Annotated in this window: 61 protein-coding genes (1 of these 61 only partly in view); 34 read left to right on the top strand and 27 right to left on the bottom strand. The window is 72.9% G+C overall.

Annotated elements, in window-relative coordinates:
• Positions 1-98: 98 nt before the first annotated feature.
• Positions 99-377, bottom strand: coding sequence for a DUF7336 domain-containing protein (locus tag ACZ6S5_RS19695; protein ID WP_466002341.1), 279 nt, complete (start codon positions 375-377; stop codon positions 99-101).
• A 168-nt stretch (positions 378-545) separates the two neighbouring features.
• Here ACZ6S5_RS19695 and ACZ6S5_RS19700 point away from each other — a divergent pair, with 168 nt between their 5' ends.
• The gene (locus tag ACZ6S5_RS19700) at positions 546-1,415 is read left to right on the top strand and encodes a GNAT family N-acetyltransferase (RefSeq protein WP_466002343.1); all 870 of its coding nucleotides are present in this window, start codon (positions 546-548) and stop codon (positions 1,413-1,415) included.
• Positions 1,416-1,656: 241 nt separating this feature from the next.
• Here the strand turns inward: ACZ6S5_RS19700 and ACZ6S5_RS19705 are convergent, their stop codons facing one another.
• Positions 1,657-1,923 (bottom strand): hypothetical protein, encoded by a 267-nt coding sequence (locus ACZ6S5_RS19705; protein WP_466002345.1) that lies wholly within the window; start codon positions 1,921-1,923, stop codon positions 1,657-1,659.
• A complete protein-coding gene (locus ACZ6S5_RS19710; RefSeq protein WP_466002347.1) occupies positions 1,920-2,216 on the bottom strand; it encodes a DivIVA domain-containing protein in 297 nt (98 codons plus the stop codon). The genes ACZ6S5_RS19705 and ACZ6S5_RS19710 overlap by 4 nt, the downstream gene beginning before the upstream one ends.
• Before the next feature lie 331 nt (positions 2,217-2,547).
• Here ACZ6S5_RS19710 and ACZ6S5_RS19715 point away from each other — a divergent pair, with 331 nt between their 5' ends.
• On the top strand, positions 2,548-2,775 hold the full coding sequence (locus ACZ6S5_RS19715; protein WP_466002349.1) for a winged helix-turn-helix domain-containing protein: 228 nt from the start codon (positions 2,548-2,550) through the stop codon (positions 2,773-2,775).
• 569 nt (positions 2,776-3,344) lie between these two features.
• Here the strand turns inward: ACZ6S5_RS19715 and ACZ6S5_RS19720 are convergent.
• On the bottom strand, positions 3,345-3,734 hold the full coding sequence (locus ACZ6S5_RS19720; protein ID WP_466002351.1) for a type II toxin-antitoxin system HicB family antitoxin: 390 nt from the start codon (positions 3,732-3,734) through the stop codon (positions 3,345-3,347).
• Between the two features lie 6 nt (positions 3,735-3,740).
• Between ACZ6S5_RS19720 and ACZ6S5_RS19725 the strand changes: the two genes are divergently transcribed.
• Together ACZ6S5_RS19725 and ACZ6S5_RS19730 are read left to right on the top strand one after the other, a co-directional pair.
• A complete protein-coding gene (locus tag ACZ6S5_RS19725) occupies positions 3,741-3,986 on the top strand; it encodes a toxin HicA (RefSeq protein ID WP_466002353.1) in 246 nt (81 codons plus the stop codon).
• Positions 3,983-4,330: a type II toxin-antitoxin system HicB family antitoxin gene (locus ACZ6S5_RS19730; RefSeq protein WP_466002355.1), complete on the top strand. Its 348-nt coding sequence runs from the start codon at positions 3,983-3,985 to the stop codon at positions 4,328-4,330. The genes ACZ6S5_RS19725 and ACZ6S5_RS19730 overlap by 4 nt, the downstream gene beginning before the upstream one ends.
• Here the strand turns inward: ACZ6S5_RS19730 and ACZ6S5_RS19735 are convergent, their stop codons facing one another.
• On the bottom strand, positions 4,331-6,010 hold the full coding sequence (locus ACZ6S5_RS19735; protein WP_466002357.1) for a DNA repair helicase XPB: 1,680 nt from the start codon (positions 6,008-6,010) through the stop codon (positions 4,331-4,333).
• Between the two features lie 173 nt (positions 6,011-6,183).
• On the opposite strand from ACZ6S5_RS19735, the gene ACZ6S5_RS19740 reads away from it, so the two are divergent.
• Entirely contained in the window at positions 6,184-7,050 is an 867-nt protein-coding gene (locus ACZ6S5_RS19740; RefSeq protein WP_466002359.1) for a L,D-transpeptidase family protein, read from the top strand.
• A gap of 81 nt (positions 7,051-7,131) precedes the next feature.
• Positions 7,132-7,368 carry a hypothetical protein gene (locus tag ACZ6S5_RS19745; protein WP_466002361.1) on the top strand — a complete coding sequence of 79 codons (237 nt, stop codon included), beginning with the start codon at positions 7,132-7,134 and terminating at the stop codon, positions 7,366-7,368.
• 4 nt (positions 7,369-7,372) lie between these two features.
• On the opposite strand, the gene ACZ6S5_RS19750 is transcribed toward ACZ6S5_RS19745, so the two are convergent.
• Positions 7,373-9,841 (bottom strand): helicase-associated domain-containing protein, encoded by a 2,469-nt coding sequence (locus tag ACZ6S5_RS19750; RefSeq protein WP_466002363.1) that lies wholly within the window; start codon positions 9,839-9,841, stop codon positions 7,373-7,375.
• Between the two features lie 62 nt (positions 9,842-9,903).
• Between ACZ6S5_RS19750 and ACZ6S5_RS19755 the strand changes: the two genes are divergently transcribed.
• Positions 9,904-10,527, top strand: coding sequence for an HAD family hydrolase (locus ACZ6S5_RS19755; RefSeq protein ID WP_466002365.1), 624 nt, complete (start codon positions 9,904-9,906; stop codon positions 10,525-10,527).
• Between the two features lie 31 nt (positions 10,528-10,558).
• Positions 10,559-10,945: a cold-shock protein gene (locus tag ACZ6S5_RS19760; RefSeq protein WP_088997128.1), complete on the top strand. Its 387-nt coding sequence runs from the start codon at positions 10,559-10,561 to the stop codon at positions 10,943-10,945.
• Here ACZ6S5_RS19760 and ACZ6S5_RS19765 read toward each other — a convergent pair.
• A complete protein-coding gene (locus tag ACZ6S5_RS19765; protein ID WP_466002367.1) occupies positions 10,906-11,736 on the bottom strand; it encodes a 1,4-dihydroxy-6-naphthoate synthase in 831 nt (276 codons plus the stop codon). The two genes, ACZ6S5_RS19760 and ACZ6S5_RS19765, sit on opposite strands and share 40 nt — an antisense overlap.
• A gap of 363 nt (positions 11,737-12,099) precedes the next feature.
• Here ACZ6S5_RS19765 and ACZ6S5_RS19770 point away from each other — a divergent pair, with 363 nt between their 5' ends.
• Positions 12,100-12,936: a GNAT family N-acetyltransferase gene (locus ACZ6S5_RS19770; protein WP_466002369.1), complete on the top strand. Its 837-nt coding sequence runs from the start codon at positions 12,100-12,102 to the stop codon at positions 12,934-12,936.
• On the opposite strand, the gene ACZ6S5_RS19775 is transcribed toward ACZ6S5_RS19770, so the two are convergent.
• Both ACZ6S5_RS19775 and ACZ6S5_RS19780 read right to left on the bottom strand, forming a co-directional pair.
• Entirely contained in the window at positions 12,911-13,579 is a 669-nt protein-coding gene (locus tag ACZ6S5_RS19775; RefSeq protein ID WP_466002371.1) for a futalosine hydrolase, read from the bottom strand. The two genes, ACZ6S5_RS19770 and ACZ6S5_RS19775, sit on opposite strands and share 26 nt — an antisense overlap.
• Positions 13,576-15,174, bottom strand: coding sequence for an MFS transporter (locus ACZ6S5_RS19780; protein ID WP_466002373.1), 1,599 nt, complete (start codon positions 15,172-15,174; stop codon positions 13,576-13,578). Before ACZ6S5_RS19780 ends, ACZ6S5_RS19775 begins: the two co-directional genes overlap by 4 nt.
• A gap of 87 nt (positions 15,175-15,261) precedes the next feature.
• Here ACZ6S5_RS19780 and ACZ6S5_RS19785 point away from each other — a divergent pair, with 87 nt between their 5' ends.
• Positions 15,262-16,101, top strand: coding sequence for a DUF3027 domain-containing protein (locus ACZ6S5_RS19785; protein WP_466002374.1), 840 nt, complete (start codon positions 15,262-15,264; stop codon positions 16,099-16,101).
• A 3-nt stretch (positions 16,102-16,104) separates the two neighbouring features.
• Here the strand turns inward: ACZ6S5_RS19785 and ACZ6S5_RS19790 are convergent, their stop codons facing one another.
• Positions 16,105-16,365: a DUF2530 domain-containing protein gene (locus ACZ6S5_RS19790; RefSeq protein WP_466002376.1), complete on the bottom strand. Its 261-nt coding sequence runs from the start codon at positions 16,363-16,365 to the stop codon at positions 16,105-16,107.
• Positions 16,366-16,454: 89 nt separating this feature from the next.
• Here ACZ6S5_RS19790 and ACZ6S5_RS19795 point away from each other — a divergent pair, with 89 nt between their 5' ends.
• The 5 genes from ACZ6S5_RS19795 (at position 16,455) to thpR (ending at position 21,014) form a co-directional block, all read left to right on the top strand.
• Positions 16,455-17,936 carry an NCS2 family permease gene (locus tag ACZ6S5_RS19795; RefSeq protein WP_466002378.1) on the top strand — a complete coding sequence of 494 codons (1,482 nt, stop codon included), beginning with the start codon at positions 16,455-16,457 and terminating at the stop codon, positions 17,934-17,936.
• Between the two features lie 60 nt (positions 17,937-17,996).
• Positions 17,997-18,446: a MarR family winged helix-turn-helix transcriptional regulator gene (locus ACZ6S5_RS19800; protein ID WP_466002379.1), complete on the top strand. Its 450-nt coding sequence runs from the start codon at positions 17,997-17,999 to the stop codon at positions 18,444-18,446.
• 76 nt (positions 18,447-18,522) lie between these two features.
• Positions 18,523-19,809 carry an MFS transporter gene (locus ACZ6S5_RS19805; RefSeq protein WP_466002381.1) on the top strand — a complete coding sequence of 429 codons (1,287 nt, stop codon included), beginning with the start codon at positions 18,523-18,525 and terminating at the stop codon, positions 19,807-19,809.
• Positions 19,810-19,922: 113 nt separating this feature from the next.
• Positions 19,923-20,432 carry a hypothetical protein gene (locus ACZ6S5_RS19810; RefSeq protein ID WP_466002383.1) on the top strand — a complete coding sequence of 170 codons (510 nt, stop codon included), beginning with the start codon at positions 19,923-19,925 and terminating at the stop codon, positions 20,430-20,432.
• Between the two features lie 3 nt (positions 20,433-20,435).
• Positions 20,436-21,014 (top strand): RNA 2',3'-cyclic phosphodiesterase, encoded by a 579-nt coding sequence (thpR, locus tag ACZ6S5_RS19815; RefSeq protein ID WP_466002385.1) that lies wholly within the window; start codon positions 20,436-20,438, stop codon positions 21,012-21,014.
• Between the two features lie 155 nt (positions 21,015-21,169).
• On the opposite strand, the gene ACZ6S5_RS19820 is transcribed toward thpR, so the two are convergent.
• The 4 genes from ACZ6S5_RS19820 to ACZ6S5_RS19835 form a co-directional block, all read right to left on the bottom strand.
• Positions 21,170-22,156, bottom strand: a complete 987-nt coding sequence (locus ACZ6S5_RS19820) for an aldo/keto reductase (protein ID WP_466002387.1) — start codon at positions 22,154-22,156, stop codon at positions 21,170-21,172.
• Positions 22,157-22,209: 53 nt separating this feature from the next.
• Complete coding sequence (gene sepH, locus ACZ6S5_RS19825) at positions 22,210-23,292, bottom strand: septation protein SepH (RefSeq protein WP_466002389.1); 1,083 nt, start codon at positions 23,290-23,292, stop codon at positions 22,210-22,212.
• 189 nt (positions 23,293-23,481) lie between these two features.
• Entirely contained in the window at positions 23,482-24,609 is a 1,128-nt protein-coding gene (serC, locus tag ACZ6S5_RS19830; RefSeq protein WP_466002390.1) for a phosphoserine transaminase, read from the bottom strand.
• A 243-nt stretch (positions 24,610-24,852) separates the two neighbouring features.
• On the bottom strand, positions 24,853-25,959 hold the full coding sequence (locus ACZ6S5_RS19835; protein WP_466002392.1) for a citrate synthase 2: 1,107 nt from the start codon (positions 25,957-25,959) through the stop codon (positions 24,853-24,855).
• A gap of 275 nt (positions 25,960-26,234) precedes the next feature.
• On the opposite strand from ACZ6S5_RS19835, the gene pdxH reads away from it, so the two are divergent.
• From pdxH to ACZ6S5_RS19870, 7 genes are all read left to right on the top strand, one after another.
• Entirely contained in the window at positions 26,235-26,864 is a 630-nt protein-coding gene (gene pdxH / locus ACZ6S5_RS19840; RefSeq protein WP_466002394.1) for a pyridoxamine 5'-phosphate oxidase, read from the top strand.
• On the top strand, positions 26,861-28,153 hold the full coding sequence (locus ACZ6S5_RS19845) for an MFS transporter (protein ID WP_466002396.1): 1,293 nt from the start codon (positions 26,861-26,863) through the stop codon (positions 28,151-28,153). The genes pdxH and ACZ6S5_RS19845 overlap by 4 nt, the downstream gene beginning before the upstream one ends.
• A gap of 56 nt (positions 28,154-28,209) precedes the next feature.
• Positions 28,210-29,139 (top strand): aldose 1-epimerase family protein, encoded by a 930-nt coding sequence (locus ACZ6S5_RS19850; RefSeq protein WP_466002398.1) that lies wholly within the window; start codon positions 28,210-28,212, stop codon positions 29,137-29,139.
• A gap of 2 nt (positions 29,140-29,141) precedes the next feature.
• Positions 29,142-29,744 (top strand): nitroreductase family protein, encoded by a 603-nt coding sequence (locus tag ACZ6S5_RS19855; protein ID WP_466002400.1) that lies wholly within the window; start codon positions 29,142-29,144, stop codon positions 29,742-29,744.
• A 130-nt stretch (positions 29,745-29,874) separates the two neighbouring features.
• Positions 29,875-30,180, top strand: coding sequence for a type II toxin-antitoxin system VapB family antitoxin (locus ACZ6S5_RS19860; protein ID WP_466002402.1), 306 nt, complete (start codon positions 29,875-29,877; stop codon positions 30,178-30,180).
• 31 nt (positions 30,181-30,211) lie between these two features.
• Positions 30,212-31,372, top strand: coding sequence for an acyl-CoA dehydrogenase family protein (locus ACZ6S5_RS19865; protein ID WP_466002403.1), 1,161 nt, complete (start codon positions 30,212-30,214; stop codon positions 31,370-31,372).
• 99 nt (positions 31,373-31,471) lie between these two features.
• Positions 31,472-32,236 (top strand): DUF4230 domain-containing protein, encoded by a 765-nt coding sequence (locus ACZ6S5_RS19870; RefSeq protein WP_466002405.1) that lies wholly within the window; start codon positions 31,472-31,474, stop codon positions 32,234-32,236.
• A 25-nt stretch (positions 32,237-32,261) separates the two neighbouring features.
• Here ACZ6S5_RS19870 and ACZ6S5_RS19875 read toward each other — a convergent pair whose 3' ends face one another.
• Positions 32,262-32,459, bottom strand: a complete 198-nt coding sequence (locus ACZ6S5_RS19875; protein WP_466002407.1) for a PspC domain-containing protein — start codon at positions 32,457-32,459, stop codon at positions 32,262-32,264.
• Positions 32,460-32,782: 323 nt separating this feature from the next.
• Between ACZ6S5_RS19875 and ACZ6S5_RS19880 the strand changes: the two genes are divergently transcribed.
• The 9 genes from ACZ6S5_RS19880 (at position 32,783) to ACZ6S5_RS19920 (ending at position 45,197) form a co-directional block, all read left to right on the top strand.
• Positions 32,783-34,153: an L-serine ammonia-lyase gene (locus ACZ6S5_RS19880; RefSeq protein ID WP_466002409.1), complete on the top strand. Its 1,371-nt coding sequence runs from the start codon at positions 32,783-32,785 to the stop codon at positions 34,151-34,153.
• Positions 34,154-34,217: 64 nt separating this feature from the next.
• On the top strand, positions 34,218-35,045 hold the full coding sequence (locus ACZ6S5_RS19885; RefSeq protein WP_466002411.1) for an ABC transporter permease: 828 nt from the start codon (positions 34,218-34,220) through the stop codon (positions 35,043-35,045).
• A complete protein-coding gene (locus ACZ6S5_RS19890) occupies positions 35,046-35,789 on the top strand; it encodes an ABC transporter ATP-binding protein (RefSeq protein ID WP_466002413.1) in 744 nt (247 codons plus the stop codon). It abuts the gene before it with no gap.
• Complete coding sequence (locus ACZ6S5_RS19895; protein WP_466002415.1) at positions 35,786-37,777, top strand: DUF5941 domain-containing protein; 1,992 nt, start codon at positions 35,786-35,788, stop codon at positions 37,775-37,777. The genes ACZ6S5_RS19890 and ACZ6S5_RS19895 overlap by 4 nt, the downstream gene beginning before the upstream one ends.
• Positions 37,778-37,793: 16 nt before the next feature.
• The gene (locus ACZ6S5_RS19900) at positions 37,794-39,983 is read left to right on the top strand and encodes a bifunctional glycosyltransferase/CDP-glycerol:glycerophosphate glycerophosphotransferase (protein WP_466002417.1); all 2,190 of its coding nucleotides are present in this window, start codon (positions 37,794-37,796) and stop codon (positions 39,981-39,983) included.
• A gap of 157 nt (positions 39,984-40,140) precedes the next feature.
• A complete protein-coding gene (locus ACZ6S5_RS19905) occupies positions 40,141-41,445 on the top strand; it encodes an ABC transporter ATP-binding protein (protein ID WP_466002419.1) in 1,305 nt (434 codons plus the stop codon).
• A gap of 118 nt (positions 41,446-41,563) precedes the next feature.
• Positions 41,564-42,031, top strand: a complete 468-nt coding sequence (locus tag ACZ6S5_RS19910) for a DUF4442 domain-containing protein (RefSeq protein ID WP_466002421.1) — start codon at positions 41,564-41,566, stop codon at positions 42,029-42,031.
• Positions 42,032-42,078: 47 nt separating this feature from the next.
• Positions 42,079-42,828, top strand: a complete 750-nt coding sequence (locus tag ACZ6S5_RS19915) for an HAD family hydrolase (protein ID WP_466002422.1) — start codon at positions 42,079-42,081, stop codon at positions 42,826-42,828.
• The gene (locus ACZ6S5_RS19920; RefSeq protein ID WP_466002424.1) at positions 42,825-45,197 is read left to right on the top strand and encodes a glycoside hydrolase family 65 protein; all 2,373 of its coding nucleotides are present in this window, start codon (positions 42,825-42,827) and stop codon (positions 45,195-45,197) included. Before ACZ6S5_RS19915 ends, ACZ6S5_RS19920 begins: the two co-directional genes overlap by 4 nt.
• A 48-nt stretch (positions 45,198-45,245) precedes the next feature.
• Here ACZ6S5_RS19920 and ACZ6S5_RS19925 read toward each other — a convergent pair whose 3' ends face one another.
• The 3 genes from ACZ6S5_RS19925 to ACZ6S5_RS19935 form a co-directional block, all read right to left on the bottom strand.
• Entirely contained in the window at positions 45,246-45,425 is a 180-nt protein-coding gene (locus ACZ6S5_RS19925; RefSeq protein WP_466002426.1) for a hypothetical protein, read from the bottom strand.
• A gap of 61 nt (positions 45,426-45,486) precedes the next feature.
• Positions 45,487-45,834: a thioredoxin gene (gene trxA, locus ACZ6S5_RS19930; protein WP_466002428.1), complete on the bottom strand. Its 348-nt coding sequence runs from the start codon at positions 45,832-45,834 to the stop codon at positions 45,487-45,489.
• Positions 45,804-46,196, bottom strand: coding sequence for a MerR family transcriptional regulator (locus tag ACZ6S5_RS19935; protein WP_466002430.1), 393 nt, complete (start codon positions 46,194-46,196; stop codon positions 45,804-45,806). The genes trxA and ACZ6S5_RS19935 overlap by 31 nt, the downstream gene beginning before the upstream one ends.
• Before the next feature lie 272 nt (positions 46,197-46,468).
• On the opposite strand from ACZ6S5_RS19935, the gene ACZ6S5_RS19940 reads away from it, so the two are divergent.
• Entirely contained in the window at positions 46,469-47,128 is a 660-nt protein-coding gene (locus ACZ6S5_RS19940; RefSeq protein WP_466002432.1) for a dienelactone hydrolase family protein, read from the top strand.
• A gap of 27 nt (positions 47,129-47,155) precedes the next feature.
• On the opposite strand, the gene ACZ6S5_RS19945 is transcribed toward ACZ6S5_RS19940, so the two are convergent.
• Positions 47,156-48,286, bottom strand: a complete 1,131-nt coding sequence (locus ACZ6S5_RS19945; RefSeq protein ID WP_466002434.1) for an AI-2E family transporter — start codon at positions 48,284-48,286, stop codon at positions 47,156-47,158.
• 146 nt (positions 48,287-48,432) lie between these two features.
• Between ACZ6S5_RS19945 and ACZ6S5_RS19950 the strand changes: the two genes are divergently transcribed.
• Positions 48,433-48,597, top strand: a complete 165-nt coding sequence (locus ACZ6S5_RS19950; RefSeq protein WP_466002436.1) for a hypothetical protein — start codon at positions 48,433-48,435, stop codon at positions 48,595-48,597.
• Here the strand turns inward: ACZ6S5_RS19950 and ACZ6S5_RS19955 are convergent, their stop codons facing one another.
• Positions 48,598-49,500: an SMP-30/gluconolactonase/LRE family protein gene (locus ACZ6S5_RS19955; RefSeq protein WP_466002438.1), complete on the bottom strand. Its 903-nt coding sequence runs from the start codon at positions 49,498-49,500 to the stop codon at positions 48,598-48,600. It lies immediately after the preceding gene.
• Between the two features lie 45 nt (positions 49,501-49,545).
• Here ACZ6S5_RS19955 and ACZ6S5_RS19960 point away from each other — a divergent pair, with 45 nt between their 5' ends.
• Complete coding sequence (locus ACZ6S5_RS19960) at positions 49,546-50,052, top strand: Lrp/AsnC family transcriptional regulator (protein ID WP_466002440.1); 507 nt, start codon at positions 49,546-49,548, stop codon at positions 50,050-50,052.
• A 49-nt stretch (positions 50,053-50,101) separates the two neighbouring features.
• Here the strand turns inward: ACZ6S5_RS19960 and ACZ6S5_RS19965 are convergent, their stop codons facing one another.
• The 7 genes from ACZ6S5_RS19965 to ACZ6S5_RS19995 form a co-directional block, all read right to left on the bottom strand.
• A complete protein-coding gene (locus ACZ6S5_RS19965; protein WP_466002442.1) occupies positions 50,102-51,025 on the bottom strand; it encodes a Nif3-like dinuclear metal center hexameric protein in 924 nt (307 codons plus the stop codon).
• Between the two features lie 61 nt (positions 51,026-51,086).
• Positions 51,087-51,749, bottom strand: a complete 663-nt coding sequence (locus tag ACZ6S5_RS19970) for an HAD family hydrolase (RefSeq protein WP_466002444.1) — start codon at positions 51,747-51,749, stop codon at positions 51,087-51,089.
• Between the two features lie 77 nt (positions 51,750-51,826).
• Positions 51,827-52,474 (bottom strand): C39 family peptidase, encoded by a 648-nt coding sequence (locus ACZ6S5_RS19975; RefSeq protein WP_466002446.1) that lies wholly within the window; start codon positions 52,472-52,474, stop codon positions 51,827-51,829.
• Positions 52,475-52,926: 452 nt separating this feature from the next.
• A complete protein-coding gene (locus ACZ6S5_RS19980; RefSeq protein ID WP_466002447.1) occupies positions 52,927-53,346 on the bottom strand; it encodes a pyridoxamine 5'-phosphate oxidase family protein in 420 nt (139 codons plus the stop codon).
• Between the two features lie 49 nt (positions 53,347-53,395).
• Positions 53,396-53,737 (bottom strand): YkvA family protein, encoded by a 342-nt coding sequence (locus tag ACZ6S5_RS19985; RefSeq protein WP_466002449.1) that lies wholly within the window; start codon positions 53,735-53,737, stop codon positions 53,396-53,398.
• Positions 53,738-53,777: 40 nt separating this feature from the next.
• Positions 53,778-54,599, bottom strand: coding sequence for a hypothetical protein (locus tag ACZ6S5_RS19990; protein ID WP_466002451.1), 822 nt, complete (start codon positions 54,597-54,599; stop codon positions 53,778-53,780).
• A gap of 138 nt (positions 54,600-54,737) precedes the next feature.
• Positions 54,738-54,933, bottom strand: the 3' end of a protein-coding gene (locus tag ACZ6S5_RS19995; RefSeq protein WP_466002453.1) for a hypothetical protein. Its footprint extends 203 nt past the window's final position; only the last 196 of its 399 coding nucleotides appear in the window; its start codon lies off the right edge, out of view — the gene reads right to left on this strand; it ends in the stop codon at positions 54,738-54,740.

Genomic DNA, 54,933 nt, shown 5'->3' on the forward strand with positions numbered 1-54,933 from the left:
ACATCGACCGCCGCACCTACAAGGCCACCACCAACATCGACGTCGTCACCAACGAACCTTGACAGGCCAGCCACCGGCCTAACTGAACGGCGTTGTGGCTAGTCCGGGACGGACACGAAGCCGTCGGTCCAGTGGTCCTCGTCGAGCGTGTAGCGGTTGATGTAGAAGCAGTCCGGCTCATCGCGGAAGCCCGGCAGCTCCCTCGCCCGCTGGATCCGTTCCTCCGCGCGCTCCTCCGACGAGTACACCCCGAGGATCTTGAGATCGTCGCCGTCCTCCTCGTCCCAGATCAGCTCGCCGGCTTCGTCCCGGTGCGTCGTCGGCCGCCCGTCGAGCCATCGGGCGTGCCGGACGTGCCAGAGCAGGAAGACATCCACGCCGCCGCACGCTACCGGCGGCTTTCCTTCACCGCTCGACCCATGAAACCCGTTGACAGTGAGACCAGCCGGCGTGCCTACTGCCCACCGGACGCCGTCGCGCCGGTACTCGGCATCAGCCGCCACGGCCGGTCGTCCGGCGATCGGCGGCAGGGAAGGCAGAGGATCATGGTGGACCCGGGTGCGGACGCGCTGACCTGGAAAGAGTTCGGTGAGGAGCGCCTCCCGGCGCTGACCGAGCTGGCCGAGGCGTGCCTGGCCGTCGACGGCGGGCTGCCGCTGTTCACCAGTCCGCCGCTGCTGCGGGCCCGGCTGCTCCAGACCCGTACCCTCGGCGCCTGGCACGCCGGCAGCCTGGTCGCGGCCGTGGGGGTCGGCAGCGACCGCCAGCCGGCCACCAGCACCGGCCTGGTACATCCGGCCTGGCGCGAGCGGGGCCTCGGCGGCCGGCTGCTGAGCTGGGCGGAGGAGCAGGCCGGCGACGCCGACCTGCTGGTGACCACCGAGACGTGGACCCCGGCAGCGGACGCCCTGTTCACGGCGCGCGGCCTCGAGCGGACCTTCACCGAGTGGGTGCTGCGGCACGACCTCGCCACGATCCCGGAGGTCGCGTCGCCGGACGGCATCCGCGCCGAGCCGGTGAAGCTCGATGTCGAGCTGTTCGAGACCTACCGCGCGTCCTTCGCCGACCGGCCCGGCTTCGTCGAGCCGGAGCCCGACGAATGGCTGGGCGAGCTGCGGGACGACGACGGGTACCGGCCGGACCTGTCGATGATCGCCCGAGGCCCCGACGGCAGCGCCGTGGGCTTCCTCAACGTCATCGACAACTGGATCGACCAGGTGGGCGTCGTCCCCGGCTGGCGGGGACGGCGGGTCGGCGCGTACCTGGTGGCCGGCGCGCTGCGGGCCCTCGCGGCCGACGGCGCCCGCGAGGCGTGGCTCTGCGTCAACGACAACAACCCGGCCGCCGGCCTGTACCGGCGGCTCGGGCTCCGCGACGCCGGCCGCCGCGCCCGCTACCTGCGCCGCCGCGCCTGACGCTCACTGGAAGAGGCGGCCGGGTCTTCTGGAGCGGCTCGGCCTGCCGATCACGGAATCCCGGCGCCTGCGGCGCACCATGATCGAGTGGGCCTTCCGCTTCAACCCTTTGAGAAGTCTGTCCCTCATCGCGTGCCTCTCTTCTGTCGTGCGGCAGATCGGAGCTGGCGATCCTCGGGCGTCCCAACCCGCGTACCCGACGGGACGGCGGCCATTCACCAGCACTGACCCGCATCGCCCCTCATCGGCGGCTGAGCCACGGCGCGCGCCGCGCGCAGGCCGCCGTGTGATCCACCGGCAGCGCACACCGCCCGCCGCTGGGCAGCGGCCGGTCGCAAAAGACCCAATGGCGTACGCACTGCTCGTCCTCCGCCGACACGGTCACCCCGCCCGGCTCGACCCGGGCGCTGAGCTGGGCCAACACCCGAGCGGCGGTGCGCGCGAAGATCCGGGCGCGGTGCAGGTCGGGCGCGGTCACCGGCAGGTGGATAACCCAGCGGTCGGTCATCGGTAGAGGCGGTTCGCCGACTGGGCGCTCTGCCAGGCACGCAGGGCGTTCTTGATGCGGACGTTCTCCTCCTGCACCGCGACCAGGGCGGTCTGCGCGACGGCCAGCTCGTCGGCCACCCGGTGCAGGAAGGTGTGGATCTCGACCGGGTCGAGGCCGCGCCGGCGGACGTTGAAGCAGCGATCCCGCACCTGCCAGGGGCGTAGTGGGGTGCGGTGCAACGGTGCGGTGTTGGTTGGCGTGGGGTGCGGGTCGTGGGGCCGGCGGGTCAGCCGGCGGAGCAGGTTGCGCACGAGGTGACCGCCCTTCGTGGAGGCCGCGGATCGTGGAGGGCGGGGCGGCCTCCGCCGCTTGCGATCGGCGGAGACCGCCCCGCCGCGCTGGGGGAGCGCGGAGGGTATGAGGTCTCGACGGCGATGCGAGACCGGTACGAGAGGCGCCAACCGACCGCAGCAGCACCGCATCACCGAGAGCGACGCTACCGATACCTCTCACCTCTGTCAACGCTCTCTTATCTGTCGAATCTCGCTGACGCTCCTGCCTGCTGCTCCTACGTCAGTTATTGCCGCTGTTTCACCTGTTGCTCGATACTGGGAGCGCCAACCGACTGCAAGGGGCCTCCACGTGCCGATTCCGCCGACGATGAGCGAGCTGATCAACGACCTGCTGAGGCGGATCGAGGAGGGCGAGTTCCAGCCCGGGTCGCAGATTCCGTCCACACAGCAACTGAGTGACCACTACGACGTGTCGGTGTCGACGATCCATCGGGCGGTGGCGACGCTGCGGGAGCAGGGTGTGCTGGTCGGCCGCCCGGGCCGCGGCGTCTTCGTCGCCGAGTCCACCCGGCGCTGATTCCGCGTCATCTTGCTGGCGGCACTGATGCCCGAAAATGGTTCAGAATTTTCTCGACATGATCGGACTGTCTGCTGGGAACACGGGTGATTGACATCGCATGTGGACGGGTAGGGCTGCCGGATGTTGAGAGTCAGAGTGCCCGATTGGCGCGGTTGGTCAGCCATGCTCGGCGGACTCGCACTTGGTACTGTCCTGGCGATCGCGTACTTCCGCCTAGTCAGCATCGAGGACTCGTGGATGGCCCTCGCGCCGGTGGCGATCGCTGTGCTGATCGCTGGGATTCCCTACCGCCAAGGCCCGGGGCGAGTTGCGTCGCTCGCGCCGTGGCGCTACTTGGTCCTGGGCCTCGGCCTCGCAGTGTCGGCGAGCGCGCTTATCGGAGCGGTTGTCAGCGGCTGACTGATGGCTCTGCTCGCACTGTATCGCCGGCGGTGGTCCGCAGACGGGAGCCTGGGGTAAACGCGAGCGGACAACACTGCACGCTGTGCACAGCGCTTTGGGCGAGGCGTCAGGCAGCGAGGCAGCAGCAAGGCAGCGCGAGCCCTGATGCAGGCTGGACCTAAACGTCAACCAACGAGGCCCGCCACCTGCTCGTCGACGTGGGTTGTCACCAGCCGGCAGCGGCCAACAACCTGAAACCGCATCCCCCGACGGGGGCTGGGGCCGGGGTAGCGGGCACGGAAGTCGCTATTGATCGACTTCGTTGCAGGACACGACTGTGTCGGGGTGCCCCGGGTGCCGCGCGTCACTTCTTGCGCTGGGTTGGGCTGGAGGTCGACGGCGAAGTTCTGCGGGTCGACGTCGAGCATCAGAGCGATGGCTTCGCGTGCCGTCCCTTCGACCTGGTCGAGATGGCGAGCCTGACAGAGCAGGCCCTTGATCTCCGGCACGCTGATCGCCCACCAATCACCAGAGCGGACGAAGCTTTGCGCCGATGGTACCGCCAGTAGTACCATCGCCAGGTGTCGTCCATAGCCAAGCTCGTTGACGCGATGCGGAAGAACCCGCAGAACATCGCCTACAACGATCTCTACCGGGTGTGCGAGCACTACTTCGGGAAGCCGCGACAGACGGGCACCTCCCACGCGGTGTTCAAGATGCCCTGGGCGGGCGACCCGCGGATCAACATCCAGGACGACAAGGGCAAGGCGAAGGCGTACCAGGTCCGGCAGGTGCTCAAAGCGATCGACAAGAAGGAGGCCATGTGAGGCAGCCCGAAGCCCGTCCCGAGATCACCCACTACACCTACCGCGTCACCTGGTCACCCGAGGACCACGAGTTCGTGGCCACCTGCGCCGAGTTTCCGTCCCTCTCGTGGCTCGCGTCCTCTCAGATCGAGGCTCTGCAGGGGCTGCAGGATCTGCTGCGTGACGTGATCGCCGACATGGAGGAGCAGGGCGAACAGGTCCCGAAGCCGTTCGCTGAGCGCAGCTACTCGGGCAAGTTCAACCTTCGCGTCGGCGAGAGCCTGCACCGCGAACTCGCCATCCACGCGGCCGAGGACGGCATCAGCCTCAACCAGTACGTGCTGCGGAAGCTCAGCGCCGCCTGATCAGTCGAACGACGGCAGCGACGGCCCGAGTACGTCATCTGCGTCCACGATGGTGTACGCGTACCCCTGCTCGGCGAGGAAGCGCTGCCGGTGCGCCGCGTACTCGGTATCGATCGTGTCGCGGGACACCACCGTGTAGAAGTGCGCCTGCCGACCGTCGGCCTTCGGCCGGAGCACCCGCCCCAGCCGCTGCGCCTCCTCCTGCCGAGACCCGAACGTCCCGGACACCTGGATCGCCACGGCAGCCTCAGGCAGGTCGATGGAGAAGTTCCCCACCTTGGAGATCACCAGCGTCCGGATCTCACCCGAGCGGAACGCGTCGAACAGCCGCTCGCGCTCCTTGTTGGTCGTCGACCCCTGCACGATCGGCGCGTCCAGGTATTCGCCGAGCTGGTGCAGCTGGTCGATGTAGCCGCCGATGACGAGCACCTGCTCGCCCGGGTGCCGGTCGACCAGCGCCTTCACCACCGGCAGCTTGGTGCGAGCCGTCGCGGCCATTCGGTAGCGCTCCTCGGCCTCCGCGGTCGCGTACGCCATCCGCTCGGCGTCGGTTAGGGTGACCCGTACCTCGGTGCAGTCGGCCGGGGCGATCCAGCCCTGCTGCTCGATGTCCTTCCACGGCGCGTCGTACCGCTTGGGGCCGATCAGGCTGAACACGTCGCCCTCCCGGCCGTCCTCGCGTACCAGAGTCGCCGTGAGGCCGAGCCGGCGGCGGGCCTGGAGGTCCGCGGTGAACCGGAAGATCGGCGCGGGCAGCAGGTGGACCTCGTCGTAGATGACCAGGCCCCAGTCGCGGGCGCCGAACAGGTCCAGGTGGGTGAACGCGCCGCCGCGCCGCGAGGTGAGCACCTGGTACGTGGCGATGGTGACCGGGCGGATCTCCTTGCGCTCGCCCGAGTACTCGCCGATCTCCTCCTCGGTGAGCGAGGTGCGGGCCACCAGCTCCCGCTTCCACTGCCGGCCGGCGACCGTGTTGGTGACCAGGATCAGGGTGGTCGCCTTCGCCTCGGCCATCGCCGCCGCGCCGACCAGGGTCTTGCCGGCGCCGCAGGGGAGCACCACCACGCCGGAGCCGCCGGCCCAGAAGGCGTCCACGGCCTCCCGCTGGTACGACCGCAGGGTCCACGGCTTGCCGCCGTCCTTGCCGGCCTCGGCCAGCTCGATCGGGTGCGCCTCGCCGTCGACGTAGCCGGCCAGGTCCTCGGCCGGCCAGCCGAGCTTGAGCAGCGCTTGCTTGAGCCGGCCCCGCTCGGACGGGTGCACCTGGATGGTGTCGTCGTCGATCTTGTTGCCGAGCATGCCGGCGAGCTTCTTGCTCTTGGCGACCTCGATCAGCACCAGCCGGTCCAGGGCGCGCAGCACCAGGCCGTGCACCAGGTCGTTGGCGAGCTGGAGCCGGCCGTACCGGTCCATGGTCTCGGCCACGTCGACCAGCAGCGCGTGCGGCACCGGGTAGCGGGAGTACTTGATCAGCGCGTCCACCACACCCTCGGCGTCGTGGCCGGCGGCCCGGGCGTTCCACAGCCCCAGCGGGGTGAGCCGGTAGGTGTGCACGTGCTCTGGCGAGCGCTCCAACTCGGCGAAGGGCGCGATCGCCATCCGGCACGCCTGCGCGTCGGGGTGATCGATCTCCAGCAGCAGGGTCTTGTCCGACTGCACGATCAGTGGTCCACCGCTCACGCCAGCGTCCTCTCCTTGTGCCGGATTCGTCGCCCGCAGCCCGGCTGACCTGCCGAAGGCGGACCATCCAGTGTTGCACGGGGGAAGGTGTCCGGAAAAAGTCACACGGCACAGGCAACGTGACAGTCTTCCCACACGTCTAGCAAGCGGGACAACTGCCCAGGGGAGGCTCCATGAAGCGTGTCCGGTTCACCGTCCGGGTCGTCACCCTGGCTGCGGTCGTGCTGGTCGGCGTCGGTGCGTGCGCGCTCGATCCGCGACGCGACGAGTCCGGGGCCGCCGCCCCGGCCCCCGTCGCCGAGACGGAGCGAGTATCGGGGGCGAGCGCGGTGCCCACGCCGGACCAGACGACCACGTCCCCGTCGGCGGAGCCGAGCCGGACGGCCACGCCGAAGCCCAGCCGGACGGCGCCGACCGCCACGCCCAAGCCGAGCCCGACCGGGTTCACCGGCTGCCCGCAGGGCGAGCACCAGCGGGCCGTGGAGACGTACCTGGCCCGGCTGGGCGGGTTCGGGCCGGTCACCGTGGACGGCAAGCAGTCCGCCGCCGACTGCACGGCGATCAAGAAGTTCCAGCGCCGGTACGGGATCAACCCCGCCGCCGGCCGCGCGGGCGACACCACGTACGACGTGGCGCGGCGGCTGGCCACCACCGACGTGCACCGCTGCAAGGCCGGCTCCGGCCTCACCTTCTGCGTCGACCTGACCCGGCAGACCGTCTGGGCGATGCGCGGCGGCAAGGTGCTGATGGGCCCGACGGTCACCCGCACCGGCATGGCCGGGTACGCCACCCCGTCCGGCACCTACTCCGTCGGCGGCCGGAACCTGAAGGAGTGGTCCAACCCGTACGAGGTGTGGCTGCCCTACTGGCAGCAGTTCAACGGCGGGATCGGGTTCCACGAGACCACCACCTACCTGCACGACAAGTCGATCGGGTCGCACGGCTGCGTCAACCTGCTGCACCGGGACGCGGTCCGGCTCTGGGAGCTGGGCTCGATCGGCACCCGGGTGGTCGTCTTCGGCCGCCGACCCGGCACCTGAGTTCAGGGTTTTGTCCCCTGTCCGCCCGGACGCGCCGGTGTCACGCTGGAAGCGGGTCCGGACGGGGCGGGAGGGACTGGCATGACGGTCGACCACGAGGTGCTCCCCGAGCAGCAGCGGCAGCCCGAGCACGAGGTGCCCACCGCGGTCCTGGTCGGCTACTCGGCCGCCGCCGTCGCCCTGTTCGGCTGGTTCCTCTTCGGGCTGCTCGTGCAACGCCAGGGCTTCGTCGACTCGGTCGGTGAGTCGGCCGGCGCCGGGTTCGGGCTGCTGCTCGCCGTCTCCGTGATCGGCGCGTTCCGGCACAACGGGCAGTGACCGATCAGTCCTCCAGCACCGCCGCGGTGATCCGGTGCAGCGCGAACGTGTGCAGCATCTCCGTGCGCTCGTCCTCGGCACGCAGGTAGCCCGCCCCGATCGACACCGGCCGGACCAGCCGGGACGCGGTCGCCCCGTGCGCGTCGACGTAGCCGACCCAGACCAGCGCCTTGTCCCGCACGGCTTGCTGGAGCACCGCGAGCGCGTCGGAGTGGGTGTGCGCCGGCACCGGACCGGTGCGCGTCGCGCCGCCGCGGACCACCGCCGGGGCCCGCCGGGCCGCCCGCGCCGCCGCCTCGCCGCGCCGGATCTGCTCCACCACCCCGAGCAGCCGGGGCAGCGGCAGCTTCGGCGCCGCGAGCGGGTCCAGGTTGCGCCCGGCCGGCACCCGGGTCGGCGCCCGCCGGGTCTTCGGCCGGGAGAGCACCGCCGCGCCGCTGGCATCCTCCGGTACGGGCGCGTACCCGGCCTCGCGCAGCGCGGTCAGCATCCGCTGCACCTGGTACGGGGTGGCCAGCACCGTCGGGGCCAGCCGGCGGAACGCCAGCGGCTCCAGCCGCCTGTCGGACTGCACCTCGGTGAGCAGCGCCTCGTCGTCGCTGCGCACGTACCCGCCGGCCGAGCCGACCCGCAGGCCGCCGTGCTTGCGGGCCACGTCGTCCACCAGGTACGTCAGCCCCTGCGGCACCGGGGTGCGGGACCGGCGGCGGAACAGCGTGTGCAGGTCGTCGGCCGAGTAGCCGGCGTCCAGGGCCCGCCGGATGCTGGCCGTGGTGACCCGGTGCACGCTCGCTCCGCCGGCCGACTCGTGCTCGGCCACCACGTCCAGCTCGGCGGCGAGCGCCGGGTCGGGCGGGCCGGGCACCACCACGGTCAGGTCGGCCTGCACGAGGAAGTGGTCGACCGGGGCGGGGAGCAGGGCGTCCAGCGCCCGTACGGCGGTCGACGGCTCGCCCGACTCGGCGTCGGAGCGCAGCCCGAGCGGGTCCTCGGCCCGCTCGTCGGCCTCGGTCAGCTCGGCCAGCAGCAGCCGCCCGTACGAGGTGAGCGCGCCGAGCCCGGTCACCCCGAGCTGGGCCGCCTCGGCCAGCACCTCCCGGTGCGCGGCCTCCCGCCCGCGCGCCCGCCGGGGCGCCCGCCAGTCCAGCAGCTCCAGCACCTCGTCCGGGGTGGGGGCGGTCGCCGGCGGCAGGTCGGCCAGCACGCCGAGCACCGAACGGCGGGCGGCCGGGGCACCGGCCCGTTCCGCCTCGGCGGAGAGCACCGAGATCGGCCGATCCCGGTCGTCGCGCTGCCCCACCAGGCCCACCTGGCGGGTCATGGTCAGCCAGGCCCGGGCCAGCTGCTCCCAGCGCTGGGCCAGCGAGGCGGCCCGCCACACCTCGTACCCGCCGGTGGGCAGGATCTGCTGGTCGCCGCCGTAGCGGGCGCTGGCGGCGGTCACCTCCAGCTCGCCGACCAGCCCGGCCGCGTACGCGACCTCGAAGAGCAGCGCGGTGGTGGCGTCGTCCAGCCCGAGGCCCCGGGCCAGCCGGCGCAGGTCCCGCACGCCGACGCCGCCGGAGCGCAGCACCGGGGCCGGCTCGGCGGCCAGGCTCTCCAGCAGGGCCTCGGTGTGCCGGACCACCTCCATGGTCTGCCCGGCCCCGGCCGAGTCCACGGCCTTCGCCTCGCGGGCCGGGCTGGCCACCACGGGCGGACTGGTGCGCAGCGGACCCAGGGGGCCGCTGTCCCGGCGCAGCAGCAGCCCCACCTCGCGGGGCAGTTCCACGGTCCCCGCGCCACCCTTGCCGCCGGACATCCGGACGAGCAGCCGGTGCTCGACCAGCCAGCGGATCGGCGAGCCGGTCGGCGCGCCGCCGTTGACCAGGTCCGGCGGGAGGGCGTCCTCGGTGCCGGTGGCGGGGGCCTCCAGCGCGCCCGGCGGCACGGTGCCGACCGGCGGGCCGGCCGCCAGCCGGTCCAGGATCGCCCGGGCTGAGGGCGGCGCGGCCAGCAGCGTCCGCCGCAGCTTCGCCGGGTCCGCGCAGAGGGCCGCCGCCCGCGGGTCCAGCTCCGCCGCCGGTCGGCCCAGCCCCGCCGGGTACGGGGCGACCTCGTCGACGCCGCCCACCACGTGCAGGTCGTGCTCGGGGCCGTACAGCAGGAAGAGCGCCCGGAGCTTGTCGATCGCCCTCCGGACGGCCGTCGGGGCGGGCGGGTGCGGGCCGGCGGTGGCCATCGCCAGGATCGCGTCGGTGGCGGTGCCGCCGCCCTGCGGGTCGCGGGTGAGCCGGGCGGCGTCCAGGATCAGCAGGGTGAACTGGTCCAGCCCGTCCAGCGCCCGGGCGACGGAGACCCGCGACTGGGCACGGATGGCGAGCGCGGAGACGTCGGCCGGCACCGGCACGACGAGGTCGGGCCGCAGCTGGAGGAGGGCGGCCAGGGACTCGTCGGGGAGCGTCCGCAGATGGTCGGCGAGTGAGGTGGTCATCGTCGTTCCACGCTAGCCCGGCCGAGGGCCGTCTCGCCCCTCGGAACGGGTACGTTCTCGGCATGCCCGCACTGATGGTCGGCTTCGACCTCGACATGACCCTGGTCGACTCGCGCCCCGGCATTGCCGCCGCCTACCGGGCGCTGACCGTCCGGACCGGGGTGCCGGTGGACGCAGAACTGGCGGTGTCGCGGCTCGGCCCGCCGCTGCGCACCGAGATCGCGCACTGGTTCCCGCCGGAGCAGGTCGATGAGGCGGTGACGATCTACCGGGAGCTCTACCCGGCGTACGCGATCACCCCGACGCTGCCGATGCCCGGCGCGGCGGACGCGATCGACGCGGTGCACGCCCGGGGTGGCCGGGTCATGGTGGTCACCTCGAAGATCGGCCGGCTGGCCAAGCTGCACCTGGACCACCTCGGGCTGGGGGTCGACGAGCTGGCCGGGGACCTGTTCGCCGAGCAGAAGGCGACCGCCCTGCGGGAGCACGGGGCGACCCTCTACGTGGGCGATCACGTGGCCGACATGGCGGCGGCGCAGGCGGCGGGAATCCCGGGCGTGGGAGTGGCGACGGGGCCGTGCACGGCCGATGAGCTGCGGGCCGCCGGAGCCGACCAGGTGCTGGATGATCTCACCCGATTCTCGGCGGCGCTGGACCGGATCATCCGGCTAGCCTTAAAGGGGTAGAGGTCTTCAAGAGCGAAGCAGGGGTTTTCAGGTGCCGACGGGTCGAGTGAAGTGGTATGACGCGGCCAAGGGATACGGGTTCGTCACCAGTGACGAGGGTGGCGACGTGTTCCTGCCCAAGGGCGCGCTACCGGCGGGTGTCACCGACCTGAAGGGTGGCCAGCGGGTCGATTTCAGCGTGGTCGACAGCCGCCGCGGCGCCCAGGCGATGGGCGTGAAGCTGCTGGAGGCGCCGCCCTCGGTGGCGGAGCTGCGCCGGCGGCCGGCCGAGGAGCTGCACGGCCTGGTCGAGGACATGATCAAGGTGCTGGAGGCGAAGGTCCAGCCGGACCTGCGCCGGGGTCGCTTCCCGGACCGTAAGACCGCGCAGAAGATCGCTCAGCTGGTCCACGCGGTGGCGCGCGAGCTGGAGGTCTGAGGGACGAGCCCGGCGTCGGTGGCCCGGCCCAGCAGCGCCTCGACGGCAGCGAAGCCGGCCTCTCCCAGGTCGGCGGTGAACTCGTTGACGTAGAGGGCGATGTGCCGGTCCACCACGTCGGGCTCCATCTCCTGCGCGTGGGAGAGGACGTAGTCGCGGCTGGCCTCCGGGTCGGCCCAGGCCTGGCGGACCGACTCGCGGATCCAGCCGGCCGCGTCGACCGGGTCGACCGCGCCCTTGCGGGCCAGGATCGCGCCGAGCGGGATCGGCAGGCCGGTGTCGCCCTCCCACCACTCGCCGAGGTCGACCAGGGCGGTCAGCCCGTGCCGGGGGTAGGTGAAGCGCGCCTCGTGGATCACCAGCCCGGCGTCGTACCGGCCGGCGGCGACGCCCGGCATGATCTCGTGGAACGGCACCACCTCGATCCGCGCCGGCGGCTGCTCCGCGGCCCAGAGCCGGAACAGCAGGTACGCGGTGGTCCGCTCGCCCGGCACCGCCACGGTCGCGCCGGAGAGGTCGGTGCGGTCGCCCCGGGTGAGCACCAGCGGGCCGCACCCGCGGCCCAGCGCCCCGCCGCAGGGCAGCAGGTGGTAGTCGTCCAGCAGCCAGGGCAGCGCCGCGTAACTCACCTTCACCAGGTCGAACGCCCCACGCTCGGCGGCCGTGTTGGTCACGTCCACGTCGGCGTAGGTCACCTCGACCGCCGGTGCGCCCGGCACCCGGCCGTGCACCAGGGCATCGAAGACGAAGGTGTCGTTGGGGCAGGGGGAGATCGCCAGGGAGAGCGCCACGTCCCCACGTTAACCCCGCCCCACGGACCCTCCGCCACCCCCCGTCCGCCGCTGTGACCCGGACACCCTCTTTCATCGCCTACAAACTTGATGACGTGAATGGATCGCGGTGGCGACCGGGGCCGCAGTCATGGTCGCGGCGGAGCGTGGATCGATCGAGCACCAGCCACCCCCGAGGGCATCCTGCAGCCGTGGCAGGCACCCCTCGATTGTCGCCCGAGGTGCGCCGAGTCGTTGACGTCATCAAGTTTGTAGCGGCTCATGACCCGTGTCCGTCCCCAGGCAGAGGTGTTTTCCACAGCGTTTTCCACAGGTGGATACCTGGCGTTGAAGCCTGGGCCAGGTGAGGCCGAGCATGGGCGGGTGCCCGACTCCGAGCCCTTCACCGATCTGGGCGCAACCCTGCGGGCGTTGCGTCGCGCCGCCGACCTGAGCCAGCGCCAACTGGCCGAAAAGTCGGGGGTGCCGCAGGCGACGATCGCGCGGATCGAGTCGGGGCGATCGACCGATCCCGGCTTCCGCACCATCAATCGGCTGGTGGGTGCGGTTGGCGGCCGGATCACCATCTCCGGCGGCGACGCCGGTGAGCTGCGTCCGGTCCCGCAGGAGGCGCTGCGCGACGCGGCGGGCCGGCGCTGCCCCGCACACCTCGACGCCCGTGAGGTGCGGGAGCCCCGGGACTGGCCGGGTGCCTGGTGGGCGCACTGGTACAACGTTCCCCCGGAGCGGTGGCCCCGGTTGCCTGCGGCCACCTATCGGCTGGACCGCAGCGAACGCGACCGTCAGCGGGAGCGGGACCGGGTGCGCCGGCACTTCGCCGTGCGCCGGTACGTCGACCCGGCGCTCCCGTCGACCACCTGGCGGTTCGTCGCCGAGCTGCCCGACGGTGAGCTGGTCGGCGAGCTGCGCGTGCACGAACGCAGCAATGACCTGCTGCTCGGGTATGCCCTGACGGGCCGGCGGGAGATCGTGCTCGACGGAGTGCTCGTCGCCACGCCGTATCAGCTGTTGGGCATCGGGCGGCGGCTGGTCGACGCGCTGGTGGTGGAGATGGATCAGGCAGGCGTGCATGCGGTCCACGCCGTCACCGAGTTCGCCGGTATCCGCTTCCTGCTCGCCTGCGGCTTCCAACTCCAGGCGAGCCGGCCCGCCGCGCTCCGGCTGGAACGGCCGGTCAGCCCGGTGCCACCAGCGAGGTGAGGGCGGTCGCCGCCGTGGTGAGGGCGGCGAAGGCCTCCCGCATCCGCCAGGCGCCCCGGTCCCGGGGGCCGATCGGGTTGGACACCGTGCGCAGTTCGGCGAAGGGCAGGCCGGCCTGGGCGGCGGCGACCGCCACGCCGTACCCCTCCATGGCCTCGGCCACGGCGTCGGGGTGACGGGCGACGAGGGCCGCGGTGCTCTCGGCAGTGCCGGTCACCGTGCTCACCGTGAGCACCGCGCCGGCGACCGCGTTCGGCAGCGCCGCGCGCAGGGTGTCCAGCAGCGCCGGGTCGGCCGGCACCACGCTTCCGGCGCCGAGCAGCTCCGGCTTCATGCCCAGTTCCTCGATGGGGAGAAAGCCCTCCGGCGACTCGGCGCCCAGGTCCGCCGCGACGCTGCGGGTGGCCAGCACGGTGCCGCCGACCGCCACCCGGCCGACGAAGCCACCGGCGATGCCCGCGCTGACCACCGCCCGGTACGGCCGCCCGACCGCCTCGGCCAGCGCCAGCAGGCGCGCGGTGGCGGCGGCGGCGACGGCCGGGCCCACCCCGACCGGGGCGACGGTCACCGTCGGGTCGGTGAGGCCCGCCCGGACCGCCTCCGCCTCGGCGGGTACGGCGGTCACCACCAGCAGTTCCCTCACCCGCGCGGCCCCCGGGACTCCCGCTGGTTCTCGTCCTCGGCTCCGCCGGGGCCGCCGACCGACGAGGAGGGGCGGTAGATGTGGAAGCCGGGCGGCGCCAGCCCGTCGTCGTCGACCGGCCCGGGCGCGTCCCTGTGTGCGGGGGCCGGCGAGGTGGGCGCCAGGTCGGCGAACTCCTCGGCCGCCCCGGGCTCCAACTCGTCGTCGCCGAGCGGGCGGCCGACCAGGTGCTCGTTGCGCAGCCGGCTGGCCACCAGCACCCCGCGGGCGGCCACCAGGGCCGCGACGCCGGCGGCGACGGCGACCCCGACCTGCCCGGTGAAGGGGACCAGCCCCAGGCCGCCGCCGGCCACGAAGGCCAGCATCAGCGCCGTCTCCGAGTGGGCGAAGGAACTGGCCCGCAGCCGCTCCGGGATCCGCTCCTGGATCGACGCGTCGACGGCGAGCTTGGCGATCCCGCTGATCAGGGCGGTGACCAGGCAGAGCAGGGCGACCAGCGGCAACGAGAACTTCAACGCGGCCAGCACCGCCACCCCGGCGACGATGATCATGCCGCTCGACTGGATCGCGGTCGGGCGGTGGATGCGCAGCCGGGTGCCGACGGCGGTGGCCAGGAAGCTGCCGACCGCGAGCGCCCCGCCGACCAGCCCCAGCGCGGCCTGGGCGCCCAGCGTCCGGCCGAAGAAGTCGGTGGTCAGGTCGCCGGCCTTGATCGCGAAGGCCAGGTAGAGCAGCAGGAAGCCGTACAGGCCGCGCAGCGCCGCGGCGCCGACCAGGGTGGCGATCACCAGTCGCCCGGCGGGCCGGCCCCGGCCGAGCGGGCGCTCGCCCTCCCGGCGGCGCAGGGCCCGCAACGGGCGGGGGACCCGCTCCGGCGGCTCCGAGTCGGCCTTCGGCGGCAGCCGCAGCGAGATGACCATGCCGATCAGGAAGAGCAGCGAGGCCACCCGGAGCGGCCACTGCGCCCCGAACCAGAAGGCGGCCAGCCCGAGCGGGGCGACCAGCGCGCCGGCCACCGTGCCGTAGACGCTCGCCCGGGCGCCCACCTGGGACAGCCCCAGCCCCTCGGGCAGCAGCCGGGGCACCGCCGCCGAGCGGGCCACCCCGTACGCCCGGGAGAGGGCGAGCACGCCGAACGCCGCCGGGTAGAGCCCGAAGCCGCCGATGTAGTCGGAGATCAGCCAGGCCAGGAAGGCCCGGCCGAGCATGGTGGTGGCCAGCGCGTACCGGCGGCCGTGCCGGAAGTGGTCCAGCAGCGGGCCCACCACCGGAGCGAGCATGGCGAACGGCACCATGGTCACCAGCAGGTAGAGGGCGACCTTGTTCCGGGCCTCACCCAGCGGCACGTCGAAGAAGATCGTCCCGGCCAGCCCGATGGCGATCAGGGTGTCCCCGGCGCAGGAGAGGGCGTGCAGGTCGAACATACGGACCATGCCGACCTCGTTGCCGGCGCTGCGGGCCCGGGCCGAGCCGGCCCGCCGGGTCATCCACCGTCCGCCCCGCAGCGAGCCGCGGAACAGCAGGCGGGTGGCGCGGATGCCCGTACCGACGGTCCGCCCGAGGACGGACCGCCCGGAGCGGGAGGACAGCGGCATGCCCCCCATCCTCACCCATCTGCTCCACGCATGCCCCACCAGCCGGCGAGAACGACCCCGGGGAGTGCCTGTCGGCCGACCGTGGGCATGGGGAACAATGGGTGGGTGACCAGGCCCGCCTCCGCCCGCGCTCCCCGGCTCGACCAGGTCTGCGCCGCCGCCGTCGAGGTGGCCCGCGCCGGCATCACCGAGGTCGAGCCGACCGATGTCGGTGAGCACCTCCAGGCCGTGGCCGAGGGCGACCGCCTCGTCACGCACTACTTCGAGTGCCGGCTGGCCGGCTACCGGGGCTGGCGCTGGGCCGTCACGGTGACCCGGGTGCCGCGCAGCCGTACCGTCACCATCTGCGAGACGGTCCTGCTGCCCGGCTCGGACGCACTGCTCGCCCCGGGCTGGGTGCCCTGGCAGGAGCGACTCAAGCCGGGCGACCTGGGCCCCGGTGACCTGCTGCCCACCCCGCCGGACGACGAGCGCCTCGCCCCCGGCTACCTGCTCTCCGACGACCCGGCGGTCGAGGAGACCGCGTGGGAGCTGGGCCTGGGCCGGGCCCGGGTGCTGTCCCGCGAGGGCCGGTCGGAGGCCGCCCAGCGCTGGTACGACGGTGACCACGGCCCCGGGGCCGCCATCTCGATGGCCGCGCCGGCCGCCGCCCGCTGCGGCACCTGCGGTTTCTACCTGCCCCTCGCTGGTGCGATGCGACCGGCCTTCGGCGCCTGCGGCAACTTCTACGCGCCGGACGACGGCCGGGTGGTGAGCGCCGACCACGGCTGCGGCGCGCACTCGGAGACGCTGATCGAAGCGGCCGACACCCCGGTCGACGAGCTGCCCACGGTCTACGACGACAGCGCGGTCGAGGCCGTCTCGGTCAGCCGGGCCCCGGGATCGGTCGAGGCGGGCGAGCCGGCGGAGCCGTACGGCCACCCCTGACGGTCAGCCCTGACGGGCGGCGGCCTCCCGGCGGCGACGCCGGTTCGCGTCGTGCCGCATCATCACCGCGAGACCGGGGAAGCCCCAGAGGAATCCGGCGAGGCAGGTCCAGAGCCAGTTCTGGTGCCCGTGCTCGGTGAGCCAACCGCGGAAGAAGATCAGCAGCACCAGCCCGACCACCGCCCAGATGATCAGCCCGGCGACGGCGAACGGCACCATCGGCGGGTCGAGCGGCTCGGGCCGCGGCGGTTGCTCCTGGGGCACCGGCACAGCGTACGCGATCGTCCTTCCCTGCCCGTCGGTGATCTGGGACGATGCGCGCGACAGCCGGTCGAACACCCTGCGAGGACCTGATGGCGATAGCGCCCCCGCCGGACCACGGCACTCCACCCGATCCCGCTCACCCGCGTAACGGCCTCGACCGTTTCTTCGAGATCTCCGCCCGCGGCTCGCACCCGAGCCGGGAGATACGCGGTGGCCTGGCCACCTTCTTCACGATGGCGTACATCGTGGTGTTGAACCCGCTGATCCTCGGCGGCGCCGTCGACGGGGACGGCCGCAAGCTCGCCATCCCGGCGCTCGCCGCGGCCACCGCGCTGGTGGCCGGGCTGATGACCATCCTGATGGGAGTGGTGGCCCGGTTCCCGATGGCGCTGGCCGCCGGGCTGGGCGTGAACGCGCTGGTCGCGTTCGAGATCGCGCCGGAGATGACCTGGGCGGACGCAATGGGTCTGGTGGTGATCGAGGGTGTGGTCATCGGCATCCTCGTGCTCACCGGGCTGCGTACCGCGGTGTTCCGCTCGGTGCCGACCCAGTTGAAGACGGCGATCGGCGTGGGCATCGGCCTCTTCCTGACCCTCATAGGCCTGGTCGACGCCGGGTTCGTCCGCCGGGTGCCGGACATCGCGAACACCACCGTCCCGGTCGGGCTCGGCATCAACGGCAAGATCGTCAGCTGGCCGATGCTGGTGTTCGTGGTGGGCCTGCTGCTCACCGTGGTGCTGGTGGTCCGCCGGGTCCGTGGCGCGATCCTGATCGGCATCCTCGCGTCCACCGTGCTGGCGATCATCGTGGAGGCGATCGGGCACATCGGCCCGGCCTTCGTGAACGGCAAGCCGAACCCGAAGGGCTGGGCGCTGAACGTGCCGAGGCTGCCGGAGAAGATCGTCGACGTCCCGGACCTCTCCCTGCTCGGCCACTTCAACGTGCTGGGCTCGTGGAGCCGGGTCGGCTGGCTGGTCCCGCTGATGTTCGTCTTCACGCTGCTGATCACCGACTTCTTCGACACGATGGGCACGATGGTCGCGATCGGCCAGGAGGGGGACATGCTCGACGAGCGGGGCACCCCGCCGCGGGCCCGGGAGATCCTGCTGGTCGACTCGATCGCCGCGGCGGCCGGTGGCGCGGCCAGCGTGTCCAGCAACACCTCGTACATCGAGAGCGCGGCCGGGGTCGCGGAGGGTGCCCGGACCGGGTTGGCCAACCTGGTCACCGGCGGCCTGTTCCTGCTGGCCATGTTCCTGGCGCCGCTGTCGGCGATCGTGCCCTTCGAGGCGGCCTCGACGGCGCTGGTGGTGGTCGGCTTCCTGATGATGACCGCGGTGCGGACCATCGACTGGACCGACTACGAGATCGCCATCCCGGCGTTCCTCACCATCGTGCTGATGCCCTTCACCTACTCGATCTCGAACGGGATCGGCGCCGGCATCATCAGCTACGTGCTGGTGAAGCTGGCCCGCGGGAAGGTCCGGGAGATCCACCCGCTGCTGTACGGGGTGGCCGCCCTCTTCATCCTGTACTTCCTGCGCGGGCCGATCGAGTCCGTGCTGCTCTGAGCTGGTGAGCCTGGTCATATCGCATGTCGTTAGCCAGGCTCATTAGTTAAGCTAACTAGTGTGACGGAGCGGACGGTGACGGCGAAACGCGTGCCACCGGCGCAGCTGGCCCCTCAGCTGCGTGATGCGATCACCCGACTCAACCGGCGGGTCCGACAGGCCCGACCGGTCGGTGACCTGACGGTCACCCAGCTCTCCGCGCTCACCAGCCTCAATCTGGCGGGCGCGTTGACACCACGGGAGCTGGCCGACGTCGAGCGGGTGCAGCCGCCGACGATGACCAAGATCGTCGCGAAGTTGGAGGAGCGCGGCCTCGTGCAGCGCACCCCCCACCCGACCGACGGCCGGCAGGTCATCCTCGCGGCGACCGAGGGGGGACGGGCCGTGCTCGAGCAGTTCGAGCGGGCCCGCAACTCGTGGCTGGCCGACCGGCTGGCCGCGCTCAGCGAGGAGGAACGCGACACGCTGCGGCGTGCCGCCGAGATCCTGCAGGGAATCGCTCGCGCCTGAGCCGGTTCCCGCGTCCCGCGGTCCGCTTCGTCCGCTGTGGGTGAGGCGTACATGATCGCGAGGAGGCGCACCAAGAGTGCAGGCCAAGTTGAGCACGATGTTCCAGTCCCTACGAGTCCGTAACTACCGACTCTTCGCCACCGGACAGCTGATCAAGTTGATCGGCGTCTGGATGATGTACATCGCCCAGGACTGGCTCGTCCTCGACCTGACCGGCAACTCGGCCACCGCGCTCGGCGTGGTCACCGCGCTCCAGTTCACCCCCGTCCTGCTGCTCACCCTGATCTCCGGCCGGCTCGCCGACCGGTACGACAAGCGGATGCTGCTCTTCATCGCCAACGTGTTCTGGACCGTGCTGGCGCTGGCGATGAGCCTGCTGGTGGTCACCGGGCTGGTGCAGCTCTGGCACGTCTTCGCGTTCGCCGCCCTGCTCGGCGTGTTCAACGCGGTGGAGACCCCAGTCCGGCAGGCGTTCGTCTCCGAGCTGGTCGGCGTACCGCTGCTGCCGAACGCGCTCTCGCTCAACGCGGCCACCTTCAACTCGGCCCGGATCCTCGGCCCGGCCGTCGCCGGTCTGGCCATCGCCGCCTTCGACGTCGGCCCGGTCTTTCTGATCACCGCGTTCAGCTCGATCGCCCCGCTGGTCAACGTGGTCCGGATGCGTACCGACGAGCTGTACCGCAAGGACCTGCCGCCAGCCGGCGAGCGCGACCAGGCCCGGGTGGTGGACGGCCTGCGGTACGTGTCGCGCCGCCCCGACATCCTGCTGCCGATGGCGCTGATGTCGGTGGTCGGGATGAGTCTGTTCAACTTCCAGCTCACCCTGGCCGCGCTGTCCAAGACCGTCTTCAAGACCGGCGCCGCCTCGTTCGGCCTGTTCACCACCGCCCTCGCGGTGGGTGCCCTGGCCGGCGCCCTGTCCGGCACCGGTCGGCGCAGCCGCCCCTCGGTCTGGCTGGTCCTCGGCGCGGCGGTCGGGGCCGCCACCTTCGGCACCCTGGTCGGGCTCGCCCCGGCGTACTGGCTGGTGGTGGCGCTGCTGCTGCCGACCGGGTTCTTCATGGTCTTCTTCGCCCAGGCCGCCAACCAGCGGGTCCAGCTCGGCGTCGACGCCGCCTTCCGGGGCCGGGTCATGGCCCTGTGGGTGCTGGTCTTCCTCGGCACCAACCCGGTCGGCGCGCCGATCATCGGTTGGGTGGCCGAGACCTTCGGCGCCGGCGCGAGCATCTGGATCGGTGGCCTGATCTCGCTGGCCGCCGCGCTGCTCGCGCTCACCTGGCAGCTGCGCCGCTCCGGCGCCCGGCTGCGGCTGCGGGTGCTGCCGATGCCCCGCTTCTACGTGGTGTCGCCCGGCGCGGAGTGAACCTCCCGCGAAGGACCGGTTCCCGTCCCGGGGACCGGTCCTTCCTCATTCATTCGCGTCCGGATGTCGGCAATCCGGTGGCGGGCAGCCACCGTACGGCATAGCGTCGATATGTGGAAGTGGGGCGGGGACTGCTGCTGATGCTGGCGATCCTCGCCGTCTGTTGCCTGCCAGCCCTCTTCGCGCTGCTGTTCTGCGCCGACGAGATCCTCGACCGGGTGGCCTGCGGTTGGGCCGAGTGGCGGGAGGAGCGCCGGGAGCGGCGCACCATCGCCCGACTGGACCGGGCCATCGAGGCCGACGCGCTCACCCGGGACATCGACCTCACCGAGTTCGACCGGGAGGGCCGCCGACCGCTGCAACAGCTCGCTGTCGACCTGCGCCGGCTCGGCGGGCACCGGCTCGCCGCCGCCGACCGGTCGGTGGTCTGGCACGGCGCGGTCATCGACGCGTACGACGAGCGGCTGCGGGCCGCGTGCCGGGCGCTGGGCATCGCCGAGCACCTGTCCGACCTGGACGGCGTCGACCGGGAGATCGAGCGGGTACGGGTGGAGGGGCTGCTGCACGCGGCCGGACTCACCCTGCCCGCCGCCCGACCCGGCCACCACCAGCGGCACCGTTGACCGGTGCGGCTCTTCGTCGCGGTCTACCCGCCCCGGCCGGCGGTCGACGATCTCAGCGCTGAGATCACCCGGCTCCGGGTCGGTGTCGCCTCCGCGGCCGGCACCAACGTACGGCTGGCCGACCCGGCCAACGCCCACCTCACCCTCGCCTTCCTCGGTGACGTCGAGGACGACCGGCTGGTCGAGGTGGAGAGCGCGCTCGGCGTGGCCGCCGAGACGTTCCGGGACGGTCGGGACAGCTCGCTGCGGCTCCGCCTCGGCGGTGGCGGCAGCTTCGGGCGCGGCCGGTTCACCATCCTCTGGGTGGACCTCCGCGGCGACGTCGAGGGATTGGCCACGCTGGCCCGGCTGATCCGCCTCGGGCTGCGCCGGGCCCGCCTGCCGCACGACGAGAAGCCGTTCCGGCCCCACCTGACCATCGCCCGCCCCGGCGATCGGATCCACCGGACCGAGGTGCTGGCCGACCGGGAGGCCCTGCACGAGTACGAGGGCCCGGAATGGCCGGCCGACGAACTCGTCCTGGTCGGCAGCCACCCCGGCCCCCGCCCCACCTACGACCGCCTGGCCGCCTGGCCCATCTGACCCCACCCACCCACCCCACCCCACCCCACCCCGCACGCGCCCACCCCGCCCGCGCCCACCCCGCACGCGCCGATCTTGCACTTGTGGTGCCGGCAAAAGGGGTGCAAGCCGCGAATCCCCAGCCGGAAGTGCAAGATCGGCGCGAGCGTGAGGGGTTACCAGGCCCAGGCCTCGGGGCCGGGGCCGCCGTTGCCGACGGGCGGGAAGAGCTCGTCGAGGCGCTTCAGGGTTTCCTCGTCGAGTTGGACGTCGAGAGCGCCTAGGTTGCGGTCGAGCTGGTCCATGGTGCGCGGACCGACGATCGGGGCGGTCACCCCGGGACGGGAGAGCAGCCAGGCCAGCGCCACGTCCGCCGGGTCGTGGCCCAGGTCCGCGCAGAGCTTCTCGTACGCCTCGACGGTGGGCCGGTGCGCGGCGAGCGCGTCGGCCGACCGGCCGCTGGTGCCGCGCGCCGCGCTGCCCTCGGCCATCTTCCGGATGATCCCGGAGAGCAGCCCGCCGTGCAGCGGGGACCAGGGGATGATGCCCAGGCCGTAGTGCTGGGCGGCCGGGATCACCTCCAGCTCGACGTACCGGGTCATCAGGTTGTAGATGCACTGCTCGGAGACGAGGCCGAGGAAGTTGCGCTTGCCCGCGGCGGCCTGCGCCCGGGCGATGTGCCAACCGGCGAAGTTGGACGATCCGACGTAGAGGACCTTGCCCTGGGCGACCAGGGTCTCCATCGCCTGCCAGATCTCCTCCCACGGGGTGGCCCGCGAGATGTGGTGCATCTGGTAGAGGTCGATGGTGTCGGTCTGCAGCCGGCGCAGCGACTCCTCGCAGGCCCGGATGATGTGCCGGGCGCTCAGGCCCTGCTCGTTGGGCCACTCGCCCATCTTGCCGTACACCTTGGTGGCCAGGACGACCTTGTCGCGGCGTCCGCCGCCCTGGGCGAACCAGCGGCCGATGATCTGCTCGGTGACGCCCTCGCCGAGCTTCCAGCCGTACACGTTGGCGGTGTCGAAGAAGTTGATCCCGTGCTCCAGCGCCCGGTCCATGATGGCGAAGCTGTCCGGCTCGTCGGTCTGCGGCCCGAAGTTCATGGTGCCGAGGCAGAGCCGGCTCACCGAGAGACCGGTGCGTCCCAGGTTCGTGTACTCCATGGGTCCACCCTGGCACGCGGGCACTTAGAGTGCCTCACGTAACCAGGGTGGGATCAGGAGGATTCGCGGGCCGCCGGGCCGCTGCCGAAGAGGACGTCGTCCCAGCTCGGCAGCCGCTTGCGCGGCTTGCCGCCGGCCTCCGCCGACTCGCCGCCACCGGCCGCCGCCGCGGCGCCCGTGCGGCGCGGCCGCAGCACGGCCAGCGAGGGTACGGCGGGGACCTCCTTCGGCGCGTCCGAGTCGTCGTCGAACGCCGAGCCCTGGCCGCCGCCGAGCAGCGCCGCCGCCCCGCCGGCCACGGCCCGCTGCCGGGGCGCGTCCGGACCGGCCATGGCGGCCGGGGAGCGGGACTCCAGGCCCCGCCCGGACGCGCCGCCGAGCGGCCGGTCCAGCGAGGCCAGCAGGGCGTCCCGGCCGGCGCGGATCGGGTCCCGCCCCGGGCGGGCGTGCTCGGCCGGGGTCGGCAGGCCGTGCCCGCCCCGGCTCGGCTCGCCGCGCGACGGGCCGGGCAGTGCGTGGCCGCCCCGCTCCGGCGCCGGCTCCTGGCCGAGGATCGGCGTGGGACGCTCGGCGCAGAGGTATTGCGCCATGTCGTCGTGCGGGGCGACCTGCTGCCGGGTCTTGTCGAGATCCCAGACCGCCTGCGCGGTGGCCTTGCCCGACGGCCAGGTGGCGATGATCCGCCAGGTGCCGTCGTCCCGCCGGTAGGCGTCCCAGGAGATCTTCTCGGTGTCGATCCCGTGCTGGGCCAGCCGGCCGTTGACCACCTCGGCCAGCGGGGTGGGCTTCTCCGCGCCCTTGAGCCGGGTGCGGCGGGCGTGCTGGGCGAGCATGGCCCGCTCCTGGAGCACCGGGCCCGCGTAGCGCAGGACCCGGTCGACCGGAACGCCCGCGATCCGGGCGACGTCCTCGGCGGACTCGCCGGAGCGGATCCGGGCCTGGATGTCCCGCGGGGAGAGCGACGGCGTCGGGTCGGCGGCGGTCGGCACCACCGCGAGGGGCGCCGCGCCCGGCTCGGCGTGCAGCACCGAGGCGACACGTTCGTCGATGGGGAGGGCGAGCAGGCGCCCGACCTCGTCGGTGAGCACCAGGGCCTGGCCGTCCTCGGAGAGGGCGACGAAGCGTACTGGGCGCATGGGCTTGCCTCCGTCCCGCTTCGCTGGCCGTCACGCCACGAGCCGGCCACCCGGGCGTCTCGCACCACCGTACGCTCATCTACCCGAAGGTGGGGGATGCGACACCCCGGCATGTCGTGACTGAGCTGCGGCGATGATCACGGTGGGTGGTCGTCGGGGCCGCGACGACCACCCACCGTCACGAGCTGATCAGAGTCGCTCGACCACGTGGTCGACGCACGCGGTGAGCGCCTCGACGTCGGCCGGCTCGACCGCCGGGAAGAGCGCGATGCGGAGCTGGTTGCGACCCAGCTTCCGGTACGGCTCGGTGTCGACGATGCCGTTGGCCCGCAGCGCCTTGGCGATCGCCGTGGCGTCCACCCCCTCGGCGAAGTCGATCGTGGCGACCACGTTGGAACGCAGCGCCGGGTCGGCCACGAACGGGGTGGCGAACGACGAGCGCTCGGCCCAGCCGTAGACGATGCCGGCGCTCTCGGCGGTGCGCTTGGCCGCCCAGGCCAGGCCGCCCTGGGAGTTCATCCAGTCGGTCTGCTCGGCGGCCAGGAAGATGGTCGCCAGCGCCGGGGTGTTGTACGTCTGCTCCAGCCGCGAGTTGTCGATCGCGGTGACCAGGTCGAGGAAGGCCGGGATGTAGCGGCCCGACTCCTTGATCTCGGTGGCCCGGGCGAGCGCGGCCGGCGACATCAGGGCCAGCCAGAGCCCGCCGTCGGAGCCGAAGCACTTCTGCGGGGCGAAGTAGTAGACGTCGGTCTCGCCGACGTTGACCTCCAGGCCGCCGGCGCCCGAGGTGGCGTCGACCAGCAGCAGCGAGCCCTCGTCGGCGCCCGCCACCCGGCTGATCGGCACCGCCACGCCGGTGGAGGTCTCGTTGTGCGGGGTGGCGTAGACGTCCACGCCCGCCTCGGCCACCAGGGCCGGCGCGGTGCCCGGCTCGGCCTTGCGCACGGTCGGTTCGCCCAGGAACGGGGCGTCCTTGACCGACTTGGCGAACTTCGCGCCGAACTCGCCGAAGCTGGCGAACTGGGCCCGGTCGCGGATCAGGCCGAAGGTGGCGACCTCCCAGAAGGCGGTGGTGCCGCCGTTGCCGATGACCACCTCGTAGCCCTCGGGCAGGGAGAAGAACTCGGCGATGCCCCGGCGCAGCCGGGCGACCTGGTCGCGGACCGTCTTCTGCCGGTGCGAGGTGCCCAGGTAGCTGGTGGCGACGTCGGCAAGTGCGGAGACCGCCGCCGGACGGACCTTGGACGGCCCGCAGCCGAAGCGCCCGTCGGCGGGCTTGATGTCGTCGGGAATCCGGATGGTCGGTGCGTCAGCCACGGTTGTCTCGATCCTTCCGCATGGGCGGGGACGGGCCCTGATGCGGGCGCGGACCGACGGCGGCCGCGCGCGGGCGCGCGGGAAGCCGGGATCCGAGCCCGGTCCGGCGGCACTGCCGGCCTTCATCCTCGCACCCTGGCCGGCCCGGCCGGCGGCTGGTCCCATGACCGGGGCTGAGGGATGCGCCACAACGCGGAGGGCCCGGTCCGTCGCGGACCGGGCCCTCCGAGGGGTACGCGGGGATCAGACGCCGTGCGGGATGGCGTCCCAGCCCTCGACCTCCTGCGGCTTGCGCGGGCCGTGGCCGACGTACCGGGCCGACGGGCGGACCAGCCGCTGGAGCTTCTTCTGCTCCAGGATGTGCGCGGACCAACCGCCCATCCGGGCACAGGTGAACATCGAGGTGAACATGTGCGCCGGCACCTCGGCGAAGTCCAGCACCACGGCCGACCAGAACTCGACGTTGGTGGCGAGGACCCGGTCCGGGCGGCGGGCCTGGAGCTCGGCCAGGGCCGCCTTCTCCAGCGCCTCGGCGATCTCGAAGCGGGGCGCGCCCAGCTCCTTGGCGGTGCGGCGGAGCACCCGGGCGCGCGGGTCCTCGGCCCGGTAGACCCGGTGGCCGAAGCCCATCAGCCGCTCGCCGCGGTCGAGGACGCCCTTGACGTACCCCTCGGCGTCGCCGCTGCGCTCGACGGCCTCCAGCATGCTGAGCACCCGGGACGGGGCGCCGCCGTGCAGCGGGCCGGAGAGCGCGCCGATGCCGGAGGAGATGCAGGCTGCGGCGTCGGCGCCGGTGGAGGCGACGATCCGGGTGGTGAAGGTGGAGGCGTTCAGGCCGTGCTCGGCGGCCGAGATGAAGTAGGCGTCGACGGCCTTGACGTGCCGCGGGTCCGGCTCGCCCCGCCAGCGCTTCATGAACCGCTCGACGATCGTCTCCGCCTTGTCGATCTCCTTCTGCGGCACCGCCGGCAGGCCGAGGCCGCGGGCCGACTGGGCGACGAAGGAGAGCGCGGTGACCGAGACTCGGGCCAGGTCCTCGCGGGCCTGCTCGTCGGAGATGTCGAGGAGCTGGTTGAGGCCCCAGTACGGGGCGAGCATCGCGACCGCGGACTGCACGTCGACGCGGATGTCACCGGAGTGCACCGGCACCGGGAACGGCTCGGCCGGCGGCAGGCCCGGGCCGAAGCGCCCGTCCACCAGCAGCGCCCAGACGTTGCCGAAGGAGACCTGACCGATCAGATCCTCGATGTCCACGCCGCGATAGCGCAGCGATCCGCCCGCGCGGTCCGGTTCGGCGATCTCGGTCTCGAAGGCTACGACGCCCTCCAGGCCCGGTTTGAAGTCGGACATGTCGTCTCCTGGCTTCCGGCGGCGGTGCGCCCGGGCGGGCCATCCGGCCCCGCGTCACGGGCGACCCTCTCAGGGATGTGGTTCGGAACATCTTGCCTGCTGGGTAACCGAGTGCGCGACCCACGGCGACTGTGCGCCACGCGACATCCCCCGGGGTGGACAAGCTCACGGCCTCGGCCAGACTTGGCGGTGGGGTCTGGCCAGCGTCGGGGGACGTGGCCGCCCCGACGAGGGGGAAGAGGACTGTGACGGGCGACACACCAGCTCCGGCGGCCATGCGTAACGAGTACGCGGCCGACCTGGGCCTTTCCGAACCGGACCTGGCACCGGACTGGCCGACCCAGTTCGCCCGCTGGTTCGCCGACGCGGTGGCGTACCCGCTTCCCGAACCGAACGCCATGGTGGTCGGCACGGCCGACGCGCAGGGCCGCCCCAGCGGCCGCACCGTCCTGCTCAAGGGGTACGACCCGGACGGCTTCGTCTTTTACACCAACTACGAATCGCGCAAGGGCGCCGAGGCGACCGCCAACCCGTGGGCCAGCCTGGTCTTCCCCTGGTTCCCGATGCAGCGCCAGGTGGTCGTGGCCGGCCGGGTGGAGCGGGTCGACCGGGCCGAGACCGAGGCGTACTTCGCCAGCCGGCCGCGCGGCTCCCGGCTCGGCGCCTGGGCCAGCGCCCAGTCCGCGGTCGTGCCGGACCGGGCGGCGCTGGACGCGGCGTACCGGGCGGCGGCCGAGCGCTTCGCCGGGGTGGACGAGATCCCCGCGCCGCCGCAGTGGGGCGGCTTCCGGGTCCGCCCCGAGACGGTGGAGTTCTGGCAGGGCCGGGCCAGCCGGCTGCACGACCGGCTGCGCTACCGACGGACCGACGAGGGCGCCTGGGTCGTCGAGCGGCTGGCGCCGTGACCGGGGTGAAGGAGGCCCGGCCGCGCGGGGCGCGCCGCTGGGCGATCGACCTACGTCCGCTCGGCGTGCCCGCGTACCGGCGGGTCTGGCTCGGCAACGGCGTGGCCATGTTCGGCTTCCAGTTCACCGCCGTGGCCGTACCGGTGGAGATGTTCGACCTGACCGGCGGCTCGTTCTGGGTCGGCCTGCTCGGGATCGCCGGCTTCCTGCCGCTGCTGGTGTTCGGGCTCTGGGGCGGGGCGGTCGCCGACGCCCGCGACCGGCGCCGGGTGCTGCTGGCCGGGGGAGCCCTGCTCTGGGCCTCGACCCTGGCGCTGCTGCTCCAGTCGGTGCTGCGGGTGGGCAGCCCGGTGCTGCTGCTCGCCCTGGTGGCCCTGCAGTCGGTGGCGTTCGCGATCACCTCGCCGGCCCGCAGCGCGATCCTGCCCCGGCTGGTGCCGGCCGAGCTGGTCCCGGCGGCCAGCACGCTCAACTTCACCACGTACACCGCGACCTCGGTCTTCGGGCCGCTGGCCGCCGGCCTGATCTTCGCCACCTGGCGCACCGAGGCCGGGCTGCCGATCGCGTACGCGGTGGACGCGCTGCTGTTCACCGTGTCGCTCTGGGCCACCCTGCGGCTGCCGGCGATGCTGCCGGAGCCGGACCCGGACGGCGACGGCACGTCGCGCCGGGCGGGGCTGGCCAGCATCGTGGACGGGTTCCGCTACCTGGCCACCACGCCGGTGCTGCTGCTCTCCTTCGCCATCGACCTGATCGCGATGATCCTGGCCATGCCCCGGGCGCTCTTCCCCGAGCTGGCGCAGGACCGGTTCGGCGGCGGCGCCGCGGTCGGCTGGCTCTACAGCGCCATCGCCATCGGGGCGATGCTGGGCGGCCTCACCTCCGGCTGGATCGGCCGGGTACGCCGGCAGGGGCTGGCGCTGGTGGTCGCCGTGGTGGGCTGGGGCGTGGCGATCGCCCTCGCCGGGCTGGCCCGCCAGCTCTGGCTGGTGGTGGCGCTGCTCGGCCTCGCCGGGGCCGCCGACCTGGTCAGCGCGACCCTGCGGCAGTCGATGCTGCTGGTCTACGCGCCGGACCGGATGCGCGGCCGGCTCCAGGGGGTGAACACCGTGGTGGTCGCGGGCGGCCCGCGCCTGGGCGACCTGCGGGCCGGCGCGACGGCGGCGGCGTTCGGCACCGGCTTCGCAATGGTCGGCGGCGGCCTCGCCTCCGCCGTACTGGCCGTGCTGCTGGTGGTGGCCTTCCCGGCGCTGCTCCGCTACCGGTCGGCCACCGCCGCCCCCCGTTGAGCAGGGCCGCAGGCGTAAACAGGGGGCCCTTCCGCGCGTCGACTAAGGTCGCCGGCATGGAGAATGCCGCGCAGTCGTCACCGTCGGGGACACAGTGGAGCATCGCCGCCGACGGCCACGAGGCCGTCGTGGTCGAGGTCGGCGGTGGCCTGCGGACCTACCGGCACGACGGAGTCGACTACCTCGACGGGTACGAGGCGGACGAGCTCTGCCCCGGCTCGGCCGGCCAGGTGCTCGCCCCCTGGCCCAACCGGATCCGGGACGGCGGGTACACCTTCGGGGGGCGGTCGTTGCAGCTCGACCTGAGCGAGCCGGCCCGGCGCAACGCGATCCACGGCCTGGTCAACTGGGCCTCCTGGCACCTGGTCGAGCAGTCGCCGGAGAGCGTCACCCTCGGCTACGACCTGCCGCCCCGCCCGGGCTATCCCTGGTCGCTGCGGCTGCGCACCCGGTGGACCGTCGGGGCGGACGGGCTGCGCGCCGAGCACGAGGTGACCAACCAGGCCGGCGAACCGGCGCCGTTCGGCTTCTCCGTCCACCCCTACCTGCGGTTGCCCAAGGCCGGGGTGGAGGAGACGTCGCTGCGGGTGCCGGGGCGGACCCGGGTGCTGCTGGACAGCCGGCTGCTGCCGCTCGGCGTCACCGAGGTCGCCGGCACCGAGTACGACTACACCGAGCCCCGGGCGATCGGCGACGCGGTGCTCGACGTGGCCTTCGGCGCCGTCGACCGGGACGCCGACGGCGGGTCGGCGGTCACCCTCGCCGCCCCGGACGGCGCGGCCGAGGTGCACGTCTGGGCGGACCGCGAGTTCGGCTGGTGGCAGGTGTTCACCGGGGACACCCTGCACGGCGAGCGCCGCCGCCGCTCGGTCGCGGTCGAGCCGATGACCTGCCCGGCGGACGCGTTCCGCTCCGGCAAGGGCCTGATCACGCTGGCCCCCGGCGAGACCTGGCGGGGTGCCTGGGGCATCCGGCCCGGAGCCTGAGCATGGAGTTCGCCGAGGTCGTCCACCGCCGCCGGATGGTCCGCAACTACGACCCGGACCGGCCGGTTCCGCCCGAGGTGGTGGACCGGCTGCTGGCGCACGCCACCCGGGCGCCCTCGGCGGGCTTCGCCCAGGGCTGGGGCTTCCTGGTGCTGGAGGAGCCGGCCGACCGGGAGCGGTTCTGGGCGGCGGCCACCCCGGGCGGGGGCGGTCGGGAACGCTGGCTGGCCGGCATGCGCCGGGCCCCACTGATCGTGGTGCCGCACGCCAACCGCTCCGTCTACCTGGAGCGGTACGCCGAGCCGGACAAGGGCTGGGCGGACCGGTCGACCGACCGTTGGCCGGTGCCCTACTGGTACGTGGACACCGGCTTCGCGGCGCTGCTGATGCTGCTCACCGCCGTCGACGAGGGGCTGGGCGCGTGCTTCTTCGGCATCCCGCCGCAGCGGCTCGACGCGTACCGGGAGGCGTTCGGGGTGCCCGAGGAGTACCAGCCGATCGGTGCGGTCACCATCGGTTACCGGGCTCCCGACCACCGGTCGCCGTCGCTGCGCCGGGGACGGCGGCCGGTGGACGAGGTGGTCCGGCGGGGCCGCTGGAGTTGAGGCGATTCGTCCCACGTCGACGGGGTGACGGTGGCGGCGAAACCGACATGAGGGAGTAAAACGCGGTGTGGCGGGTGCGGCTAGGCTGGCACCGACATCACCAGCCGGGTCAGGGGGAGGGGAGCGCGCCTTGATCTTCAGAGCGGTCCGGGACGGCCGTCCCTACCCGGAGCACAACCTCACGCTCAAGCAGTGGGCGGAGATCCCGCCGCGTCCGCTGCGGCTGGACCAGCTCATCACCACCAAGCGCGAGCTGGCGCTGGACAAGCTCCTCGCCGAGGACTCCACCTTCTACGGCGACCTCTTTCCCCACGTGGTGCAGTGGAACGGCGGCCTCTATCTGGAGGACGGCCTGCACCGGGCGTTGCGCGCGGCGCTCCAGGGGCGCAACCAGATCCACGCCCGGGTGCTGGTGCTCAGCCCGCAGGGCGAGTGACCCACCCCTGAGTCTTCGTTAAGGTGACGGCATGACTCCTCTCGACCTGCTGGACATCGACGCGTCGCTGGACGAGGAGGAGCGGCAGATCCGCGCCGTCGTGCGCCAGGTCGTGGACGACCGGGTACGCCCGCACGTCGCCGGCTGGTACGAGGACGGCCAGGTCCCGGCCCGCGAGCTGGCCCGCGAGTTCGGCAAGCTCGGCCTCCTCGGCATGCACCTGACCGGGTACGGCTGTGCCGGCGCGTCGGCCGTCGCGTACGGGCTGGCCTGCCTGGAGCTGGAGGCCGGCGACTCCGGCGTCCGTTCGCTGGTCTCGGTGCAGGGCTCGCTGGCCATGTACGCCATCTGGCGCTACGGCAGCGAGGAGCAGAAGCAGCGCTGGCTGCCCGCCATGGCGGCCGGCGAGGCGGTCGGCTGCTTCGGGCTGACCGAGCCGGACCACGGCTCCGACCCGGCGTCGATGGCCACCCGGGCCCGCCGGGACGGCGATGACTGGATCCTCAACGGCAGCAAGATGTGGATCACCAACGCGCCGATCGCCGACGTCGGGGTGATCTGGGCGCGCACCGACGAGGGGGTGCGCGGCTTCGCCGTACCCATGGACACGCCCGGGGTGACGGCGCGCGAGATCCGGCACAAGATGTCGCTGCGCGCGTCGCTGACCGGGGAGATCGCCCTCGACGACGTCCGGCTCCCGGCGGACGCCCGGCTGCCCGAGGCGGTCGGGCTGAAGGCGCCGCTGAGCTGCCTCACCGAGGCCCGGCACGGCATCGTCTGGGGCGCGCTCGGCGCGGCCCGCGACTGCCTGGAGACCGCCCTGTCGTACGCCACCACCCGGACCCAGTTCGGCCGGCCCCTCGCGGGCTTCCAGCTCACCCAGGCCAAGCTCGCCGACATGGCCGTCGAGTGGAACAAGGGCCTGCTCCTGGCGCTGCACCTGGGCCGGCTGGCCGAGGCCGGCAAGCTGCGGCCCCACCAGGTCAGCGTGGGCAAGCTGAACAACGTCCGCGAGGCCCTGGCCATCGCCCGGCAGTGCCGGACCATCCTCGGCGCCAACGGCGTCTCGGGCGACTATCCGGTGATGCGGCACGCCAACAACCTGGAGAGCGTGCTGACCTACGAGGGCACCTCGGAGATCCACCAGCTGGTCATCGGGCAGCAGCTCACCGGCGTTTCCGCCTTCGCCTGAGCCGCCGTTCACCCGTTCGGGTCGCTCGCCGCGCGAGTGTCGCACGGGGGCCGTAACGTCATCCTCAGTCGATGTGTCTGACGAGGACGGTGAGGGCGAATGGCCCGCGACGGTGACATCAACGAGCGCACCAGGGAGTTCCCGGAGTACCCGACCGGTGATGCCCTTCGGGCCCGGGCGGACGGCGCCGGCGACCCGGCACCGGGCGCTCCGGCGTCGTCCGGCGGCCCGGTCCGGGGCCTGCTGTGGGTGCTCGGCGCGGCCGCGCTGGTCGTGGTGGCGCTGCTCGGCGTGCAGGCGACCGGCATCCTGCCGGACTTCCGCAACCCCTTCGCGCAGCAGCAGACCGACCGCAGCCAGCCGCCGCTGCTGAAGTCGATCCGCGACCTCAGCCGGTACGTGGCCGCCGAGGGCGACTTCCAGGTGGTCGTCGACGTGCAGAAGGACCGGAAGAACGTGCCGGACTTCCTGCTCAACGAGCGGACCCTGTTCGTCGGGGCGGGCCGGGTCGAGGCGTATGTCGACTTCTCCAAGATCGCCGACGGGGCGGTGGTGGAGTCCGCCGACAAGAAGTCGGTGGAGATCAAGCTCCCCGCGCCGCAGCTCGGCGAGACCAACCTCGACCTGGAGAAGAGCTACGTCTTCGCCGAGGAGCGCGGCCTGATCAACCGGATCAACGACCTGGTGGCTGGCGACCCCAACCGCCAGCAGGCGGTCTACAAGCTGGCCGAGGACCGGATCACCACCGCCGCCCGGGACAGCGGGCTGACCGCCCGGGCCGAGGAGAACACCCGCAAGATGCTGGAGGGCCTGCTCCGCTCCCTCGGCTACGAGAAGGTGACCGTCACCTACACCGCCCCCTGACGCTTGTCGCTGGCCAGGCGCAGGGTCAGTAGCGGACGCGGTCCTCGTCGGGCATCAGGATCCAGAGGATCAGGTAGACGATCACCTGGGTGCCGGGCAGCAGCAGCGACAGCAGGAACAGCAGCCGGACCATGCCGGCGGACATGCCGAACCGCTGGGCCAGGCCGGCGCAGACACCGGCGAACATGCGCCCCTGGCGGGGTCGGACCAGTTTGCGACTCATCGTCGTACTCCCACTTCTGCGGCGATCCGCCGCGCTGGATTCCACGCTAGGAACGGGTGCGCGTCGCGCCCTCGGCCCCGAGGAGGATCAGCGACCCGGGCACCCGTAGGTGCTTACCCCGCCGGGTCCACGGCGACGCGCCCCCGCGCAGACCGCCCCCCCGCGTGCGGGAGTGTGCCGGCGTGCGGACGGGTACTGACCTGGGCGGGTAGGCTCGCCGGTCGGACCCCGTACCCCGGGGGCCACCCTGCCGTCCCGGACCGGGCACGGCACGCACCGGTCCGGATCCGCACAACGGGTACGACGGCGAGGAAAGTGCAGCCATGATCAGTGTTTTCGACCTCTTCAGCGTCGGCATCGGGCCGTCGAGTTCGCACACCGTGGGCCCGATGCGGGCCGCGCGGACGTTCGTGGCCGGGCTGAAGGCGGACGGGCTGCTCACCGACGTGGTGCGGGTGCAGGCCGAGCTGTTCGGCTCGCTGGGCGCCACCGGCCACGGCCACGGCAGCGACCGGGCGGTGCTGCTGGGGCTGGAGGGCGAGGCCCCGGAGACGGTCGACACCGACTCCGTCGGCCCGCGGGTGGAGCGGATCCGGGCCGAGCGGCGGCTCGCCCTGCTCGGCACCCAGGAGATCGACTTCGACCCGGACCGCGACCTGGTGCTGCACCGGCGGCGCTCGCTGCCGTACCACCCGAACGGGATGACCTTCGCCGCCTTCGACGGGGCTGGGAGCCAGGTACGGGCCCGGACCTACTACTCCGTGGGTGGTGGGTTCGTGGTGGACGAGGCGGCGGCCGGGGCGGACCGGATCAAGCCGGACAGCACCCGGGTGCGGTACCCGTTCCTCACCGGCGCGGAGCTGCTCGCGGTGACCGGGGAGACCGGGCTGTCGATCAGCGAGGTGATGCTCGCCAACGAGCTGTCCTGGCGCAGCGAGGCGGACGTCCGGGCCGGGCTGCTGGAGATCTGGCGGGTCATGCGGGAGTGCGTCGACAACGGCTGCGCCCGTGACGGCGTGCTGCCCGGCGGGCTGAAGGTCCGCCGCCGCGCCGCCGAGCTGCGCCGGAGCCTGGAGGCGGAGGCCGACGCGACCGACCCGCTGCGCGCGATGGACTGGGTCACCCTCTTCGCCCTCGCGGTGAACGAGGAGAACGCGGCCGGCGGCCGGGTGGTCACCGCCCCGACCAACGGCGCCGCCGGGATCATCCCGGCCGTGCTGCACTACTACACCCGGTTCGTGCCCGGCGCCTCCGACGAGGGCGTGGTCCGCTTCCTGCTGGCGGCCGGCGCGATCGGCGTGCTCTTCAAGGAGAACGCCTCGATCTCCGGGGCCGAGGTGGGCTGCCAGGGTGAGGTCGGCTCGGCCTGCTCGATGGCGGCGGCCGGGCTCGCCGAGGCGCTCGCCGGCACGCCCGAGCAGGTGGAGAACGCGGCCGAGATCGGCATGGAGCACAACCTCGGGCTCACCTGCGACCCGGTCGGCGGCCTCGTGCAGATCCCGTGCATCGAGCGGAACGCGGTGGCCAGCATCAAGGCGATCACCGCCGCCCGGCTGGCGCTGCGCGGCGACGGGGTGCACGCCGTCTCGCTGGACAAGGTCATCAAGACCATGCGGGAGACCGGCGCGGACATGAAGGTGAAGTACAAGGAGACGGCGCGGGGCGGCCTCGCGGTCAACGTCATCGAGTGCTGAACCCGAAGGGGTGACCCCGGGGGTACCCCTGTCGACCGAGAACGGCGGAGGCGAGGATGGGACGGTGACGACAGGAGTCGGCGCGCTCTGGTCGGCCCGCAACTCGCTGCGCATCCTGGTCAAACGGGACCTCGCGGTGAAGTACCAGCAGTCCGTGCTGGGCTACTTCTGGTCGCTCATCGAACCGCTCGGGATGGGCCTGATCTACTGGTTCGTCTTCGGGGTGCTCTATTCCGGCGCCACCCGCCGGCACCTCGGCGAGGCGGCCGGGTCGTATCCGCTCTTCCTGATCACCGGCATCTTCGCCTGGATGTGGGCCAGTTCGGCGCTGACCGAGGCGACCAACGCGCTGACCGGGCAGGCCCGGCTGATCACCACGATGAACGTGCCCCGCCAGGTCTTCCCGATCGGCCGGGTCACCGGCCGGTTCGCCGAGTACCTGGCCGGGCTGCCCATCCTGGCCGGCATCGCGGCGATCTACGTGGCGCACGGCAAGATCCGGCTCGGCTGGTCGCTGCTCTCCCTGCCGCTGGCGGTGACGGTGCAGTTCGTCCTGCTGGTCGGGGTCGCGCTGCTGCTGTCGGCGTGGAACGTGCTGATGCGCGACATCGAGCGCTTCATGCGCCTGATCATCCGGGTGCTCTTCTACGCCACCCCGATCATCTACCCGCTCGCCCTGGTCCGGGACTCCGGCATGCCCACCTGGATCAAGGTCGCGTACGAGCTGAACCCGCTGGTCGGTATCTTCCAGCTGCACCACGCGATCTGGTACCCGGACGAGTTTCCCGACGCCCGGCTGCTCGCCGTGACCGTGCTGGGCAGCCTGCTGGTGCTCGCGGCCGGCTGGTGGTCGTTCCGCCGGCTCGAACCGGCCGTGCTCAAGGAACTCTGAATGGCGGCGATCATCGAGGCGGAGGGGCTCGGCATCCGGTTCGTCCGCAACCGCCGCCGCCAGCTCCGGCTGCGCGAGCTGCTGATCCACCGCGGCGGGCGGAGCGCCGACGCCGGCCAGTTCTGGCCGTTGCGGGACGTGTCGTTCCGGATCGAGCCGGGCGAGACGGTGGGAGTGGTCGGCCGCAACGGCACCGGCAAGAGCACCCTGCTGCGGCTGATCGCCGGGGTGCTGATCCCGGACGAGGGCCGGATCCGGGTACGCGGCGCGGTGGCGCCGCTGCTGGAGCTCTCCGCCGGCTTCTCCAACGACCTGACCGGGCGGGAGAACCTGTACCTGGTGGGCGGGCTGCACGGGCTGTCCACGGCCTACCTGCGGAAACACTTCGACGAGATCGTCTCGTTCGCCGGGGAGCAGGTGGAACGCTCGGTGGACACCTCGGTCCGGCACTACTCCTCCGGCATGAAGGTGCGGCTCGGATTCGCGATCATCGCCCACCTGCCCCACCCGATCCTGCTCATGGACGAGGTCACCGCGGTCGGGGACGCGGAGTTCCGCGCCCGGTGCTATGCGACCATCGAGCGACTTCTCGCGGAAGGGCGCACGCTGGTGCTGGTGTCACACAACGAAAAGGACCTCACCCGGTTCTGCCGTCGGGGGCTCTACCTCGACGCCGGACGGCTGACCGTCGACGGGACCATCGACGAGGCGCTGCGGGCGTACGCCAGCGCTTCCTCGCGGTGACGCTCGCGATCGTGCTCGCCGCCGGACCGGCGGCGGGCCTGACCACCGGAGCCGGGGAGCGCCTGGCCGACCGGCTCGCCGGGCAGTGGCGGCGGGCCGGCGCGACCGAGGTGCGGGTCGCCGCCGACCTGGCCGAGCTGGCCGAACTGCTGGCCGCCGCGAGGGGCCCGGTGCTGCTCAGCGGGGCCGACCTGGTGGCGCACACCGCGGTGCTGAAGCACCTGGCGACCAGCCCGGTGGCCCCGACCGTGGCCCTGGTGCTGACCGACCCGCCGGCACCCGGCCGGGCGACGGTCCGCGAGGACCGCGGCCAGGTGGTGGCCGTGGACGACCCGACGGGCGCGACCGGCGTCTTCGGTGGTGCGCTGCGGGTCGGGCCGGCGGACCTGGCGTTCCTGACCGCCGCCGCCGAACGGGCGGCCACGGGCGGGGCGGACCCGGCGTCCGCGCTGGACCAACTCTTCGCCGGCCTCGCGGCGCGCGGGTCGCTGATCTTCGCCCATCGGGTACGCCTGCTCGTGGCGCACCGGGTGGGCACGGAGGCGGAGCTGCGCGCAGCCGAGGCGGCGGTGGCCGCGGTCGACGAGGACAAGGCCGAGCTGCGTCTGTCGGTGAAGGAGCGGGACGACTTCTTCACCACCTTCTTCGTCAGCACCTGGTCTCCGTACGTGACGAAGGTGGCCGCCCGGATCGGTCTGAGCCCGACCGGGGTGACCATGATCTCGGTGGCCTTCGCGGTGGCCGCCGCCGTGCTCTTCGGGGCCGGCGGCCGGGCCGCGCTGGTCGCCGGCGGCGTCCTGCTCTACCTGGGCTTCGTGCTGGACTGCGTGGACGGGCAGCTGGCCCGATACACCCGGCACTTCAGCGCCTGGGGCGGCTGGCTGGACACCATGGCCGACCGGGCCAAGGAGTACGTGGTCTACGCCGGCCTCGGTTACGGCGCCACGCACGCCGGCTTCCGCTACGGCTGGGCGCTGGCGATCGCCGCGATGACCCTGCAGACCGTGCGGCACATGACCGACGCCTGGTACGGCGTGCTGCACGACGAGGCGGCCCGCCGGCCCCGCGCCGCCGCCGAGGACGCCGAGGGCATCGGCGGGAAGCTGAACGCGGCCTCGACGAAGGTGCAGGCGGACACCGGTTCGGTGTCGTACTGGCTGAAGCGGACGGTGGTCTTCCCGATCGGCGAGCGGTGGGCGCTGATCGCGCTGGCCGCCGCGCTCTTCGGTCCGCTGGTGGCGCTCTGCGCGGTGCTGGTCTGGGGCACGCTGGCGTTCGCGTACACCGGTGCCCTGCGGACGTTGCGCGCCTGGTGGATGCGGGTGCCGGTGATGACCACCGTCGACGTGACCCTGCACCGGGACGACGGCCCGGTGGTCCAGCGGTTCGCGGCGGCCCGCCCGTCGGGGCTGGAACGCTTCCTGCTCCGGGCCGCCCGCCCGAGGGTCGGCGTGCTGTGGCTGGCCGTGCTGCCGGCGCTGGCGCCGGCGGTGCTGCTCCTGCTGGCCGGGCGGTGGGGCGCCGAGACGCCGCGCTGGGTGATCCTGGCGGCCCTGCTGGTCTGGCTGCTCGCCGCGCTGGGCGTCCGGGCGACGCCGGACGGGCCGCTGGACTGGCTGGTCCCGGCCGCGCTGCGGGCCGGGGAGTACCTGTTCGCCATCGCGGTCGGGGTGGCCGGCGGCGTGCCCGCCTGGCTGATCTTCGGGTACGTCTTCGTGCTGACCCTGCACCACTACGACCTGACCGCCCGACTGGAGAAGCGGCAGGTGGCGCCGCCGCTGCACGCCGCCTCGCTGGGCTGGGAGGGCCGATCGGTGCTGCTGGGTCTAGCGGCAATCGCCGGAATCGCGAGTATCGCTCTGGCTACACTCGGTGCGTACCTTCTCGTGGTTTTTGTCGCGAGTGTGGTCCTCGCCTGGGTGGTCCTGCCGGCTCGCGCCCGACGGACGCCGGCCCCGACGGGTGGAGGTGTCCGCTCGCCGGGCTGACGGAGGGCCGGCCGGGATGACTCTGCTCAGCTTCGTCGTACCGGCCTACCGTGTGCAGGGCTACCTGCGGGAGTGTCTCGACTCGATCCTCGAGCAGCCGTACGACGACCTCGAGGTGATCGGGATCGACGACGCCTCCCCGGACGACAGCGGCGAGATCCTGCTGGAGTACGCGGAGCGCGATCCCCGGGTGCGCCCGGTCCGCCTCGCCGAGAACGTCGGGCTCGGTCCGGCCCGCAACATCGGGCTGGACCGGGCCGTCGGCGAGTACGTCTGGTTCGTCGACGGCGACGACTGGCTGGTCCCCGGCTGCCTGCCGCACGTGGCCGACCGGCTCGTCGCCACCGGCCCGGACGTGCTGATCGTCGACCACGTCCGGGCGCACTGGAACAACGTCGGCACCCGCAGCGCGATGCGCGACGTGTTCCCGGAGCCGCCGGGCGAGCCGACCTTCCGGCTGCTGGACCGGCCGGAGACCCTGCGGCTGCTGCACACCGCGTGGAACCGGCTGGTCCGGCGGGAGTTCCTGGTCGACCGGGGCCTGCGCTTCGCACCCGGCTGGTACGAGGATGTTTCGTTCAGCTACCCGGCGCTGATGGCCGCGTCGCGGATCGGCGTGCTGGACCGGGTCTGCCTCAACTACCGGCAGCGGCGGACCGGGGCGATCACCCGGACCCGGGGCGACCGGCACTTCGAGGTGTTCGCCCAGTGGCACCGGGTGTTCCGGCTGCTGGACCGGTGGGACGGCGCGGTCGGGGTGCTGCGCGCGGACGTGTTCGAGCGGATGATCTGGCACTACCTGACCGTGCTCGGCAACGGCGAGCGGATCGCGCCGGAGCTGCGGCCCGCGTTCTTCGCCCAGATCCACGCCGACTACGCCCGCTTCCTGCCGCCCGGCGGCTACCCGGTCCCGTCGGGGGTGGAAGGCCTGAAGCACCGCTTGGTGGCGACCGGGCGGTGGCGGACGTTCAGCGCGCTGCGCGACGCCAACCAGGCGGCCGAGACGGCCCGGCGGACCGCCGGGAAGGTCCGGCGGCGGGTGCTGCCGGTGGCCCGGCGCACGGCGCGGCGAGCCCGGGACGCGGCGCTGCGCGAGTACTACCGGGGCGAGCTGCGCCGGCCGCTGGAGCCGACGCTCGCCGTCTTCGCGGCGTACTGGTACCGCGGGTACGCCTGCAACCCGGCCGCGATCTACGCCGCCACCCGCCGCCTCGCCCCCGAGGTACGCGGCGTGTGGGTGGTCCGACGGGACCGGGTGAACACCCTCCCGCCCGGCGTGGAGTACGTGGTCGCCGGCACCCGGGACTACTACCGCGCGCTGGCCCGGGCCCGCTGGCTGGTCAACAACGTCAACTTCCCGGACTTCGTCCGCAAGCGACCCGGCTCCGTGCACCTGCAGACCCACCACGGCACCCCGGTCAAGGTGATGGGGCTGGACCAGCAGCGGTACCTGATGGGGGCGATGGGGATGGACTTCGCCAAGCTGCTGAAGCGGGTGGACCGGTGGGACTTCAGCGTCTCCTCGAACAGCTTCTCCAGCCAGATGTGGGAGCGGGCGTACCCGGCCGCGTACACCACGCTGGAGGTGGGCTACCCGCGCAACGACCGGCTGGCGCTGGCCACCCCGGACGAGTGCCAGCAGGTCCGGAAGGAGTTGGGCATCGGGCTCGACGAGTTCGTCGTGCTCTACGCGCCCACGCACCGGGAGCACCTGCCCGGCTGGCGGCCGCCGTTCGATCCGGATCGGATGTGCGACGTGCTCGGCCCGTCGGGGCGGCTGCTGATGCGCAGCCACTACTTCCACGACCGGGACCGGCGACCCCGCGGCCCGGCCGCCGGCGGGGTGCTGGACGTCAGCGGCCACGACCGGGTGGAGGACCTCTACCTCGCGGCGGACGTGCTGGTCACCGACTATTCGTCGGCGATGTTCGACTACGCGGTGCTGGACCGGCCGATCGTCGTGTACGCGCCGGACTGGGACGCGTACCGGGTGGCCCGCGGGGTCTACTTCGACCTGGTGGCCGAGCCGCCGGGCGCGGTGGCATGGGACTTCCCGGCCCTGCTGGAGGTGTTCCGGTCGGGCGCGCTGCGCTCGCCGGAGGCCGAGAACGACCGGCGCCGGTTCCGGGCGCGGTTCTGCGCCCTGGACGACGGGCACGCCGCCGAGCGGGTGGTCCGCCGGGTCTTTCTGGACGAGCCGGCCTGAAAAAGAGGTTACTCGCCGGTCACTTTACGGATCGGAGCCGACCGATCCGCGTAATGGGTCTGTCACGAGACGAACATGGCACGTTTACCCGATGTGCGAAATCGATGATCCTGGTCACAGTCATTCCCGGGTTCGGCCGAGAGCTGGGGAGGTGACGGTGACCACCGTCGCGCTCAAGGATGTCACCAAGGTGTTCCAGGACGGGACAGTCGCGGTCGACACCATCAATCTGGACGTCAACGACGGCGAGTTCATGGTGCTGCTGGGCCCTTCGGGCTGCGGCAAGTCCACCGTGCTGCGCATGGTGGCCGGTCTGGAGGACCCGACCGCCGGCGCCGTCATGCTCGACGGCGAGGTGGCCAACGACCTGCCGCCCCGCGAGCGGAAGATCGCCATGGTCTTCCAGGACTTCGCGCTGTATCCGCACATGACCGTCGGCGACAACATCGGCTTCCCGCTGCGGTTGTCCGGGGTCGAGCCGGGGCCGCGCGGGGAGCGGATCCAGGATGTCGCCAGCGCCCTCGGCATCGGGGACGTGCTCGCCCGCAAGCCCAGCCAGCTCTCGGGCGGCCAGCGGCAACGGGTCGCCATGGGGCGGGCGATAGTGCGCCGGCCCGGCCTGTTCCTGATGGACGAGCCCCTCTCCAACCTGGACAGCGGCCTCCGCGCCGAGCTGCGCGCCGAGATCTCCGGGCTGACCCGCGAACTCGGCGTCACCACCATCTACGTCACGCACGACCAGGCCGAGGCGCTGACCATGGCCGACCGGGTCGCCATCATGCGCAAGGGTGTGCTCCAGGACGTGGGCACCCCCACCCAGGTGTACGGGCGGCCGGCGACCCTCTACGTCGCCGCGTTCCTCGGCAGCCCCCGGATGAACCTGCTGGAGGCGTCGGTCTACGTCCACCTCGACCGGTACGTGGCGCTGAACCTCGGCGAGCAGACGCTCTACCTGCCCTGGGACGACATCCGCAGCCGGGCCGTGGCGCACTACCACGGCGAACGGATCGTGGTCGGCATGCGGGCCGAGGCGCTCACCCCGGTCGCCCCGGACACCCCGGGTCACATCCTGCAGGGGCGAATCCGCTACCTGGAGCACCACGGCCACGAGTCGCTGGCCTTCCTCGACATCGGCGCCACCGCGATCATGGTGGACGAGATGGGCACCCCGGTGGAGAACGCGGCGCCCGGCCAGCGTGGCCTGCGCCGGTTCGGCCACGTCATGCAGCGGCTCACCGGGCGCGCGGTGGACGCCCCGGTTTCGGCGCCGAGCGGCGGCGGCAACCGGACCAGCGTGCTGCCCGATCCGGGCCGGCACCACCGCCGTCCGGCGGAACTGGCCGTCCGGCTCGCGCCGTACCCGGCGGTCTCGGCGGGGCACCCGCTGGCCGTCCAGGTACGTATGGACGCGCTGCACTTCTTCGACGAGCGCGGCGACCGGATCGACATCGGCTGGCGCTGAGCGGGTCCGCTGCCGGGCGGCGGTAGGGTCCCAGGCCGGCGGGATGCCGGGTGTCGGCCTCGCGACCGGGGCAGGACAGCCTCTTGCCGGTGAAGTTACCGGCGAGTAGCGTGCGGGCATGTCCATCGACTCTCGCCAGGTGGCGGCCGGTCTCCTCGAAGCCGTGCCGTTCGCTCGCACGCTCGGTATCGAATTCGTCGAGGTAGCGCCCGAGGCCGAGGGCGGGGTACGGGCGGTCGTCCGGCTCCCCGACGTCCCGGAGCACCACAACCACGTCGGCGGTCCGCACGCCGGGGCCATGTTCACCCTCGGGGAGACCGCCTCCGGGGCGGTGGTGCTCGCCGCGTTCGGGCCGGTGCTCGACCGGGCGGTGCCGCTGGCCGTGACCGCCAGCATCGCGTACAAGAAGGTGGCCCTGGGGCCGGTGCGCGCCACCGCGCGGCTGGGGCGTACCCCGGCCGAGGTGATCGCCGAGCTGGACGCGGGGCAGCGGCCCGAGTTCCCGGTCGAGGTGGAGATCGGCACCGAGGACGGCACCGTCACCTCCGTGCTGACCGTGGTGTGGACGCTGCGCCCCAACCGCTGACGTCCGAATCGCGTTTGCCCGCGCGGTCTGGTGGATAGATTCAGGCAATGCTGGGCCTACCCGCTCACGTGACCGCCTGTCTCTTCGATCTGGACGGTGTGCTGACGCAGACCGCCAAGGTGCACAACGCCGCCTGGACCGAGACCTTCAACGCGTTCCTCAAGGATCGCGCGGCGGCCACCGGCGAGCCGTTCCGCCCGTTCGACCCCGGACCGGACTACAACCGGTACGTGGACGGAAAGCCGCGGGCCGACGGGGTGCGCTCCTTCCTGGCCTCGCGCGGCATCACCCTGCCCGACGGCGCGCCCGACGACCCGCCCGAGGCGGACACCGTCAACGGGGTGGGCAACCGCAAGAACGTCATCCTGCTCAAGCGGATCCGGACCGACGGCGTCGAGGTCTACGAGGGCTCGGTGCGTTACCTGGAGGCCGCCGTCCGGGCCGGAGTGCGCCGGGCGGTCGTCTCGGCCAGCGCCAACTGCGCGGCCGTGGTGCAGGCCGCCGGGCTGGACCGGTTTTTGGAGGCCCGGGTGGACGGGCTGGTGGCCCGCGAGCGCGACCTGCGTGGCAAGCCCCATCCCGACACCTTCCTGGCCGGCGCGGAGCTGCTCGGCGTCAAGCCGGAGCAGGCCGCGGTCTTCGAGGACGCCCTCGCCGGGGTCGAGGCCGGCCGGGCCGGCGGCTTCGGGTACGTGGTGGGCGTCGACCGGGTCGGCCAGGCCGACGACCTGCGGGCGCACGGCGCCGACGTGGTCGTCACCGACCTCGCCGAGTTGCTGACCGGGGCTACCGCGTGATCCGGGAACGGGCCTACCCGGTCGAGCCGTGGCACGTTCGGGAGACCCGGCTCGACATGGACGTGCTCGCCCAGTCCGAGTCGGTCTTCGCCCTCTCCAACGGGCACGTCGGGCTGCGCGGCAACCTCGACGAGGGGGAGCCGCACGGCCTGCCCGGCACCTACCTGAACTCCTTCTACGAACTGCGCCCGTTGCCGTACGCGGAGGCGGGGTTCGGCTTCCCCGAGTCCGGTCAGACCATCGTCAACGTCACCAACGGCAAGCTGGTCCGGCTGCTGGTCGACGACGAGCCGCTCGACGTCCGGTACGGCGAACTTCTCTTCCACGAGCGGGTCCTCGACCTGCGGGCCGGCACCCTGCACCGGGAGGTGCACTGGCGCTCGCCGGCCGGGCGGGAGGTCAAGGTCCGCAGCACCCGGCTGGTGTCGTTCACCCAGCGGTCGGTCGCCGCGATCAACTACGAGGTCGAGGCAGTCGACGGGCCGCTGCGGCTGATCCTCCAGTCCGAGCTGGTCGCCAACGAGGCCCTGCCGCCGCAGAGCCGCGACCCGCGGGTGGCGGCCGTGCTGGAGTCCCCGCTGCTGGCCGAGGAGGAACTGACCACCGACGACGGCGGGCTGCTCATCCACCGGACCAAGGTCAGCGGGCTGCGGCTCGCCGCCGCGATGGCGCACGACGTGCACGGCCCCGAGCGCACCACCACCGAGTCCGAGGGCTACGAGGACTGGGTCCGCACCACCATCGGCTGCGTGCTCAAGCCGGGCCAGAAGCTGCGGGTGGTCAAGTACCTGACGTACGGCTGGTCCAGCCGGCGCTCGTTGCCGGCGCTGCGGGACCAGGTCGGGGCGGCCCTGGCCGCGGCCCGGCTGGACGGCTGGGACGGGTTGCGCCGGGCGCAGCGGGAGTACCTGGACGAGTTCTGGGACGCCGCCGACGTGCGGGTGGAGGGCGACCCGGAGGTCCAGCAGGCCGTCCGGTTCGGCCTCTTCCACGTGCTGCAGGCCGGTGCCCGCGCGGAACGCCGGCCGATCTCCGCCAAAGGGCTGACCGGCCCCGGGTACGACGGGCACGCGTTCTGGGACACCGAGATGTTCGTGCTGCCGGTGCTGACGTACACCCAGCCGTCGGCGGTGCGGAACGCGCTGCACTGGCGGCACTCCACCCTCGAACAGGCGCAGGAGCGGGCCCGGACGCTCAACCTGGAGGGCGCCGCCTTCCCCTGGCGGACCATCGAGGGGCCGGAGTCCTCGGCGTACTGGCCGGCCGGCACGGCCGCGTTCCACATCGCCGCCGACGTCGCCGACGCGCTGCGCCGGTACGTCCTGGTCACCGGCGACGAGGGGCTGGAACGGGAGATCGGGCTGGAGCTGCTGGTCGAGACCGCCCGGCTCTGGCGTTCCCTCGGCCACCACGACCGCAGCGGCCGGTTCCACATCGACGGGGTGACCGGGCCGGACGAGTACACCGCGGTGAAGAACGACAACATCTACACCAACCTGATGGCGCAGCGGAACCTGCTGACCGCCGCCGACTGCGCCATGCGCTACCGCGACCAGGCGCTCGACCTCGGCGTCAGCGAGGAGGAGGCGGCCGCCTGGCGGGACGCCGCGCACGCCATGCACGTCCCGTACGACGCGGACCTCGACGTGCACGAGCAGGTGGAGGGCTTCACCCGGTTGCAGGAGTGGGACTTCGAGCACACGCCGCCGGAGAAGTACCCGCTGCTGCTGCACTACCCGTACTTCGACCTCTATCGGAAGCAGGTCGTCAAACAGGCCGACCTGGTCCTGGCGATGCACTGGCGCGGGGACGCGTTCAGCGGCCTGGAGAAGCTGCGCAACTTCCACTACTACGAGCGGCGTACCGTGCGGGACTCGTCTTTGAGCGCCTGCACGCAGGCGGTCATGGCGGCCGAGGTCGGCCATTCGGAGCTCGCCCACCGCTACCTGCGCGAAGCGGCCCTGATGGACCTGCACGACCTGAACGAGAACACCCGCGACGGGGTGCACATGGCGTCGCTCGCCGGGGCGTGGATCGCCCTGGTGGCGGGCTTCGGCGGGCTGCGCGACCACGACGGGACGCTCTCCTTCTCGCCCCGGCTGTCCAGCCGGCTCAGCCGCCTCGAGTTCTCCCTCCAGTGGCGGTCGATGCGGCTGCGGGTGGACGTCCGGCCGCACCAGACGACGTACTCGCTGCGCAAGGGCGGCCCGGACACGGTGCTGGAGCTGCGGCACCACGGCGAGACGGTCCGGGTCACCTGCGCCCAGCCGGTCACCGTGCCGGTGCCACCCGCGCACCCGGCCGGGCCGCCGCCGGAGCAGCCGCCGGGCCGGGCGCCCCTGCTGCACCTGCCGGAGAACGCCAGCTGAGCCGGCCCGGCCCGCGCTGGTCGCGGGCCGGGCCGGTCTTCGCGTACGTCAGAACTGGCGGCCGTTGGACGGTCGGCCGCCGGCATCCCGGGGCGCCGTCGCCTGCGGGTCGTCGGCGGTACGCGCCAGGGCCGCGCGGTCCGCCCAGTTCTGCGAGCCCTTCAGCTCCTGTTCGCGGCGTTTCTGGTCGGTGAGCTCCTGCTCACGGGACCGGTCCTGCTTGGCCATGACGATCCTCGCGATCCGTCGGGGTCCGTGGTCACCCCGCGCGTTCCCGCTCGGCGCCGGCTCAACCGTCCAGGTGCCCGGCGAAGCTCTGCCGCAGGTGGTTCTTCGGCCGGGAGCCGACGATCGAGCCGACCACCTGCCCGTCCCGGAACACCAGCATGGTGGGCGCGGACATCACCTGGTACGCCCGGGTGGTCGCCGGGTTCTCGTCGGTGTTGAGGGTGACGAAACGCAGCATGTCGCCGAACTCCTCGGCCAGCTCCGCCAGGTGCTTCGAGACGACCCGGCAGGGTGGGCACCACTCCGCCCAGAAGTCCACCACCACCGGCCGGTCGGCGGCCAGCACGGTGGCCGCGAACGTCGCGTCGGTGACCGCGGTCAGTCGGCTCTCTTGCGTGTCCTGAGGCATGTTTCCTCCCGATGGGCGATCGCGCGGGCGAGCTGGTCGTGCAGCTGTCGACGGACCGCGCCGAGCCGGTCGAGGTAGTCGTCCACCTCGGCGAGCTTGCGCCGCAGCACCGCCACGGAGTCCGGGCAGACGTCGCCGGAGCTGTGCCCGGCCCGCAGGCAGGCCACGAACGGCCGGATGTCGTCCAGACCGAAGCCGACCGCCAGCAGGGCGCGGATCTCGTGCACGACGCGCAGCTCCGCCTCGTCGTAGATCCGGTAGCCGTTCGCGGAACGGCGTGGCCGTACCAGCCCCTGGGTCTCGTAGTACCGCAGCGTCCGGGTGCTCGTACCGGCCCGCTCCGCCAGCTCCCCGATCCGCATCAGACCCTCCCCGACCTGCCCGTGCCGCCCACGCTAAACCTTGCCGCCGACGTCAAGGCAACCCCACGCCCTCGCCCACCCTGCCCCCACCACCCCTTGGCCTTGCCCGCTCTCCGCCCGCCCCGCCCCGCCCGGTCGATCATGAAGTTAGCGGCGGGGAGAGCGCTTTCCAGTGCGGCAAGCTTCATGATCGACGGGGCTGGCGGCGGGGGTGGGGTGGGGAGGTGAGGTGGGGGGGAACGGGGGTATGCGGGCGGGTGGAGGTGGGTGGCATGGAGACGCGTGAGGTGACCGTTCCGGTGGTGGAGGGTGGGCTGGCTGCGGACGTGATCGTGCCGTCCGGGGCGACCGGGGTGGTGCTGTTCGCGCATGGCAGCGGCAGCTCGCGGCACAGCCCGCGCAACGTGGCCGTCGCGCACCAGCTCAACGACCGGGGGCTGGCCACCGTGCTGATCGATCTGCTCACCCCGGACGAGGACGCGCGGGACGAGATCACCGCCGAGCTGCGCTTCGACATCGGCATGCTCGCCGAGCGGCTGGCCGCCATCGTCGACTGGATGGCCGGAGACCCGACCCTGGGGCGGTTGCCGATCGGGATCTTCGGGGCCAGCACGGGGGCGGCCGCCGCGCTGGTCGCCGCCGCCGCCCGGCCGGAGCAGGTCCGCGCGGTGGTCTCCCGCGGTGGCCGCCCGGACCTGGCCGGCAGTTCCCTGTCCGCGGTACGCGCCCCGACGCTGCTGCTGGTCGGCGGCCTGGACGAGCAGGTCATCGTGCTCAACGAGCAGGCCCGGGCGCAGCTGGGCGAGATCGCCGAGCTGCGGATCGTCCCCGGCGCCACCCACCTCTTCGAGGAGCCCGGCACCCTGGAGCAGGTCGCCGACCAGGCGGGGAGCTGGTTCACCACCCGGCTTCGTACCCCGCATCCGGCCTGACCCGCCGGACGGACTGCGGCCGACGGCTCAGGCCGGGACGGCCGCCCGGTGCCGTTGGACGGTGTCCAGGACCCGCCAGGTGACCGCCGCGATCGGGACGGAGACGAACGCGCCGGCGATGCCGGCGATCAGCGTGCCGGCGGTGACCACCACCAGGATGACCGCCGGGTGCAGCTGCACCTGCCGCTTCATCACCAGCGGCTCCAGCAGGTTGCCCTCGATCTGCTGCACGGCGATGACCGCGGCCAGCACGAGCAGGGCGGTGGTCGGGCCGTTGGCGGCGAGGGCGACCAGCACGGCGATCGCCCCGGCCACCGTCGCGCCGATGATCGGCACGAACCCGCCGAGGAAGGTGATCAGCGCGAGCGGCAGGGCCAGCGGCACGCCGAGCAGCACCAGCGCCGACCCGATGCCGATCGCGTCGATCGCCGCGACGACCATCGTGCCCCGGCTGTACGCGCCGAGCGTCCGCCAGCCGGCCCGGCCCGCCTCGGCGGCGAGTTCCCGGTTCGGGCCGGTCATCCGGCGCAGCACCCAGCGCCACATCGACCGGCCGTCCTTGAGCAGGAAGAAGAGCAGGACCAGGGCGAGCAGGATCGAACCGGCCACCTCGGTCGCCGTACGCGCCCCGCCGACCGGGTCGGGGGCGCTGCCGCTCAGCCCGTCCCGGGTCTGCTTGATCAGCTTGTCGAGTTGGGCGTCGGTGATCGGCAGGCTGGAGGTGACGAAGTCCCGGGTGCGTTCCAGTCCCTGGTCGAGCTGCTGGCTCAGCTCGCCGAACTGGCTCGCGGTCAGGTTCCACACCAGCACGCCCACGCCGACCAGTACGCCGAGCAGCAGCAGGATGGTGAGCAGGGCCGCCACGGCGGCGGGCACCCGGATCCGGCGCAGCAGGAGCAGCACCGGGTCGAGCAGGGCGGTGAGGAAGAGGGTGCCGGCCAGCGCGACGGCCAGCGGCGCCAGCAGCACCGCGATCTTTCCCAGCAGCCAGAGCCCGGTGACCACCACCACCAGGCAGGCGCTCCACGTCACGGCCGTCCGGACCGGCCAGGGCAGTGCCGTCCAGGCCTGCCGGGGCCCCGCCGGCCCGCCGCCCGTCTCCGGTGCGGTCCTCCCCTGCGTCAGCACGGGCGTCCGCCCGCCGTCGTCCTCGACCACGTCGCCCTCCTCGATCGTGGCCGTTCGATACCCGACCCGCGCGGATCCGACACCCGGAGGCGTCGGGTCCCGTGCCGATCGGCGGCGCGTTTGCGCTTTCCGCCGCAGGTTAGGCATTGACGTAACGAAGGGAGGCCCCGACATGAGTGACTTCATGGACAAGGCCAAGGATTTCGCCGACCAGCACGACAAGCAGGTCGCCGCGCTATCCCGCCGCGGAGGCGGTGCTCGACGCGGCCGACTCCTGCCCGACGGAGGCGGTCATCGTGTCCGACGTGGACACCCTGCAGCGGGTCGCTCCGGAGGAGTGATCACCAGCCGGGGTAACGGACCCCGCTGACGTTCACCCGGAGGCTGTAGAGCGAGCTGGAGGCGCAGATGTAGAGGTGGTTGCGCTGCGCTCCGCCGAAGGTGAAGTTCGCGACGACCTCGGGCAGGTGCAGCTTGCCCAGGAGGGTGCCGTCCGGGTCGAAGCAGTGCAGCCCGTCGTGCGCCGCCGCCCAGACCCGCCCCGCGTCGTCGAGGCGTACGCCGTCGAAGGAGCCGGCGTCGCAGGTGGCGAAGACCTCGCCGCCGCGCAGCGTGCCGCCCTCGGTCACCCGGAACCGGCGCAGGTGCTTCGCGCGCGTGTCGACCACGTAGAGCAGGGACTCGTCCGGGCTGAAGGCCAGCCCGTTGGGCTGCTCGAAGTCGTCGGCGACCCGGTGCACCACGCCGTCCTGCGGGTCGACCCGGTAGACGTGGTTGCCGCCGATCTCACTCTCCGCCCGGTGCCCCTCGTAGTCGCTGTCGATGCCGTAGCTGGGGTCGGTGAACCAGATCGACCCGCCGGAGTGCTCGACCACGTCGTTCGGGCTGTTCAGCCGGCGGCCCCGCCAGCGCTCGGCGAGCACCGTGTCGGTGCCGTCCGGCTCGGTCCGGGTGACCCGCCGTCGGCCCTGCTCGCAGCTCACCAGTCGCCCCCGTCGGTCGACGGTGTGCCCGTTGGCGTAGCCGGCCGGCTGGCGGAACACCCCGACCGCGCCGGTGGTCTCGTCCCAGCGCAGCAGCCGGTCGTTGGGGATGTCGCTGAAGACGAGGTGTCGGCCGGCGGGGAACCAGGCGGGTCCCTCCAGCCAGCGGCCCCCGGTCCAGAGGCATTCCACCCACTCGTCGCCGTTGACCCGACGGAACCGCTCGTCGAGCACCTCGAAACGTGTCCTGAACCGGTCCACCGAAAACGCCTCCGCCCCGTGACTCACGTTCGGCTTCAAGCTAGCATGACCGAACCAGAATCGGTACAGCGGGTATTCTCCGAACGGAGGTCGTCGGTGGACGAGGTGGACCGGAAGTTGCTGGCCGCGCTGCAACGCGACGCGACCCAGTCGTACGCCGCGCTGGCCGGGACGGTCGGGCTCTCCACGGGGGCCGTCCACGAGCGGGTCCGCAAGCTCCGTGAGCAGGGCGTGGTCCGGCGCACCACGGTGGACGTCGACCCGGCCGCGGTCGGTCGGGGAGTGCTGGCGTTCGTGCTGGTCGAGGCGAACGCCTGGATGGGGGACGACCCCACCCGGGAGGCGCTGGCCGCGCTCCCGGAGGTGGAGGAGGCGCATGTCATCGCCGGCCCCGCGTCCCTGCTGGTGAAGATCCGGGTCGGCACGCCGGAGCAGCTCCAAGCCAGCCTGCGCCGGCTGTTCCAGGTGGAGGGCGTCACGGGCACGCAGACCGTGGTGGTGCTGGAGAGTTTCTTCGAGCGCCCGCTCGACCCGCACCCTCCGAGCCCCTGACCGAGGTCCCACCTCGCCGTTCGTTGCCCTAGGCGGGAGGGCGCGACCGTCAGCGCCACCACTCGGGCTCGCGCAGCGGGACCACCTCGACGCCGTGCCGCTCGCGGAACCAGCGGGCCAGCTGGGTCTCCAGCACCAACTGCTCGCTGGCCGCGTGGGAGACGCCGACCAGGGTCATCGACGTTCCGGCGGCGAACTCGCGGACCCGCTCGTACTTGCGGCGGCCCCGCTCGCCCTCGATCCGCACGTGCAGCTCCCCGGTCAGGTACGCCTGCGCGCCCAGCCGCTCGGCGTACGCCATCTCCGTCGCGTCGTCGCCGATCCCGCCGACCACGGCGATCCGGTCGATCGTGTCCCGGCGCCGCCCCTCCACCTCGACCAGGTCGACGCCGAAGATCCGGCGGGCCCGAACCACCAGGGCGTCGCTGTTCAGCGGCGGCACGGTGCAGACGAGGCCGGCGTGCCCGTCGCCGTACGGCCAGAACCGGTCCACCACTTCGCCGCCGAGCGCCTCGACGATCGCGGCCGCGGTGCCGACCCGGAGCGAGACGTCCATCGGCGCGTGGCAGGCGTAGAGGCTGACCCCGGCGTCGCGGAGCTGTGCGAACCGGGCGGCGGGGATCGGCACGAAACCCGCCGCCCACACCCCGGACGGGTGGCCGTTGCGCAGGTCGATCGGATGGTGGGTGACCAATAGGTCGCCGGGGGCGGCGGTGGGCAGCCAGCGGTCCAGCACCTCCGCCGAGGGGAAGCAGGCGACGAGCACCCGGCCGACCTCGGCGTGGCCCTGGATCATCAGCCCGTTGAACCGTTCGGCGAAGCGAGGGGTGACGTACCGCCGCCAGTCGATGCCGGCCTCGTCGTGCACCCGGGGCACGTGCCGCCGCATGGCGGTGTCCGGCTCGGCGTCGGCCAGCTCGAAGAGGTCGTCCAGGTCGGCCACGAGCGGGGCGAGCGCGATCCGGTCCGTCATGGCGGCAGGTTACGGGCGGGCCGGCGGGTCGACCAGCGGATTAGCCCGCCGGCCCGGCGGTTCATCCCGTGTGCAGCAGGCCGGGCAGCTCGCCGAGGGCGGCCATGGCCCGGCCCTGCCACTCCGGGTCGGTGTTGTTGTGCTCGGTCGTCCGGAGCACGGTCATGCCGACCGCCGCCGCGCCGGCCAGTTCACCGTCGGCCCCGTCGCCCACGAAGACGCAGTCGGCCGGGTCCACGCCCAGCCGCGTCGCGGCCAGCCGGTAGATCGCCGGATCCGGCTTGGCCAGGCCGACGTCGCAGGAGAAGACCGCGACGTCGAAGCGGCGAGCCAGTGCGGTCGAGCCCCACGCCTCGGCGGTCTCCGCCGTCGCGTTGCTGACCAGGCCGATCGGATGACCGTCGGCGCGCAGCGCGTCCAGCACCGCGAGGGTTTCGGTGCGAGCGCCGGTCAGCAGCCGGACGGCCAGCTCCCGGCGATGCGCCGCCGCCCGGGCGACCTGCTCCTCGGTCGGCGACCCGCCGAGCCGCCGGGCCAGGAGCCGGACCGTCTCCGCGACGTCCCAGCCGGTGATCCGCTCCCGCCAGGTGGCGTGGTACGCGGCGACCAGGTCGGCGGGCGGCACCCCAACCATCAGGCCCATCTCACCGACCACCCGGTCCCGCTCGGGGTCACCGCCGGGAACCAGGGTGTGGTAGAGGTCGAAGATCACCGGTCGCCGCACGTCCAGATGCTAGCGGTGCGCGGGCAGGCCGAAGGGCCGGCCTCCCACGGGGGAGACCGGCCCTTCGCGCTGCTCGGTCAGGAGCTGTAACCGCGGCCCGCGATCCAGTTGGCCAGCTCGGTCACGTCCATCCAGTACGTCGGCTCGTTCGGGCTGGCCGGGTCGGCGATCAGCACCGTGTTGCCGTCGTTCTTGTACTCCACCACGGTCAGGTAGTGGCCGGGGTAGCTGTGCTCGACACCGTCGATGTCCAGTGCGCCGCCGAGGATGTTGGCGACGACCGGGCGGCCCTGGTCCACGGCGGCCTTCACGTCGATCCGCAGGCGTTCGACCTGCTCCTTGGTGGCCGCGTCGTCCCGGATCTCGGTGGTCTTGTACTTGCCACCGGTGTACTCGTTGAGCACCCGGGTGATGTCGATCGCCGAGTCGGTGCCGTTCTCGGTGGTGCCGAGCTTGGCGGCCAGCTCGTCCTGGCTCACCGTCTTGCCCTCGGCCGACAGCGCGATCCGGGTCGACGCCGGGCCGCAGTAGTAGAAGTTCGGCTGGGCCTGGTAGTCGAAGCGAGCGCTGCGCTCGTTCTTGTCGCTCTTGTCGCTCTTGTTCGCGGTCACCGGCTTCGCCTGCGCCGGGGCGGCGTGCGCGGCCACGGCCGGGCCGGCGACGACGCCACCGGACATGACGAGACCGGCGACGGACAGCATGCTCTTACGGACGATCGAGTTCATGTCGAAGCTCCATTCGGGGGTTGATGTCGTCCCGTCGCCGGGACGCAGCAGCACCGGGAGTGGCGCTCGGCCGTTCCTCGGGGGCGCGGGGGGAGAGCCCGCCCGCTCACGGGATGTGCAACGACTCCTGGCCCTCGGTGATTCCAAAGCCGAGGTGACCGGGCACACCCCGGACCGGACATCAGGGCGGATACCACGCGCGTTGGCGCGCCGGACGCGTGCGGTGGGCGCGGTCCCCGTAGGAGGAGGCGGACGCTACGAACTTGATGACGCAGACGGATCGGCGCGGCCGGTAGCCGTGCCGATCTCGACGAACGAGTCGAGCGGATCGGGAGGGCGTGAATCATCCACGTCATCAACTTTGTAGGCGGACGCCAGCAGTCCCGAGATCGCGGGAGCGGGGATGAGCCGAAGGCGCGCTGAGATCGACCGCAGGGGCGGCGGGATCGGGGTCAGCCGGCGGGTGGGAGGCTGCCGAGGAGGCGGGTGACGGCGATCTCGATGACCACTCGTTCCGGGTTGGGGCGCGGCTCGCGGTAGCGCTCGGCGTACCGGCGCTCGGCCTCGGCGACCGACGCCGGGTCGCGGCGCAGCACCGCGCGCCCCTCCACGGTCAGCCACCAGCGGCCGTCCACCTGGCAGACCGCCACCGGCGTGCCCTCCGGCCCGGCCGCCGCGACGTGTCGCGCCTTGGCCGACGTGCCGGAGGTGATCACGCGGGCCAGGCCGGCGTCCGCTTCGAAGGTGACGCCCACCGGCACGACGTGCGGGGTGCCGTCGGCGCGCAGCGTGGTCAGCGTGGCGAGATGCCGGTCCCGGAAGAACCGGGCGACCCGCGCGTCGTGTGGGTCCAACCGGTGGTCGCCCGCCATGTCCCGTCCTCGGTGCCTCGCTCCGGGCCGACCGCCGGCCCGGGCCCGATCATGACACGGGGCGGTGCGGGCGGCCCGACGCCGCCGGGGACTCCGGCCGATCGGGCAGCGCGCGCTGTGCCGCGCGGTGCTTCGCGACCAGCCGACCAAGGTAGAACAGGGTGCCGGCCAGCACGCCCATGTCGTCCAGGTAGATCGGGTCGGGCAGCAGGTCGACCGGCAGGATCGTGTAGATCAGCGCGCCGTAGAAGGCGAGCTTGCCGCCGGCGCCCAGCGCGCCGAGCAGTCGATAGGTGCGGACCACCCGGACGGCGAGCAGCACCGCGCCGACCAGCGTCGCCAACGCGACGACGCCGGCGAGCACCAGCAGGATCCAGGTCTCGCGGGACACGAGGTCACGCTAACCGAACCGGGCCAGCTCCGCCCGGCGGTCAGAACGCCGGCACGGCCGCGCGGCCCCGGGCCGCCGACCCGGACTCGGTCCGGGTCGGAGCCGGCAGCTCCCGGGTGGTCTCCGGCCCGGTCAGGTCCACGAGGGAGAGCGGGGTGTGCCGCTCCGGGTCGGGCCGGGTCGCCGCGTACGCCTCCTGGCGCAGGCTCCGCGCTGCGGCGGCGGCCAGTTCCGCGGCCCGCCAGGCGGCCTGCTCCCGCTCCTGGGCGGCCTCGTGCCGGGCGCGGACGTTGTCCCGGATCAGCCGGCGCAGCAGCAGCTCCTGCTCCACCGGGTGCCGACGCGGGTCCCAGCCGCGGTGCTGCAGGATGTCGCTCAGCTGCTCGACCGTGATCTCCCCACGCTCCTGCGCCGCCGTTGCCGCCCGGTGCAGCCAGCGCTCCCGGTCCGCGTACTCGGCGGGGGTGCGGGCCGTCCGGGGCAGCGGCAGCGCGGCGGCGGCGGCCAGCCGGCTGACGTCCTCCTCCGCCGCCTGGTACGCCTGCCACGCCGTTTCGACCTCGTCCTGGGTGGCCAGCCACTCGGCCCGGCGCCGTTCGGCGGTGGCCGCCGACCGGGCCGCGGCCACCTCCACCTCCTGCGCGAACCGGGCCCGCTCGCGGGAGCGCTCGCGCGCCTCGGCGGCCAGCTCCAGGCTGCTCGGCCGGGCCGCCTCGCTGATCCGCTCGCCGAACACCGCGCGGAACCGGTCCGGGCGGACGATCAGGGCGGCGATCACGATTGCCGCCACGGCGATCAGGGCCAGCCAGATCACGGCGGCCTGGGGGACGTCGTACAGGACGGCGGAGAAGACGGTCTGCATCACCAGCACCTCGTGGTGGGACGGTCGGAATCAACGGTCTGGGGCCCGGCGACGGGCGGAGGAGCGCCGCCGGTACGGCTAGGTCCGTACCCAGAAGGACGGCGAGGGATGCCAGGGCCGCGCGGGCGGCCGGCGCGCTCAGGCGCGCGGCGGGCCGCGGCGGGTGACCGACTCCCGGCCGGGATCGGCGGGCGGCGCCACGGCGACGGTCGTCCGGGCCGCCGCGCCGGCGGAGCCGACGGGGCCGACGGAGCCGACGGGGCCTGCCGGTACGCCGGTGGCCGGCGCGGTCGCCCCGACCTCGAGGGGACCGGCCAGGGGCAGGACCGCCGGA

It is taken from the genome of Micromonospora sp. NPDC051924 (genome assembly GCF_055586005.1).

Bases quoted from the DNA above. Each gene is read 5' to 3' on its own strand.
- ACZ6S5_RS19700 (WP_466002343.1), top strand. From the start codon at position 546: ATGGTGGACCCGGGTGCGGACGCGCTGACCTGGAAAGAGTTCGGTGAG.
- ACZ6S5_RS19705 (WP_466002345.1), bottom strand. From the start codon at position 1,923: ATGACCGACCGCTGGGTTATCCACCTGCCGGTGACCGCGCCCGACCTG.
- ACZ6S5_RS19720 (WP_466002351.1), bottom strand. From the start codon at position 3,734: ATGGTACTACTGGCGGTACCATCGGCGCAAAGCTTCGTCCGCTCTGGT.
- ACZ6S5_RS19740 (WP_466002359.1), top strand. From the start codon at position 6,184: ATGAAGCGTGTCCGGTTCACCGTCCGGGTCGTCACCCTGGCTGCGGTC.
- ACZ6S5_RS19745 (WP_466002361.1), top strand. From the start codon at position 7,132: ATGACGGTCGACCACGAGGTGCTCCCCGAGCAGCAGCGGCAGCCCGAG.
- ACZ6S5_RS19750 (WP_466002363.1), bottom strand. From the start codon at position 9,841: ATGACCACCTCACTCGCCGACCATCTGCGGACGCTCCCCGACGAGTCC.
- ACZ6S5_RS19755 (WP_466002365.1), top strand. From the start codon at position 9,904: ATGCCCGCACTGATGGTCGGCTTCGACCTCGACATGACCCTGGTCGAC.
- ACZ6S5_RS19780 (WP_466002373.1), bottom strand. From the start codon at position 15,174: ATGCCGCTGTCCTCCCGCTCCGGGCGGTCCGTCCTCGGGCGGACCGTC.
- ACZ6S5_RS19785 (WP_466002374.1), top strand. From the start codon at position 15,262: ATGGGGAACAATGGGTGGGTGACCAGGCCCGCCTCCGCCCGCGCTCCC.
- ACZ6S5_RS19795 (WP_466002378.1), top strand. From the start codon at position 16,455: ATGGCGATAGCGCCCCCGCCGGACCACGGCACTCCACCCGATCCCGCT.
- ACZ6S5_RS19820 (WP_466002387.1), bottom strand. From the start codon at position 22,156: ATGGAGTACACGAACCTGGGACGCACCGGTCTCTCGGTGAGCCGGCTC.
- sepH (WP_466002389.1), bottom strand. From the start codon at position 23,292: ATGCGCCCAGTACGCTTCGTCGCCCTCTCCGAGGACGGCCAGGCCCTG.
- ACZ6S5_RS19835 (WP_466002392.1), bottom strand. From the start codon at position 25,959: ATGTCCGACTTCAAACCGGGCCTGGAGGGCGTCGTAGCCTTCGAGACC.
- pdxH (WP_466002394.1), top strand. From the start codon at position 26,235: ATGCGTAACGAGTACGCGGCCGACCTGGGCCTTTCCGAACCGGACCTG.
- ACZ6S5_RS19850 (WP_466002398.1), top strand. From the start codon at position 28,210: ATGGAGAATGCCGCGCAGTCGTCACCGTCGGGGACACAGTGGAGCATC.
- ACZ6S5_RS19855 (WP_466002400.1), top strand. From the start codon at position 29,142: ATGGAGTTCGCCGAGGTCGTCCACCGCCGCCGGATGGTCCGCAACTAC.
- ACZ6S5_RS19865 (WP_466002403.1), top strand. From the start codon at position 30,212: ATGACTCCTCTCGACCTGCTGGACATCGACGCGTCGCTGGACGAGGAG.
- ACZ6S5_RS19870 (WP_466002405.1), top strand. From the start codon at position 31,472: ATGGCCCGCGACGGTGACATCAACGAGCGCACCAGGGAGTTCCCGGAG.
- ACZ6S5_RS19875 (WP_466002407.1), bottom strand. From the start codon at position 32,459: ATGAGTCGCAAACTGGTCCGACCCCGCCAGGGGCGCATGTTCGCCGGT.
- ACZ6S5_RS19880 (WP_466002409.1), top strand. From the start codon at position 32,783: ATGATCAGTGTTTTCGACCTCTTCAGCGTCGGCATCGGGCCGTCGAGT.
- ACZ6S5_RS19890 (WP_466002413.1), top strand. From the start codon at position 35,046: ATGGCGGCGATCATCGAGGCGGAGGGGCTCGGCATCCGGTTCGTCCGC.
- ACZ6S5_RS19900 (WP_466002417.1), top strand. From the start codon at position 37,794: ATGACTCTGCTCAGCTTCGTCGTACCGGCCTACCGTGTGCAGGGCTAC.
- ACZ6S5_RS19910 (WP_466002421.1), top strand. From the start codon at position 41,564: ATGTCCATCGACTCTCGCCAGGTGGCGGCCGGTCTCCTCGAAGCCGTG.
- ACZ6S5_RS19915 (WP_466002422.1), top strand. From the start codon at position 42,079: ATGCTGGGCCTACCCGCTCACGTGACCGCCTGTCTCTTCGATCTGGAC.
- ACZ6S5_RS19925 (WP_466002426.1), bottom strand. From the start codon at position 45,425: ATGGCCAAGCAGGACCGGTCCCGTGAGCAGGAGCTCACCGACCAGAAA.
- trxA (WP_466002428.1), bottom strand. From the start codon at position 45,834: ATGCCTCAGGACACGCAAGAGAGCCGACTGACCGCGGTCACCGACGCG.
- ACZ6S5_RS19935 (WP_466002430.1), bottom strand. From the start codon at position 46,196: ATGCGGATCGGGGAGCTGGCGGAGCGGGCCGGTACGAGCACCCGGACG.
- ACZ6S5_RS19940 (WP_466002432.1), top strand. From the start codon at position 46,469: ATGGAGACGCGTGAGGTGACCGTTCCGGTGGTGGAGGGTGGGCTGGCT.
- ACZ6S5_RS19960 (WP_466002440.1), top strand. From the start codon at position 49,546: ATGACCGAACCAGAATCGGTACAGCGGGTATTCTCCGAACGGAGGTCG.
- ACZ6S5_RS19965 (WP_466002442.1), bottom strand. From the start codon at position 51,025: ATGACGGACCGGATCGCGCTCGCCCCGCTCGTGGCCGACCTGGACGAC.
- ACZ6S5_RS19975 (WP_466002446.1), bottom strand. From the start codon at position 52,474: ATGAACTCGATCGTCCGTAAGAGCATGCTGTCCGTCGCCGGTCTCGTC.
- ACZ6S5_RS19980 (WP_466002447.1), bottom strand. From the start codon at position 53,346: ATGGCGGGCGACCACCGGTTGGACCCACACGACGCGCGGGTCGCCCGG.
- ACZ6S5_RS19990 (WP_466002451.1), bottom strand. From the start codon at position 54,599: ATGCAGACCGTCTTCTCCGCCGTCCTGTACGACGTCCCCCAGGCCGCC.